The 42,094-nt window shown below is 66.3% G+C and carries 40 protein-coding genes and 1 riboswitch (1 of these 41 cut by a window edge); of the genes, 18 read left to right on the top strand and 22 right to left on the bottom strand.

Translation table 11 applies throughout. The annotated features are described in order from the left end of the window. Positions 1-91 precede the first annotated feature (91 nt). Both ASC93_RS02625 and ASC93_RS02620 read right to left on the bottom strand, forming a co-directional pair. A complete protein-coding gene (locus tag ASC93_RS02625; RefSeq protein ID WP_056436450.1) occupies positions 92-2,224 on the bottom strand; it encodes a TonB-dependent siderophore receptor in 2,133 nt (710 codons plus the stop codon). Between the two features lie 85 nt (positions 2,225-2,309). After that, positions 2,310-2,409: riboswitch (TPP riboswitch) on the bottom strand. A gap of 50 nt (positions 2,410-2,459) precedes the next feature. After that, the gene (locus tag ASC93_RS02620) at positions 2,460-3,416 is read right to left on the bottom strand and encodes a DUF535 family protein (RefSeq protein ID WP_082547711.1); all 957 of its coding nucleotides are present in this window, start codon (positions 3,414-3,416) and stop codon (positions 2,460-2,462) included. 478 nt (positions 3,417-3,894) lie between these two features. Between ASC93_RS02620 and ASC93_RS02615 the strand changes: the two genes are divergently transcribed. From ASC93_RS02615 to ASC93_RS02600, 4 genes are all read left to right on the top strand, one after another. Further along, a complete protein-coding gene (locus tag ASC93_RS02615) occupies positions 3,895-4,227 on the top strand; it encodes a type VI secretion system tube protein Hcp (RefSeq protein ID WP_056436446.1) in 333 nt (110 codons plus the stop codon). Positions 4,228-4,282: 55 nt separating this feature from the next. After that, positions 4,283-4,753 carry a BPSL0067 family protein gene (locus ASC93_RS02610; RefSeq protein ID WP_162251783.1) on the top strand — a complete coding sequence of 157 codons (471 nt, stop codon included), beginning with the start codon at positions 4,283-4,285 and terminating at the stop codon, positions 4,751-4,753. Then, entirely contained in the window at positions 4,750-5,205 is a 456-nt protein-coding gene (locus ASC93_RS02605; RefSeq protein ID WP_157201714.1) for a hypothetical protein, read from the top strand. The genes ASC93_RS02610 and ASC93_RS02605 overlap by 4 nt, the downstream gene beginning before the upstream one ends. Positions 5,206-5,318: 113 nt before the next feature. Then, entirely contained in the window at positions 5,319-6,032 is a 714-nt protein-coding gene (locus tag ASC93_RS02600; RefSeq protein ID WP_056436929.1) for a glutathione S-transferase, read from the top strand. Positions 6,033-6,053: 21 nt separating this feature from the next. Here ASC93_RS02600 and dkgB read toward each other — a convergent pair whose 3' ends face one another. Together dkgB and ASC93_RS02590 are read right to left on the bottom strand one after the other, a co-directional pair. Continuing rightward, positions 6,054-6,857 carry a 2,5-didehydrogluconate reductase DkgB gene (gene dkgB, locus ASC93_RS02595; protein ID WP_056436436.1) on the bottom strand — a complete coding sequence of 268 codons (804 nt, stop codon included), beginning with the start codon at positions 6,855-6,857 and terminating at the stop codon, positions 6,054-6,056. Positions 6,858-6,886: 29 nt separating this feature from the next. Further along, entirely contained in the window at positions 6,887-8,101 is a 1,215-nt protein-coding gene (locus ASC93_RS02590; RefSeq protein WP_056436433.1) for an MFS transporter, read from the bottom strand. A gap of 108 nt (positions 8,102-8,209) precedes the next feature. Here ASC93_RS02590 and ASC93_RS02585 point away from each other — a divergent pair, with 108 nt between their 5' ends. The 4 genes from ASC93_RS02585 to ASC93_RS02570 all read left to right on the top strand — a co-directional run bounded on the left by ASC93_RS02585 (position 8,210) and on the right by ASC93_RS02570 (position 13,958). Beyond that, positions 8,210-9,106, top strand: coding sequence for a LysR family transcriptional regulator (locus ASC93_RS02585; protein WP_056436430.1), 897 nt, complete (start codon positions 8,210-8,212; stop codon positions 9,104-9,106). Positions 9,107-9,137: 31 nt separating this feature from the next. Continuing rightward, a complete protein-coding gene (locus tag ASC93_RS02580; protein ID WP_056436427.1) occupies positions 9,138-10,001 on the top strand; it encodes a PhzF family phenazine biosynthesis protein in 864 nt (287 codons plus the stop codon). Between the two features lie 125 nt (positions 10,002-10,126). Beyond that, positions 10,127-10,897: a hypothetical protein gene (locus ASC93_RS02575; protein WP_200958256.1), complete on the top strand. Its 771-nt coding sequence runs from the start codon at positions 10,127-10,129 to the stop codon at positions 10,895-10,897. Positions 10,898-10,997: 100 nt separating this feature from the next. Continuing rightward, a complete protein-coding gene (locus tag ASC93_RS02570) occupies positions 10,998-13,958 on the top strand; it encodes a bifunctional diguanylate cyclase/phosphodiesterase (protein ID WP_082547710.1) in 2,961 nt (986 codons plus the stop codon). 137 nt (positions 13,959-14,095) lie between these two features. Here the strand turns inward: ASC93_RS02570 and ASC93_RS02565 are convergent, their stop codons facing one another. Next, on the bottom strand, positions 14,096-14,437 hold the full coding sequence (locus ASC93_RS02565; RefSeq protein ID WP_056436424.1) for a DUF4124 domain-containing protein: 342 nt from the start codon (positions 14,435-14,437) through the stop codon (positions 14,096-14,098). A gap of 176 nt (positions 14,438-14,613) precedes the next feature. Between ASC93_RS02565 and ASC93_RS02560 the strand changes: the two genes are divergently transcribed. From ASC93_RS02560 to ASC93_RS02550, 3 genes are read left to right on the top strand one after another with little or no spacing between them, the layout of a single operon-like run. Continuing rightward, positions 14,614-15,417, top strand: coding sequence for a gluconate 2-dehydrogenase subunit 3 family protein (locus ASC93_RS02560; RefSeq protein WP_056436421.1), 804 nt, complete (start codon positions 14,614-14,616; stop codon positions 15,415-15,417). Continuing rightward, entirely contained in the window at positions 15,417-17,189 is a 1,773-nt protein-coding gene (locus tag ASC93_RS02555; protein WP_056436418.1) for a GMC family oxidoreductase, read from the top strand. The genes ASC93_RS02560 and ASC93_RS02555 overlap by 1 nt, the downstream gene beginning before the upstream one ends. After that, positions 17,186-18,286, top strand: a complete 1,101-nt coding sequence (locus tag ASC93_RS02550; RefSeq protein ID WP_056436415.1) for a cytochrome c — start codon at positions 17,186-17,188, stop codon at positions 18,284-18,286. Before ASC93_RS02555 ends, ASC93_RS02550 begins: the two co-directional genes overlap by 4 nt. A gap of 151 nt (positions 18,287-18,437) precedes the next feature. Here ASC93_RS02550 and ASC93_RS02545 read toward each other — a convergent pair whose 3' ends face one another. Continuing rightward, positions 18,438-19,553, bottom strand: a complete 1,116-nt coding sequence (locus ASC93_RS02545) for a TraB/GumN family protein (protein WP_082547708.1) — start codon at positions 19,551-19,553, stop codon at positions 18,438-18,440. 251 nt (positions 19,554-19,804) lie between these two features. Then, positions 19,805-20,794, bottom strand: a complete 990-nt coding sequence (locus tag ASC93_RS02540) for a DMT family transporter (RefSeq protein ID WP_056436410.1) — start codon at positions 20,792-20,794, stop codon at positions 19,805-19,807. A 67-nt stretch (positions 20,795-20,861) separates the two neighbouring features. Between ASC93_RS02540 and ASC93_RS02535 the strand changes: the two genes are divergently transcribed. Both ASC93_RS02535 and ASC93_RS02530 read left to right on the top strand, forming a co-directional pair. After that, positions 20,862-21,278, top strand: a complete 417-nt coding sequence (locus ASC93_RS02535; protein ID WP_157201713.1) for a hypothetical protein — start codon at positions 20,862-20,864, stop codon at positions 21,276-21,278. A 96-nt stretch (positions 21,279-21,374) separates the two neighbouring features. Next, positions 21,375-21,572, top strand: coding sequence for a hypothetical protein (locus tag ASC93_RS02530; RefSeq protein ID WP_056436405.1), 198 nt, complete (start codon positions 21,375-21,377; stop codon positions 21,570-21,572). A 53-nt stretch (positions 21,573-21,625) separates the two neighbouring features. On the opposite strand, the gene ASC93_RS02525 is transcribed toward ASC93_RS02530, so the two are convergent. The 7 genes from ASC93_RS02525 to ompR all read right to left on the bottom strand — a co-directional run bounded on the left by ASC93_RS02525 (position 21,626) and on the right by ompR (position 27,275). Then, the gene (locus ASC93_RS02525; RefSeq protein WP_056436402.1) at positions 21,626-22,006 is read right to left on the bottom strand and encodes a hypothetical protein; all 381 of its coding nucleotides are present in this window, start codon (positions 22,004-22,006) and stop codon (positions 21,626-21,628) included. 147 nt (positions 22,007-22,153) lie between these two features. Continuing rightward, positions 22,154-22,327, bottom strand: coding sequence for a hypothetical protein (locus ASC93_RS31580; RefSeq protein ID WP_200958255.1), 174 nt, complete (start codon positions 22,325-22,327; stop codon positions 22,154-22,156). A gap of 192 nt (positions 22,328-22,519) precedes the next feature. After that, complete coding sequence (locus ASC93_RS02520) at positions 22,520-23,125, bottom strand: PEP-CTERM sorting domain-containing protein (RefSeq protein WP_056436399.1); 606 nt, start codon at positions 23,123-23,125, stop codon at positions 22,520-22,522. Between the two features lie 381 nt (positions 23,126-23,506). After that, positions 23,507-24,253 (bottom strand): AraC family transcriptional regulator, encoded by a 747-nt coding sequence (locus ASC93_RS02515; protein WP_056436396.1) that lies wholly within the window; start codon positions 24,251-24,253, stop codon positions 23,507-23,509. A gap of 413 nt (positions 24,254-24,666) precedes the next feature. After that, the gene (locus ASC93_RS02510; RefSeq protein ID WP_056436393.1) at positions 24,667-25,026 is read right to left on the bottom strand and encodes a YXWGXW repeat-containing protein; all 360 of its coding nucleotides are present in this window, start codon (positions 25,024-25,026) and stop codon (positions 24,667-24,669) included. A 108-nt stretch (positions 25,027-25,134) separates the two neighbouring features. Next, complete coding sequence (locus ASC93_RS02505; protein WP_056436390.1) at positions 25,135-26,460, bottom strand: sensor histidine kinase; 1,326 nt, start codon at positions 26,458-26,460, stop codon at positions 25,135-25,137. Positions 26,461-26,510: 50 nt separating this feature from the next. Then, a complete protein-coding gene (gene ompR, locus ASC93_RS02500; protein WP_056436387.1) occupies positions 26,511-27,275 on the bottom strand; it encodes a two-component system response regulator OmpR in 765 nt (254 codons plus the stop codon). Between the two features lie 215 nt (positions 27,276-27,490). On the opposite strand from ompR, the gene ASC93_RS02495 reads away from it, so the two are divergent. From ASC93_RS02495 to ASC93_RS02485, 3 genes are all read left to right on the top strand, one after another. Next, the gene (locus ASC93_RS02495) at positions 27,491-27,862 is read left to right on the top strand and encodes a hypothetical protein (protein ID WP_056436384.1); all 372 of its coding nucleotides are present in this window, start codon (positions 27,491-27,493) and stop codon (positions 27,860-27,862) included. A 131-nt stretch (positions 27,863-27,993) separates the two neighbouring features. Then, the gene (locus ASC93_RS02490) at positions 27,994-29,904 is read left to right on the top strand and encodes a flagellar assembly protein A (protein WP_056436381.1); all 1,911 of its coding nucleotides are present in this window, start codon (positions 27,994-27,996) and stop codon (positions 29,902-29,904) included. Between the two features lie 100 nt (positions 29,905-30,004). Continuing rightward, positions 30,005-31,873, top strand: a complete 1,869-nt coding sequence (locus tag ASC93_RS02485) for a M2 family metallopeptidase (RefSeq protein ID WP_056436378.1) — start codon at positions 30,005-30,007, stop codon at positions 31,871-31,873. A 123-nt stretch (positions 31,874-31,996) separates the two neighbouring features. Here ASC93_RS02485 and ASC93_RS02480 read toward each other — a convergent pair whose 3' ends face one another. Then, the gene (locus ASC93_RS02480) at positions 31,997-33,058 is read right to left on the bottom strand and encodes an HDOD domain-containing protein (RefSeq protein WP_056436922.1); all 1,062 of its coding nucleotides are present in this window, start codon (positions 33,056-33,058) and stop codon (positions 31,997-31,999) included. A 151-nt stretch (positions 33,059-33,209) separates the two neighbouring features. On the opposite strand from ASC93_RS02480, the gene ASC93_RS02475 reads away from it, so the two are divergent. After that, positions 33,210-33,668, top strand: coding sequence for a chemotaxis protein CheW (locus tag ASC93_RS02475; RefSeq protein ID WP_229412576.1), 459 nt, complete (start codon positions 33,210-33,212; stop codon positions 33,666-33,668). Here the strand turns inward: ASC93_RS02475 and ASC93_RS02470 are convergent, their stop codons facing one another. The 7 genes from ASC93_RS02470 to dapC all read right to left on the bottom strand — a co-directional run bounded on the left by ASC93_RS02470 (position 33,669) and on the right by dapC (position 41,772). Continuing rightward, positions 33,669-35,636, bottom strand: a complete 1,968-nt coding sequence (locus ASC93_RS02470; RefSeq protein WP_056436371.1) for an ATP-binding cassette domain-containing protein — start codon at positions 35,634-35,636, stop codon at positions 33,669-33,671. Between the two features lie 127 nt (positions 35,637-35,763). Further along, on the bottom strand, positions 35,764-36,651 hold the full coding sequence (gene prmB, locus ASC93_RS02465) for a 50S ribosomal protein L3 N(5)-glutamine methyltransferase (RefSeq protein ID WP_056436368.1): 888 nt from the start codon (positions 36,649-36,651) through the stop codon (positions 35,764-35,766). A gap of 12 nt (positions 36,652-36,663) precedes the next feature. Next, a complete protein-coding gene (dapE, locus tag ASC93_RS02460; RefSeq protein WP_056436366.1) occupies positions 36,664-37,815 on the bottom strand; it encodes a succinyl-diaminopimelate desuccinylase in 1,152 nt (383 codons plus the stop codon). Next, entirely contained in the window at positions 37,812-38,174 is a 363-nt protein-coding gene (locus ASC93_RS02455) for an ArsC family reductase (protein WP_056436363.1), read from the bottom strand. The genes dapE and ASC93_RS02455 overlap by 4 nt, the downstream gene beginning before the upstream one ends. Before the next feature lie 108 nt (positions 38,175-38,282). Continuing rightward, on the bottom strand, positions 38,283-39,425 hold the full coding sequence (locus ASC93_RS02450; protein ID WP_056436360.1) for a PilT/PilU family type 4a pilus ATPase: 1,143 nt from the start codon (positions 39,423-39,425) through the stop codon (positions 38,283-38,285). A 269-nt stretch (positions 39,426-39,694) separates the two neighbouring features. Then, a complete protein-coding gene (gene dapD / locus ASC93_RS02445; protein ID WP_056436357.1) occupies positions 39,695-40,519 on the bottom strand; it encodes a 2,3,4,5-tetrahydropyridine-2,6-dicarboxylate N-succinyltransferase in 825 nt (274 codons plus the stop codon). 29 nt (positions 40,520-40,548) lie between these two features. Continuing rightward, entirely contained in the window at positions 40,549-41,772 is a 1,224-nt protein-coding gene (dapC, locus tag ASC93_RS02440; RefSeq protein ID WP_056436354.1) for a succinyldiaminopimelate transaminase, read from the bottom strand. Positions 41,773-41,904: 132 nt separating this feature from the next. Here dapC and ASC93_RS02435 point away from each other — a divergent pair, with 132 nt between their 5' ends. Then, a protein-coding gene (locus tag ASC93_RS02435) for a YoaK family protein (protein WP_056436351.1) crosses the window boundary here: on the top strand, positions 41,905-42,094 show its beginning. The gene runs 566 nt beyond the window's last position; the window shows 190 of its 756 coding nt (coding positions 1-190); it begins with the start codon at positions 41,905-41,907; its stop codon lies off the right edge, out of view.

Raw genomic sequence — 42,094 nt, 5'->3', positions numbered from 1 at the left:
CGGGGGCGACGGTGGTTGAGAATCGAACTGCGCCGGCTTCCGCGACTTCGTACCGACACTTGGCCCCCCGCCTGCGCGGGGGCGACGGTGATTAGAAATCGAACTGCGCCGACACGCGGAACGTGCGCGGTGCGCCCGGCAGCAGGTAGCCGCCCAGTTCCGGCGTCACGTCGCGCCAGTAGAACTTGTCGAACAGGTTCTCGGCCCGCGCGCGCAGCGTGACGTTCGTCGCGCCCCATTTCACGCCATACGACGCGCCCACGCCGAACACGTGGTAGTCCGGCACGAACACCGTGTTCTCGGGGTCGAACGCCTTCTTGCCCGAGTACTGCCACGTGCCGTCCAGCTTCAGGCCCGGGACTGCCGCCACCGCGTACTGCACCCATGCCATCGACTTGAACGCGGGGACGTCCGTCACGCGCTTGCCGTCGATGCCCGCCTGGCCCGTGCCTTCCTGGCGCGTGTTCAGCGCCATGAGCGACAGGCTCCAGTCCAGCGCCGGCGTGGCCCGGCCCTGCGCCGTCAGTTCGATGCCGCGATGGGTTTCGCGGCCGTTGCGCACGAAGGTGTTGCCCGCATCGGTGTACTCCAGGCCCTGGCGGATCTGGAACAGCGCGGCCGACAGATCGAGGCCGTTCGCCAGTGCGGCCTTGGCGCCGATCTCGACCTGGTGCGAACGTTGCGGCGCCAGCACCTGGTTCTCGTTCGTCGTCTGCATGGGCGCGACGCCGCCGTGCTGCAGGCCGTGGCTGATCGTGCCGTACACGTTCCAGTCGCGCGCGGGGCTGAACACGAGGGCAACGCTCGGCAGCAGGAACGAATCGTCGCTGTGCACGTAGCCGGTCGCCTCGTCGATGAATTCGCTGCGCTTGATCTGCACATGGCGCAGGCCCGCGTGCAAGGTCAGCTGGTTCGTCAGGCTCACGATGTCCTGCGCGAACAGGGCGCGTTCCTCGTCGCTGCGGCGCTCGAACACGGGGCCCGTCACGCGGTCGGCCGCGACGTGCGGGGTCACGAGCGGGTTCCACAGATTGCTGTAGCCGACGTAGTCGTACACGTAATCGCCGAAGCTGTCGTGGCGCTCGGAATACGACGTGCCGACGGTCAGCGCATGGCGGATCGTGCCGGTCGCGAACTTACCCTGCACCTGCGCCTGCACGCCCCACGGCGACTTGCGCTCGCCCGTGCTCTGGTAATCGTAGACGTCGTAGTCGCCATTCGAGCAGTAGCCCGGATAGAAGCCCGCGCCCTCGTTGCTGCAGCCGTAAGGGAACGCGGTGAAGTCGTCGCGCTTGAACCAGTGCTTGTTGCCGGCCACGGTCGCGAGCCAGCCGGGGGCGAGCTTGTATTCGAAACGCAGCCCCAGGTTGCTGTCCCTGGTCGTGACGGGACGCGTCCACGGCTGGTCGTTCAGCAGCATCTTGGGCGACACACCGGTCGGGAGCACTTCGTTGCGGATCAGCTGGAAGCCGGGCGCCGTGATCTGGGCCTTGCGCTGGTAATCCATGTCCAGCTGGAGCAGCGCATCCGGCGTGATCTGCCAGTCGAAGGCGGCCGATACGAACTGGCGGTCGCCATTGGCGCCGTGCACGTAGGGGTGGATGTCGGCGGCGGCCGCGTTGATGCGGTAGCCGAAGCGGCGATCCTCGAAGCGGCCGCCGAGATCGACCGTGCCGTACAGCGTGCCGCGTTCGGAGACTTCCACGGTGGCCGAGCGCAGCGGCGCGGCCGTCGGACGCTTGGTCACGTAGTTGACGATGCCGCCCGGCGTCGCGACGCCGGACGTCAGGCCCGCGAGGCCTTTCAGCACTTCGAAGCGTTCCTTGTTCTCGAGCGGGATCTGGGTGTCGCCCGGGATCGCGAAGCCGTCCTTGCGGTAGCTGTAGTTGTTGTCCAGCGCGAAGCCGCGGATCGAGAATTGCTCGGCATAGCCGACGGCGTTGTAGGCGTCGGCCACGGACGCGTCGAAGCGCATCGCCTCGGTCGTGGAGCGGATCGACAGGTCCTGCATCTGCGTGCGGCCGATGGCGGTGATGGAGGCCGGGGTGTCGAACAGCGACGCCTCGCCGAAGCCGCCGACGCTGGCGCGGTCGACCACGATGAAGCGGTTGCCCGTGACGACGACTTCGGCGACCGGGTGGGTGGTGTCCTGCGCCTGCGCGTTCGCGATGAAGGCTTGCGCGATGGCGCCGGCCAGGATGGTGTACTTCAAATGACGGTTCATGGTTTGCTCGTTTTCGCGCGCCGACGCTCGGCGCGCTGCTTTTTCTTAAAAGCCGGAGCCAACGGGGGGAAGGGCAAACAAGGATGGGAACTGCGTTGCGCTTTCCTTCGCTGGCATTATCCAGATCAGGTACGAAGGGTATCTCTCACCCGGGAAGCGAACTCCCAGGACCCCTAGCGAAGGCGCGAGTGTAGCACACCGCGCCCTAATGTGGTGCGTCTGTCAATGGCCTCGTTCAGGCCGGCTCGGGAATCGCCGCCGGATGCGCCACATGGGCCCGCGCGTGCAGCAGGTGGCGCTGCACGATGGCGCGGGACGATTCGCCGATCAGGCGCCAGTGCTCGCGCCGCAGGGCCGCGCGCTTGCGGTGCTTGGACGGCATCTCGGACAGCGGCTTGACGTAGAAGGGCAGCGCGATCAGGTAGCCGTCGCGGCCCGGCATCTCTTCGCCGCCGAGGATCTTCCAGAAGCCGTCGTAGGCGTTGGCGAAGTGTTTGTCCGGGTCGGGATCGTAGGCGACATGCGCTTCGCTGCGGATGGCGACGACCTTGTCCATGCCGAGCGCCAGTGCGATGCCCTGCATGGCCGCGAAGCAGAAGAAGCTGGGCGAATTGTTCGGGAAGATGCGCTCGAACGCCTCGAACGCAGTGCCGGAATCGACCCAGCGGCCCTGGTTGCGCGCGATGAAGGGGACGACGGGCATGTCGACGCCCACCATCTCGCCTTCGAGCCAGCTGAAGGACAGGCGGTGCAGGCATTTGCCGTCCGCGACCAGCGCGACGGTGAGGTCGCCCTCCGCATTGCTGCGCGACGCCATTTCCAGCTGGATCATGAAGCTGCTGCCTTCGGCCTCGTGCTGCCACAGGGGCAGGCAGCGCTGGCCGTAGACGGCTTCCAGATAGCCTTCGTTGAATGTCGTTTCCTCGAAGCGGTAGTGGCTCAGCACGGCCTGCACGCGCTGGCGCGGCGTCAAGCCCTTGATCAGGTAGTCACGGTGGCTGAGGTGGTGGAACAGGTCGTCGTTGGCCGGTCCCGCGACGTGCTTGCGGTAGACGCCGAGCCGGCACAGCGCGCGGTGGTCGCGGTAATAGGCCAGCACGCGCAGGCTGCGCGCGATGCACAGGACCCACGACGACAGGCTGTACTGGCGCCGGCGGGCCATCCAGTGTTTGGTCAGGTGAGCGAAAATCATGGTGCGCTCCGGGTACGGTATCGGTGGATTTATCTCGTTAGTTTTTTGCTAAACGGTAATTGATCGTTCAGCAGGTCAAGATCGATGCCATCGATAACTCATTCCCCCCGTATTTCTTATTGTCTTCATGTCTCTCTTTGTTGATCTTTTGTCAGGCAAGTTCCAGACGCAAGACTAGCACGATTGCCGCGCCGAACATCGAAAAGCTGCTCAATAATTGAGTCAGACCGAACAAGTTGAGGAGCGTGGCATGGTGTATGAACTTTTTTCCGCCGGTCAGAATCATTCACCTTGAAGCTGGGCAATCGAGACAAGGCACATCACACCCGGGTCACTATTGTTAGTCGATGATATTGGCCGGCTGCTCCGTCTTCCGGTCTCGTTGATCTGTTTCTTTTGCCTGCCTGACTCTCGCCAACGTTGGCCGTAAGCTGCCGGGCAACAATCGTTCATTTGCTCAACTGGAACGGAGGCGAAAATGGCGGTCGACGCATATCTGCAAATCGAGGGCATTAAAGGCGAGTCGGCCGACTCTGCCCATAAGGATTGGATCGAGATTTCCGACGTCGCTTTCGGTGTAAATCAGCCCCGAGCCATGTCTGTGTCCACAGCAGGGGGGCATACCAGCGGCGCCGCCGATCTGTCCGAAGTCAGCTTCACCAAGCTTGCTGACATCTCGTCCCCGGTGCTGTTCCAGCACTGCGCGATGGGCAAGACACTGCCCAGGGCGAAGCTGGAGTTCATGCGCGCTGACGGGGACGGCAAGCCGATCACGTACTATCGGATAGAGCTGGATAACGTCATGTTGTAAGAAGCCGGCCTGACGGGAGGCCGGGATGCCACATGCAGTCGTCTACAGCGGCAACATGAACGCGCTGATCAAGGAATGGGACGAGAAATACAAACAGGCTTGGAAAGAGAACAGACAGGCAGGCCTGGACGCTTTGATGATCGCCAACGGAGAGTGCGCCCGGCTCCCGCAGGAACTCACTAATGTGGGCTGGACCGGACGATGGCAGCGTGGCGATCGTGTTATCGACGTGGCAAAAACGCTCAAGCCGGGCACAGTTATCGCGAACTTCAAACTCATTGATGGGAATTGGCAGTATCCGCACGGGCCGGAAGTCAACGTGCACGGATACCATGCCGCTCTATTCATAAGTGGGGATACATTCAGCACGTCAACAGGCAAGGCCGGGGGCATTTCGATGTTCGATCAGTGGCATACCGGCAGACCGAAGCCGCCCGGGCCTCGTCATGTCAATGTCTGGCCTGCGTCATCGCTGAAGAAACCGTGCGATCGTGCGGAAGAGTTCTACGTGGCGCTCGTTCCATGAAGCGAACTCTCATCGCGGCGCTTGTCCTGTCGTGCTCCGTTGCCCGTGCGGGAGACTATCGCTGTCCTCCGACCTACCCCGGCAAGGATGCACCGGCAGACCCGTTGACCAACGCCTACATGATGTGGGGAAAGCGGCCCAGCAGCGGCCCGCCGTTCCCCTCCGGCTGGGACCATCCCGACGAGCGGGCGGCGGCAGAAGGCACAGACCTGCGTTACGAGCTTCCAGCGAACGAGGAGGGCTGGTTCATCTGCGAATATGGCTCCCGCAAGCGGATCAAAGGCCGGTTCCATGGCGGGCACGAATGGGGGCAACACATGGCACCGCTCGGAGAACAGCCGTGGTTTATCAAAGTCTCCCCCAACGATACACGCTGTGTGGTGCGTATCCGGGAAATCAAGGGCTGCGATCCCGGCAAGAGCACGTGGACCGTGACGGCCACTTGCCTGTGACACACCGGTGTCAAGTTTGGAAATACAAGAGAGCAGGATAAAAACGTCGTTTCGTGCCTCCCAAAATGGCTGTACGGTCTACTATGTCGTCCGACAGACACGGGAAAATCATCATGGTGCAACCTTACGAACTTTTTTACTGGCCGAGCATCCAGGGCCGCGGCGAATTCGTCCGCCTGGCGCTGGAAGAAGCGGGCGTGCAATACGTGGACGTGGCGCGCGAGCCCGGCGGCATGGCGCGCATGATGGCGGCGATGGACGGCGCCGACCATCCGTCGTTCGCGCCGCCGTTCCTGAAGGCGGGCGACGTGACAATCGGGCAGACCGCCAACATCCTGATGTTCCTGGGCGAGCGCCACGGGCTGGCGCCGCAGGACGCGCAGGGTAGATACTGGGTGAGCCAGATCCAGCTGACGATCGCCGACATCGTGGCGGAAGCGCACGACACCCATCATCCGATCGCCACGTCGCTGTATTTCGAGGACCAGCGCCCGGAAGCGAAGCGGCGCGCGGCCGACTTCATCGACACGCGCATCCCCAAGTTCTTCGACTGGTTCGAGAACATCCTGGCCCGGCCGGAGCCGAAAGACTATCTGCTGGGCGCCGCGGTCACGTATGCCGACCTGTCGCTGTTCCAGCTCGTCGCCGGCCTGCGCTACGCGTTTCCGAAGGCGCTGGCGCGCATCGACGCGGGCTATCCGCTGTTGATGGCCCTGCACGACCGGGTGGCCGCGCGGCCGCGCATCGCGGCCTACCTGAAGTCGAAGCGGCGGCTGCCCTTCAACGAGGAAGGGATCTTCCGCCACTACGCGGAGCTGGACAAGTAAGCGGAGCCGGCGGGAACGGTTCTAATCCCAGCGCGGCGCGAAGTCCGGGTCGACGAGGCGCTCGCCCCGGTCCAGCGCATCGATGGCGGCGATGTCCCGGCTCGACAGGACCAGGTCGCGCGCGCGCAGGTTGCTCTCCAGGTTCGCGCGCTGCGTCGACGACGGGATCACGGCATGGCCCTTCGCCATCGACCACGCCAGCGCCACCCGGGCCGGCGTCGCGCCGTGTTCCCGTGCGATGCGGACGATCGTCGCGTCGTCCGTCACCTTGCCGTGGCCGAGCGGCATGTAGGCCGTCAGGCGGATGCCGGCGTCGGCCATGAACGCGGCCAGCGGCCGGTTCTGCAGGAACGGATGCAGCTCGACCTGGTTCGTCGCGATATTGTCCGCGCCGACGGCGGTGATGGCCTCGCGCAGCCGCGCAATGGGGAAGTTCGACACGCCGACGGCGCGCGTCAGGCCCGCCTCGCGCGCCGCCAGCAGCGCGTCCATCGATTCGGCCACGGCGACCGCGCCGCCCGGCGACGGCCAGTGGATCAGCGCGAGGTCGACGTGGTCGGTGCGCAGCTTGATCAGGCTTTGTTCGAGGCTGGCGCGCAGGCGGCACGCGGACAGGTTCTCCGTCCAGATCTTGGTGGTGACGAAGACGTCGCCGCGGGTAACGCCGGATGCCGCGAGCGCCTGGCCGACCTCGGCCTCGTTGCCGTAGATCTGCGCGGTGTCGATGTGGCGGTAGCCCAGTTCGAGGCCGTTTGCGACCGAATCGATGGCGGCGCGGTCCTGCAGGCGGAACGTGCCGAGGCCCAGGCGCGGGAGGGTGTTCATGGTGACTCCTTGTTAAAAGCTTGACGAATTCAGTGCATGGCGACGGCGCGTTCGCCGCATGCCGCCTGCTCCGGATGCGGCGCCGGGTCGCGCCGGTCCAGCCAGCCCGCCAGCGTGGTGAGGGCCAGCGCGCCGACGACGATCAGGCCGCCGATCCACGTCGTGTGCATCAGGCCGAGGTGCGCGACGATCAGGCCGCCGCCCCAGGCGCCGAGGGCGATGCCGACGTTGAACGCGGCGATGTTCAGGCCGGACGCCACGTCCACGGCGCGCGGCGCATCGATCTCGGCGCGGCGCACGACGTAGACCTGCAGGCCCGGCACGTTGCCGAAGGCGACGGCGCCCCAGGCCAGCACGGTGACGAGGACGGCGACCTTGTTCGCGGCCGTGACGTCGAGGACGAACAGCACGGCGGCCAGCAGCGCGAACACGATCTGCAGGGCGCGCACGGGGCCCTTGCGGTCCGCCAGCCTGCCGCCCCAGATATTGCCGAAGGCGACCGACACGCCGTACACGAGCATCACGAGGCCGACGCTGCCCGGCGCGAAGCCGGCGACCTGTTCGAGGATCGGCGCCAGATAGGTGAAGGCGATGAACGAGCCGCCGTAGCCCAGGGTCGTCATGGCGTACACGAGCAGCAGGCGCGGTTTCTTCAGCACCGACAATTGCGTGAGCAGGCCCGCGGGCGCGCTGCCGGCGATGCCGCGCGGGACGAGCAGGGCGATGCCGGCGAAGGCGATCACACCGAGCAGCGCGACGGCCAGGAACGTCATCTGCCAGCCGAGACGCTGGCCGATGAACGTCCCGAGCGGCACGCCCGTCACGAGCGCCACGGTCAGGCCGCTGAACATCAGGGCGATGGCGCTGGCCGCCTTTTCCTTGGGCACGAGGCTCGTGGCGATCGTCGAGCCGATCGAGAAGAAGACGCCGTGCGCGAGGCCGGTGAGCACGCGCGCGGCCATCAGCGCGGCGTAGCCGGGAGCCATCCACGCGGTCAGGTTACCGGCCGTGAACAGCAGCATGAGGCCGAGCAGCAGCGTCTTGCGCGGCACGCGGCCGGTGAGCGCCGTCAGCACGGGCGCGCCGACGGCGACGCCCAGCGCGTACAGGCTGACGAGCAGGCCGGCCGACGGCACCGACACGTGCAGGCTGCCGGCGATGGTGGGAATCAGGCCGACGATCACGAATTCCGTCGTGCCGATGGCGAATGCGCTCAATGTGAGTGCCCATAAGGCGAGTGGCATGTTCTGCTCCTTGAAGACCGTCTTGGTTGATCGATGGCGCATTCTGGACGCCTGGCCCGCAAAGAAAAACCCGCCGCCGTACAATAGACTTTTGACCTGGGAGCAAAAATGCTGGACGTGGGAGCGTTGATCGCGTTCGTGGCCGTGATCGACACCGGCTCGTTTTCGGGCGCCGCGCAGCAGCTCGGGCAGACGCCGTCCGGCGTGTCGCGTACCATCGCGCGCCTGGAGCAGCAGCTCGGCATGACCCTCATCCACCGCACGACGCGCCGCCTCGATCTCACCGAAGAAGGCGCCTGGCTGCTGGGCCGCGCGCGCCGCATCCTCGCCGAACTGGAAGAGACCGAGCGCCAGGCCGCCCTCGCGCGCGCACTGCCCGCGGGCCTGGTGCGCGTCAATGCCGCCACGCCCGCGCTGGACCACCTGATCGCGCCGCTGCTGCCGGACTTCCTCGACGCCTATCCGCAAGTGCAGCTGGAGCTCACCAGCGGCGAAACCGTCGTCGACCTGATCGAGGAAAAGGCCGACGTCGCGATCCGCATCGGCCAGCTGCCCGACTCCACGCTGAACGCGCGCCGTCTCGGGTCGAGCCGCATCCGCGTGCTGGCCGCGCCGGGCTACCTCGAACGCCACGGCACGCCGGCGCAGGTCGGGGACCTGGCGCGGCACCGGCTGGTCGGCTTCGTCGCGCCGGCGTCGTTGAACACGTGGCCGCTGCGCGCGGGCGGCGAGGACGGCTGGCGCGGCGCGCCGCACGTGACGGCGACGAGCGGCGAGACGATCCGGCATCTCGCGCTCGCGGGCGCCGGCATCGTCAGCCTGTCGGACTTCCTCACGCGCGCCGACGTGGCCGCGGGCCGCCTCGTGCCGCTGCTGGAAGACGCCGCGCTGCCCTGGACCCAGCCCGTGTGGGCCGTGTTCTACAAGCAGGGCGCGCTGGCGCCGCGCGTGCAGGCGCTGGTCGACTTTCTCGCCGCCCGCCTGGCCGGCGTATTGCAACCCTGACGTTTCTCCACCTACTTCGCACGGGACACCAATGACGACTGCAACGACAAACGATATTTTGCGCATCGCCGCGTTCTCGGACGGCGACGCCGGCGGCAATCCGGCCGGCGTCTGGATCGGTGCCGCGCTGCCGCCGGCGGACGCCATGCAGCGCCTGGCCCACGCCGTCGGCTATTCGGAAACGGCGTTCGCGGCAAGGCAGGGGGAGGGCTGGCGCGTGCGCTATTTTTCGCCGGCGTCCGAAGTGCCGTTCTGCGGCCACGCGACGATCGCGCTGGGCGCGGCGCTGGCGCAGCGGGAGGGCGACGGCGTGTTCGCGCTGTCCCTGAACGGGGCCGCCATCACGGTCGAAGGCCGGCGCGACGGTGCGCGCGTGGCCGCCGCGCTGCAGTCGCCGCCCACCTGGAGCCGGCCGGCCGCGACCGACCTCGTGGCGGACGCGCTGGCGTTGTTCGGTTACCACGATGCCGACCTCGATCCGCGCATCCCGCCCGCCCTCGCGCATGCAGGCGCGAACCACCTCGTGCTGGCGCTGGCCAGCCGCGACCTGCTGGGCGCGATGCGCTACGACCTGGAAGCGGGCCGCGCGCTGATGCAACGGCACGGCCTGACGACGATCGTGCTGGCCTGGGCCGAATATGCGCGCAAGTTCCACACCCGCAATCCGTTCGCCAGCGGCGGCGTCTACGAAGACCCGGCCACGGGGGTGGGCACGGCGGCACTGGCCGGCTACCTGCGCGACCTCGGCTGGCCGCACGGCGGCGCCATCGACGTCGTGCAGGGCGAGGACATGGGCATGCGCTCGCTGTTGCACGCCGACATCGGCGCGGAAGCGGGCGGTTCGATCCGCGTCAGCGGCACCGCGCGAACGTTGTCAGAAGATAAAGGTTTATGATGATGTTTTAATGAAAATTGAATTAGGGGCAAAAGGCACGCCTTTTCGACAATTAGTACACCCCTGCAACGTTGATAAAGTTCAATACGGAATTTACATTTCTGAACATCAACTCAGGAGTCAACATGGAAATGCGCTACCCCGGCGTCCTGCGCCCCACCCACGTCCCCTATGGGGTTCCGGGCAAGCCGACCGAACGCCTGCCCTTCACGATCCGGCGCGTGAGCAACGAGGCCGATCTGTGGAAGGCCGTCCGCGTGCGCCATGCGGCCTATGCGCGCCACGTCCCGGACTTCGCGCGCCAGCTCGTCCGGCCCGAGGCCTGCGATTACGGCGACGACGCAATCGTTTTCCTGGCCGAATCCAAGCTGGACGGCGCCCCCCTGGGGACCGCCCGGATGCAGACGAATCTGCACGAACCGCTGCACGTCGAGGAATCCGTCGCGCTGCCGGACTGGCTGCGCGGCCAGCCGCTGGCGGAGATGAGCCGCCTGGGCGTGGACAATGGCCGGATCGGCCGCATGGTCAAGACGGCGCTGCTCAAGGCCGGCGTGATGTATTGCCAGGAAAACGACATCGACTGGGCCCTGGCGACCGGCCGCGCGCCGGTCGACCGCCAGTACGAACAACTGACCTTCGTCGACGTGTTCCCGGATCTGGGTTTCGTGCCGCTGCGCCACGTGGGCAATATCCCGCACCGCGTGATGGCCTTCGACATCACGACGATCGAAGCGCGCTGGACGGCTGCGCAACACCCGCTGCTGAACTTCTTTTGTCACATCCACCACCCGGACATCGACGTCGGCGGCCGGACGGGCGTGCGGCCGCCACAGCCGAGTGCGAAGGGGGCAAATGTTGCGCAGCATGCATCGGAAATGTACGAACTGGTTGCTTGATTCAATAATTGCATGACGGCATTACTGTAAAGCTGTATCCTTGCGAGACGATAACGGCCGCCCGCGCCGCCGGGCCGCGATACCAGCTTCGCAGATACTCATGCAATTCACATCATCCGGCCGCTGGAAACTCCCGGGCCTCGCGCAGTTCGCGCTGGACCTCACGTTCCGGACGTTCGCTTATTACCTGATCCCGATCGCGATCGGCGTCGTCTCCATCCTGGCGCTGCTGTGCTGGGACAGCCAGTACATGTCCGGCAACGGCGATGCGCGCGACATCCGCGTCGTGCGCGAAACGGCGCCGCTGACCCTGGCCGCGGCCAACGCGCGCCTGCGCGACGCCATCCCGGTCTCGTACTTCGACACGCATTTGTCCGAGGCGCCCGTGTGGTTCCGTTTCAGCACGCGCCCGCGCACGCCCGGCAGCATCTCCGGGGACATCATCGAGTTCCCGTCGCGCCACGCGGTCGACGTCAGTTGCTGGGATGCCACCACGCTGCAGCCGCTGGGCGCGGCCACGCGCGACGTGGGCACGCCGTCGCTGCACACGGCCAAGGCCGGCTTCGCCCTGCAACTGGCCGAGCTGCCGCGCGAGATCCTGTGCCGCGGCCGCTTCGCCGGTCCCGCGCGCGTGAACGTCGTGCAATGGCTGGAAACCCAGTTCGACCAGTCCGTCGAGGCGTTCCACCGCAAGTCGGGCCTGCTCGACGGCGGCATGATCGTGCTGGCGCTGTTCGTCCTGATCACGGCCCTCATCAACCGCCAGCCGCTGTATGTGTTGTTTTCCGGTTGGCTGATCCTGAACCTGCGCATCGCCGGACTGTCGGCCGGCTGGGACATCCAGTGGCTGGGCATGACCGTGCCGCCGCAATGGATGCTGCTGGGCCGCTCGCTGACCATCGCGCTGTACGGCGTGTCCACGCTCACGCTGTACCAGGCGCTGTTCCGCGAAGAACTCGTCAAGACGCGCTGGGCGATCCCGCTGCGCATCACGCAATGGGCCTGCATCCCGCTGCTCATCGGCGCCGTAACCCTGCCGTACGGCACGTTCCTGCCGATGCTGTGGGTGATCATGGCCTTCGGGTTCTCGCTGATGACGCTGGGCCTCCTCACGATCATCCTGCGTTCGCGCAACCGCGTGGCGGGCTGGTTCGCGGCCTCGTTCGCGCTGACCTATGTGGCGTCGCTGGCGGAGGTCGTGTCGGCGGCGCTCGGCATGCACCAGGTGCTGAACGTGATCAACAGCGTCACGGCGGCCCTCGCGTCGAGCCTGCTCGCCGCGCTGGCCGTCGCCGAGCAGATGCGCATGGAAACGCAGAAGCGCAGGGAAGCCCAGGACAAGCTGGAGCATGCCTACGAGGCGATGCCCGTCGGCCTGTTCACGCTCGACATGTACGGCACGATCGTGAGCGCCAACCCGGCCATGCGCAAGATGCTGGGCATTACCGAGATCGCCCCGGGCCGCACGGCATGGAAGCAGTTCTTCGCCGACAGCATGTGGACGGAACTGCTGGAACAGGTGCACGTGCGCAGCGAGGCCGAGATGCAGATCGTCAGCCGCGACGGCGCCCAGCGCTTCATGGTCAACGCCACGCTCGCGCGCGGCCGCGTGGAGGCCGTGCTGCAGGACGTGACCGAGCAATACCGCGCCACGGAACAGCTGCGCTTCATGGCCAACAACGACCCGCTGACGAAGGTCTTCAACCGGCGCGGCATCGAAAAGGTGTTCGAGGGCGCGTCCCAACTGCTGAACGCGGGCAAGCCGCTGGCGCTGGCCTACATCGACCTCGACCGCTTCAAGCTGATCAACGACCTGTTCGGCCACGCGGCCGGCGACGAAGTCCTGAAGCAGGTGTGCGAACGCATGGAGCTGACGCTGGCCGGCGGCCAGAAGATCGGCCGCGTGGGCGGCGACGAATTCGTGATCGTGATGCCCGACACCGCCGTCCCGCTGGCGTCGCTGATCTGCCGCGGCATCGTCGACCGCATCGGCGGCACGCCGTACCGCGTGGGCGACAAGGCGTTCCACGTGCGCGGTTCGGTCGGCCTGATCGAGGTGTCGCCGGGCATGCCGATGAAGGACGCCGTATCGACCGCGGACCGTGCCTGCCGCGAAGCGAAGGGCGGCCACAGCGACGGCCTCGTCGTCTACGAGCGCGGATCGAACGCGTTCCAGGAGCGCGCCAACGAACTGAACCTGGTTGCGCGCCTGTCCGGTCCGGACGCCACCGAGGGCATGTTCCTCGAGATGCAGCCGATCATGTCGCTCACCGCGCCGTACGAATCGCTGAACTTCGAGGTGCTGCTGCGCATGCGCGAGGCGGATGGCCGCGTGTCCCCGGCCGGTCCGCTGATCGCCGCCGCCGAGAAGAGCGGCCGCGCGGGCGTGATTGACCGCTGGGTGCTGTCGACAACCCTGTCGTGGATCGAGAACCACCTGGAATCGCTGGTCAACACGCGCTTCGTGTGCATGAACCTGTCCGGCGCGTCGCTGAACGACGAGCGCTTCGTGCAGGACACGCTGGAAATCCTGTCGCGCTACACACACGTGGCGAGCCGGCTGTGCATGGAGATCACGGAAAGCGTGGCGCTGCACGACCTCGACAACACGCGCCGCTTCATCGACCAGGTGCGCGCGTTCGGCGTGAAGGTGGCGCTGGACGACTTCGGCGCCGGCTACACGTCGTTCTCGTATCTCAAGGAATTGCCGGCCGACGTGCTCAAGATCGACGGCAACTTCATCGTCAACATCAACGCCCACCCGGCCAACGTGGCGATCGTGGAAGCGATCGTCAACCTGGCCGCCAACCTGGGCATGCGCACGATCGCCGAATGGGCCGAGGACGCGGCCACGATCCGCACCCTGGCCGAGATCGGCGTCGACTACGTGCAGGGCTATGCCGTGGCGCGTTCGCAGCCGCCCGAAAAACTGCTGGCCGCGAGCTCGTCGGCCAGCTTCATCCAGGGCGACGACGTGCTGCAGTTGGTGCGCACGCTGGGTTCGTCCGCCAACGAGCCGGAGCTGCTGGGCTTCGCGTCGCTCGACGACCATCTGCTGTAGGGTGGGCACCGTGTGCCGACGCGGACGTTTGCAAACCGCATACGTTACGCGTGGGCTCGGGGAGCCCACCCTACCTGATTCGGTCCGTAGGTGGGCGCTTCGTGCCTGCCAGCCGTTTGCGTGATGCGAACGTACGCTTAATTCAGCCCCGCCAGGCGCGGCCGCGCATCCTGCAGCATCAGCATCCGCCGCGCTTCCTTCAGCGTGGCGACGTCGCGCGCGAGCCGCACGGGCGCCGCGAGGTTCGGGCGTTTCCAGGCCGCGTGGGGCAGGTCCGCCGCGGGCAGCACGTGGCGCTGGGGCGGCGCCGCCCCGGTGTCGCGCGACACCGGCACGGTGGCCGAGCCGGAGGCGCAGGGCTGGTCGGTCAGGGTGATGTGGCCATTGCTGTCCACGCATTTGACGATCTCGCCGGCCAGTGCCGGTGCCGCCAGTACCGCGGCGGCAACGATGCTCAGCAGTCTAACTGGGCGCTTCATGATGTTCTCCTGTGCTAGGCTCGAATGGTGCCCGTCGCGACTGGTTCCATCTGTTCGTTGCCTCACCCTGTCCGCAGCAAACATCGACGGGCCCGGCCGAACCTTTGGCCAGTGTGCGGTTCCAAGCGTTGGGCCATTCTGTCTCGCACGTTCGAATAATCCGGAAAGGACCGACGATGGAGAAACTTACCCGACGCACCTTCTTCAAGGCCGCGGGCGCCACGGCCGCCGCGCTCACGGCGAAGGCCCATGCCCTCGCGCCCGACGCGGCGCAACACGGCCACGGCGCCGCCCCCGCTACCACCACGACCACCACCGGCGCGGCCGCGCACACGGCCTATCTGTTCTTCCGCCCCGACGAGGCGCGCTTCGTCGAAGCGGCCGTGGCGCGCCTGATCCCGCTCGACGCCAACGGTCCCGGCGCGCTCGAGGCCGGCGTGCCGAACTACATCGACCGCCAGCTGGGCGGCGCGTGGGGCGCCGGCGAGCGCCTGTACCGCAGCGGCCCGTGGCAGGCGGGCGTGCCGGGCCAGGGCTACCAGCTGCCGTTCACGCCGGCCGAGCTGTTCCGCAATGCCCTGCGCGCCATCGACGGCGACGTGAAAAAACGCCGCAACACGACGTTCGACAAGCTGCCCGGCGCCGACCAGGACGCCTACCTGGAAAGCTTGCAGACCGGCAGCCAGGACCTGAACGGCGTACCAGCGCACACCTTCTTCGAATCGCTGCTGGCGCTGACGATCGAAGGCTTCTTTTCCGACCCGATCTACGGCGGCAACAAGGACATGGCGGCGTGGAAGATGATCGGCTTCCCCGGCGCGTACGCGAGCTTCTACCACCTCGTCGACCAGCACGGCATCCTGTTCACGCGGGCGCCGATGAGCATGGGCGAGGACAACCGGCGCATGATCCACATCCAGCCCGTGGCGGACCAGCCGAAGGCCGTCGGTCCGAATCCCGTCAAGAAAGGAGGCAAGTGATGGCGACCCGCCTCAAGGAAGTGGATGCGGTGCTGGTCGGCGTGGGCCTCGTCGGCACCATGCTCGGCCGCGAGCTGACCAGGGCGGGCCTCAAGGTCGTCGGCCTGGAGCGCGGCAACGCGCAAGCCACGGTGCCCGATTTCCAGGGCCCGCACATGCACGACGAACTGCGCTATTCGGTGCGCAAGGCCCTCATGCAGGACAACACGAAGGAAGCGATGACCTTCCGTAACAACGTGAACCAGGTCGCGCTGCCGATCCGGCGCTGGGAAGGCTTCCTGCCCGGCACCGGCCTGGGCGGTGCGGCCGTGCACTGGAACGGCCAGACGTACCGCTTCCAGGACGACGAGTTCAAGATGCGCAGCCACAACGAGCAGCGCTACGGCAAGGGCTTCATCGACGCCGAACTGAACGTGCAGGACTGGGGCGTGACGGCGGCCGACATGGAGCCGTACTACGACCGCTTCGAATACCTGCTGGGCACGAGCGGCCTGGCCGGCAACGTCAAGGGCCAGAAGATCGCGGGCGGCAACCCGTTCGAGAATCCCCGCTCGCGCCCGTATCCGACGCCGCCCATGAAGGAACCGTACGGCTCCGCCATCTTCCGCAAGGCGGCCGCGAGCCTCGGCTACCATCCGTTCCCGCAGCCGTCCTCGAATCTCAGCCAGCCGTACACGAACCCCGAGGGCATGACGCTGCAGAGCTGCATGTTCTGCGGCTACTGCGAGCGCTACGGCTGCGAGCACTATGCCAAATCGTCGCCGCAGACGATCCTGCTGCCGGTCCTCCTCAAGGACAAGAACTTCACGCTGCGCACGCAGTCGCAGGTATTGCGCATCAACCTCGCCAAGGACAAGAAGACGGCGACGGGCGTCACCTATGTCGACGCGGCCGGGCGCGAATTCGAGCAGCCGGCCAAACTCGTCATCCTCTGTTCGTTCGCGCTCAACAACGTGCGCATGCTGCTGTTGTCGGGCATCGGCCAGCCTTACGATCCGAAGACGGGGCAGGGCGTCGTGGGGCGCAATTATGCGTACCAGACGATGGGCGCGGCGCAGGTGTTCTTCGACGAATCCGTCAACATCAACCCGTTCATGCGCTCGGGCGCGAGCGGCACCGTGATCGCGGACTTCGTCGGCGACAACTTCGACCACGGCCCCCACAAATTCATCGGCGGCGCCTACATGGGCGAGGTCATGTCGCACGGGCGCCCGATCGAATTCCACCCGACCCCGCCCGGCACGCCGGCCTGGGGCGCGAAGTGGAAGGAAGCCGTCGTCCGCCACTACAACCACACCGCCGTGCTGACCGTGCACGGCACCTCGATGTCGAGCCGCAGCAACTACCTCGACCTCGACCCCACGTACAAGGATGCGTGGGGCCAGCCGCTGCTGCGCATCACGTTCGACTTTCCGGCCAACGACCTGCGCATGTCGGCCTTTATCACGGACAAGGCCGCCGCGATCGGCCGCGCGATGGGCGGACGGCAGGTCGTGGCCTCGCCGCGCAAGGGCCCGTACACCGTCACCCAGTACCAGACGACGCACAACACGGGCGGCACCGTGATGGGGCTCGACCCCAGGACCAGCGTCGTCAACCGCTACCTGCAAAGCTGGGACGTGCCGAACCTGTTCGTCATCGGCGCCTCGAACTTCCCGCAGAACGCCACCTACAACCCCACCGATACCGTGGGCGCGTTGGCGTACATGGCGGCCGAGGCGATCGTCAGCCGCTATCTCAAGGCGCCCGGGCAGGCGTTGGTGCAAGCATGAAGACGACCCTGTACCGGTACGGCCCCGCCGTGGCGGCGCTCGCGCTCCTTGCGGGCTGCCACCGCGGCGGCAACGATGCGCCCGCGCCGAAGGTCGAGCCCACGCAGGCGGCCGCGAATCCGTCCTCGAACCCGCCCGCGAGTCCGGCCGCAAATCCGGCCGCAAATCCGGCCGCGGCGCAACCGGGCGCCCAGGGCGGCGCCGGTACCCTGGCCCAGCAGAACGCCGGCGGCGGCGTGGCCAATGCGCTCGCCTTGCCCGGTGCGTCGGCGGCGCCCGCCCAGGGCCAGGCCAGCCTGCAGGCGGGCCAGCAACTGGCCACGAGCGGCGCGCCGAACGGCATCACGGCCTGCGCCGGCTGCCACGGCGCGCAGGGCGAGGGCAATGCGGCCGGCGGCTTCCCGCGCATCGCCGGCCAGTCCGCCGCCTACCTCGGCAAGCAGCTGGGGGCGTATGCCAACGGCGCGCGCGTGAATCCGATCATGCAGCCGATCGCGAAGGCGATGAACGCGGAGCAGATTCGCGACGTCAGCGCCTATTACGCGTCGCTCGGCGATGCGCCCGCGGGCGCTGCGGCGGCGGTCGCCAAACCGTCTGCCGCAGGGATGGACCGCGGCGCCACGCTGTCGGCCATCGGCGACGACGCGCGGGGCGTGCAGGCGTGCGCCAATTGCCATGGTCCGGGCGGCGTGGGCAACCCGCCCGTGTATCCGTACCTCGCCGGCCAGCACGCGAATTACCTGACGGCGGCGATGGCGGCATGGAAGAACGGCGCGCGCAAGACGGACAGCAGCGGCCAGATGACCCACATCGCCCAGTCGCTGCCCGACGCTGACGTGGCGGCCCTGTCGGCATATTTCAGCGCCCAGCCGGCGCCGCCATCGGCGGCCAGGTGGATCAACATCCCGGCCGGTTCCAGCCAGCGCCCGGCCGTCGCGGCGGCCGCCGGTGCGCCGGGACCGCGCGGCGCGGGCGGATCGCCAGTGCGCGCCACCGGCACGGAGCAGGGCGCACCGACCACCGGCGGCAGCCAGGGTGGGGGAGCGGGCGGGGGGACGCAGCCGCAGCAGGGGACGCAGCCGCCGGTACGCCGCTGATACGGCGAGGGTCACGCAGGAGCCGCGTGTGTGGTGCACACGGCTCCTGCCGCTGCGTGAGCCTTTTCGTTGAACAGGGTAGCCGAAGTGATCGCCACCATGGCAAGGCAGGCCAAGCCGCACTCGCTCGCTTCGGTCTGTAATATGGTCTTCATAAGCTACCCAGCGCGGAGCGCACGCGGTCGAACCAGGAAGGCGACAGGAACGTCGCGCTGATGTCACCTGCCCCGTCGATGCGGGTGACCGAAAAGCCCTCCTGGCGCAGCAGGCTGATCAAACCAGGCTCGACCCGTTTGCCAACTCGCAGGTCGGGAAGATGCAACGCACCGACGATGACGAAGCTCCTGCGGTGTTCTGAAATGGTTTTGGCGATGAGCGGAACCCAGGCACGGGTGCGTTGTTTGATCATGATCTCAAAAGTGCCCGAGCTATAGTGCATCGCCCATCCCTTGTCCTGCAAGATCTGCTCCTCAGGAGAAACTTGATCAATGGCACAGGGCATTGCCTGGTCGACACAGCGGATCGTTTCATTGATAGCCTCCCCGGCGACGCCTGCCAGATTGCCGAGGGAGGTAAACGACGGGTCCGATTGCTTCAGGCGCAGCAGGCGCGAAACCTGCAGGGCTTTATCGGCAACGAAATCCGCTCTGTCAGCGGCACTCGCGTTGCAGAAGTGCGTTCGCCGGTCGACGAGCTTATCGAGACCAATCGTCTTTTTCGATACCGTGCCCTTGCCGCGCAGGCGGAAGGAAACGCCTGTTGCGAAGGCGACGCCGTATGCCGGCCCGAGGGACTCTGTCGTAAAAGTGTCCAACAAGGTCGCAGCCAGGTATTGCGGAAAAATTTCCCAACCTTCGAGCCAGTTCGGTACGTCAAGATGGCTATCCCGCGTCGTCCTGATCAGGGCGTCAAGGGCAAGATGCAAGCGCTGCGTGTGCAAACCCTTCGGATCGTCAAAGCAGGGCGCGCCGAGCGCGAACGCGCCGTTCTGGAGCTGGTCCGGGCCGAAGTAGGTCTCCATGACGGCCACCTCAGCCACCGCGTAACCCGGTTTGACGACGGTCTCAAAGTAACGGTCGTTCTCGACCGGCGTGCTGGTGTGAGACTCACCGACCAGCACGGCCTGTGCATTGCCTTTGCTGACTAGCCATGCACGCGGCGTAGTGGCGGCAGCCGCGGCGGCAGTTGAGAGTGACGTGGCGAACACGGCGGCACACACCGTATAGCGTCGAATGCAAGAGATCATCATGGTTGCGGGCTCGGTCATAGGTGCTACGCATAATCGCTTCAGGAATCAGGTCAAGGGACCACGCGATCCAGTGTAGGGGACGCCGATCGTGGTCGTGTTGACTGATGGGAATTTCGATTATCGTTCAGATGGAAATACGGTCGCCGCCTGGCTGGTCAAGTCCTGTCCGAGTGGCATGCTGAGCTGATCGTGAGGATTTGGCCGCAATCAATTTGCGTCCTTGATCGTCAATCCGGCCGTAGATGTTATTCGGGCGCCGTACGTCCGGTTCACGTGCGCGCCTCCGCCGCCGCTTCTACTGGCGTGCGCGCGGCCCCTGTCTCCTCGCGATGCGCCCGCGCGCACATCACGACGCCCGCGACCAACAACGTCAGCGCGAGCCCTTCGAGCGGCGTCGGCCAGCGGCCTTCCCACAGGTAGCCGTACAGCGATGCGAAAATGGTTTCGAACACGATCATCTGCCCCGTGAGCGCGAGCGGCAGCGCGCGACTGGCGATATTCCACAAACCATTGCCCAGCACGGAGCAGAACACGGCCATGGCGCCGATGAGCCCGGCGAAGCGGAGCCAGTCCGCGCCGCTGTGGACGAGCGTATCGCCGCAAAAGGCGGGCACGACCAGCACGATGGCTTCCAGGCCCGTGACCGCGCCCGTCAGCAGGCTCCAGTCCTGCGCCGACACGTGCTCGAGCCGTGCCAGCCAGCGGCTGTTGCTGACCGCATAGGCCGTCCACGAGACGAGGGCGCCGGCCGCGCACAGTAACCCTGTCAACGAACCCGGACCGGACGCGGCCAGCGATTGCCAGCTGATGCACACGAGCCCCGCCGCGCTGCAGGCCAGCGAGGGCAGCAGCGCGCGCAGCGACGGCGCATGGCGCGTGCGGCTGCCGACGATGGTGACGGCGAGTGGCAGCAGGCCGATCACGAAGGCCGTCATCGCGACGCCGCCCGTCTGCACGGCTTTCGCGAGCAGCACGTAATACAGGATGTTGCCGATGAAGCTGAGGCAGGCGAGGGCACGCCATGCGCGCCAGCCGAGCGCGCCCTTGAGCCGGCGCCAGGACGGCGCGACGAGCACGGTGGCGACGAGTCCGTAGGCGAGGTAGCGTCCGGCGGACAATTGCAGCGGCGGGAATCCGGCGGCCAGCCTGGGCGCGAGGAAGACGAGTCCCCAGAAGGCGCCGGCGACGATGCCGGACGCGATGCCGAGGTGGGTTTTGTTGACGGACACGGTTGCTGCTCCAGTGCGGAAAGCCGCCATTGTCCGGGATGGGGCGGCGGCTCGTCTTGGCGCGGACTCCTGGAATGTTGACCGGGACTCGCGTCGCATGCGCGCCGAAGGTGTAGAATATTTCCACGTGGAAATGTTAAGATTCCGCATCGCCCCCACATTGCCATCAGCTTTTACAATGAACATGCAAGTCAAACCAGCCGGTTCCGATACAAAGGCACGCTTCAACTATCTCGTCTGCCTCGACATCGTGGTCGTGGCCTGCATCCTCGTGATTGCGGGTCGTCCGGACGGGCTTGCCATTACATTAACCGCCATCATCGTGGCAATCTGCGCGGTGCTCTACCGCTGTTCGGTGAGCCTCGGGTCATTCGTGACGAGCAGGCCTCCCACGCCGGCACCGCCGCCGCAAGACGTCGATCGCAAGTTCAAGCCGGCCACGTATGAGGCGCCGGAACAGGCGCCGTCGGGCGGCGGGGCGAAGAAGTCGTCCTGGTTGCGCGAATCCGACTAGAAAAACCCGGCATGCGGGCCCGCGGGCTGCTGCGGTAAAATCGGCGCAGGATGGATCGCGCGATTCGTCCAATTACGTAATAGCAGAGGAAACGACATGGCCAAGAAAGAAGAACTCGACGAAGAAACGCTGGCATTCATCCACTGGTGTATTGAGGTGGAAAAGTTTCTCGTCGCCGGCGGCGCCACCGTCCAACAGGCGCAGGACCATATCGAAGAGCAGGTCGAATGGTTTACCGATCAGTATTACGACGATCTGACGCCGGAGGAGGCCGCCAAGGCAGCGCTGGCCTGACAAGCGTCGGTACTGTCCGACGCCGCTGCGACCTGGGCGTCCGCATTATCGGATCAGAATGACCGGGGCGCCGGGCAACTGGGCGTTGAACGGCCCGTGCGGTGGGCTGAATGACCTCGTTCGTTTGCCCGAAAGGTCCCTTCCACCAAAACGTATCCCCCGCTGAGCTTCCTTGACGATTTTTCCTGCTGGTCTGTGAGCGATATCCAGATCGCGTTCGAGGAGAGCGACTTTTCATAATCTTCGCGGTGGAGGTACAGCGCATTTCCTTCAAACTCCAGGTTCAAGAAGGCAATCAGCCGTATGGGCGAACCGTCATACCGGTCAGGGTTGGCGATGAGCTGAATCATGGAGACATCGCGAATTTCGGTCGATCTTGCGGGCGCCGATAAAAGAGCAAGGGCGCTGAAAAGCATGAGCAAGATCTTATGCATGTGTGAACCATAAGTGAAATGCGTTGGGCCGGTCACAACAGGGCGTTTTGACCAAAAGCGGACGCTGCCGAACGTCCGCAACCAACCCAAAACGGCCCGTCGGGTCCTTGCTGAATAACAGAGTTCTTTTGACGGTCAAATGTAAAGTTAGCGCCGGAACTTCGACATCAGGGCGCCCATAACCACGCCAATTGCCACCCCCGGACCAATGCCAAGAGCAAGGTTGCCGATTGCGATGCCAATTCCGCATCCAATCGCTACGCCAAAACACATGCCAACGCCGATGAATTTGCTGTCTTTTCTGTCGGGTGAATCGCTCATAAAACCCTTTATTTCCGTATGTATCGCAGAATGGAACTTTTCTACTCGTTCAGCGCCTGAGGCGAGAAGCTAACAGGCTGAGTATCCCGATGCGTTCAGAAGTGGACCCAGTCCAGCGTACGCACTGGGACACCTCCATATTGGTCAAGCCCGCCAGTGGACGAACATCGCCCGCATTGCGGGCGTTTCATTTCAGACGGCGCGGGGCTTCGTACGCTTGCGCAGGCGGCCCATCAGGCCCAGGCCGGCCGCCACCAGCGCCAGGCTGGCCGGTTCCGGCACGCTCCCTGGCACGGGGGCTGGCACGACTTCCTGAAAGCCCGAGTTGCCCGATTCGAGCAGCGCCAGCAGGCCCGGATCGATCTGGCCCAGTTCGACGCTGCCCGACTGGATGGCGTGGGTTCGCGGCAGCTCGCCCGGCTGCGCAAACAGATACGTGCTGAACTCGCGGCCCGACACGGTATAGCTGGCCGAGCCCGGGTCGAAACGGAAATCCAGGTAGATATCCCCATGGTAGTCGCCGATGTTCTCGGACCAGGCGTCAAAGCTGGTCGGGCCGCCATTGGTCGTGATCAAAGCCGTCGTCACGTTCGAGTCGAAGGCGGGGATATAGTTTTGGTAGCCGGTTTGAAAGTCGTAGAACGCGATGGCCTGGTTGGTCGTGTTCTGGACGAACCAGCCGGTCAGCGGCATGCCGTCATCGAACGTCGCGTTCTTGAAATCGTACTGGATAAAGGCGGCCGACGCCGACATCGAGACGCAGCCTGCGAACGCGAGCACGAGTAATTTTTTGAGCATGGTTGACTCCGTGGTTGGGGAGCCGGGAACGATGCAAGAACCATGCCGGAATATAATTCCACCAATAATCAACCACCTAATCGGCAAAAACGGTTGCGGATGCAGATAACTGTAAAAACCGCCGACATTCCTATTGCATGACAGCTGCGCCGGCGCCCTATTGCCACATCTTTTTATTCGTCCACCGGCAGTGGACAATCGCGCCCACTTCACTTCTGATCATTTCATTTTTACGGATGAAAGAAAGACGATTCGATTTGCCTTGAATGCATAGCAGACGGTCAATATAGCTCAGCGTACGAGCTTGTTGCTAACAGGATAAGTCGCCGGGCGCAGTCGCTCTCGGTTGTCGTGGCGGACTTCATTGGTTTGTGGCGAACATTATTCGCGCGCCACAGCTGACGGCAATGTTTCCCGGCCTTTTCGCCGGTACGCCCCCGGCGTCATCCCCGTCACATCCCGCAACGCCCGCGTCAACGCGCTCTGGTCGGAAAATCCGGCCGCCAGCGCGATGTCGGCGATCGGGCGCGTCGTGTCGGCCAGCCAGGCGCGGGCGCGGGACAGGCGGACGCCGCGCAGCCACGCGTGCGGGCTCGTGTCCAGCTCGGCGCGAAACAGGGCGTGCAGGCGGCTGATGCTCAGGCCGGCGCTGCGGGCCATCGAATCCGTTGACCATGGAAGGCCGGGCTCGGCCTCGATGCGGGCCAGCAGGGCGGCGAGGCGCGAGGCGGGCCGGGGCGCGTCCAGCGCGAGGGTGTCGAGCAGCAGCGGCATCCAGCCGCGCACCAGGACCGGCTGCGCGCGCATCGCGCCCATGAACTCGACGAGCTTGCGCGCGCCCGGGCCGAGCGGCATGAACGGCCGTTCCAGCAGGCGTTCCCAGGCCGGATGCGACATGGCCGTGGTGGCGACGTCGAGGATCAGCGATTCGTTGGGGCCGACGCCGGTCTGCGCATGCCAGGCGCCCGGCGCGACGCAGGCGCCGCGCAGCGGGTCCAGCCGGTCCTGCCGGCCGTCGATGTCGAGCAGCACGGCGCCGCCGAGGGGCAGCACGAGCTGGGCGAAATCGTGGCGGTCGGCGCCGAGGTCGGCGCCGTAGCTGCGCACGTGGAGGGAACAAGCGTCCATGGGCGCCAGTCTAGCATCGATGCTGCCGGGTGATCGTCCGACCAGGCCTACACGTCGACGGGAAAAAATAAAGTCGCCGTCCCCCTTGCAGACGCGGCCGCCGTCCCAATTTGCCATCCTGTTACAGCGCTCCGGCGCTGGTCTCCTCTGTCTCCTCCAAGTGCGAACTTGGATTTACCGCCTGATGCAGCGATGCGCAGGCGGTTTCTTTTTGTGCCGTGCGGTTGGCGGGGCAACGTGGGCACGGGGTGCCCACTCTACGGCGTATCGTTGGGGAGGAACGGTGGACACGGGGGCGCCATGCGGCGCGCTGTCGCGTACATAAGCAAAGCGCCGTCCGCGCCGGGAAAACCGGCACGGACGGCGCTTCGGATGCGGTGCCCGGTCAGCCTGTGCCGGGCGCGCCGCGGCGATCAGCCGCGGTTCGGATTGTTCGGATGGGCGTCCTCGCGGTTCGGGATGCCGTCGCCGTCGCGGTCGCCGCGGCGCCAGCGGCCCGGCTCCATCACCCAGTGGCCGTCGCGCTCGACCCAGGTCGGCGCATGGTAGACATAGCCGCGGCGCTCGCGCAGCCATTTGCCGCTCACCCAGACGTGATGGTGGTGGCGCCACTCCCAGTGACCCGGTGCCCACACATAACCGTGGCGTGCCTCCGGCACGCGTTCTTCGCGCGGCGGCGGCGGCGCGGTGCGGACGATGACGTCGGCGCTGGCCGGCAGCGCGACGCCGCCGAACGAGCCGGCGATCAGGGCAGCAATGAGCAGTTTTTTCATCTTGGCCTCCTCGAAAGTGGTTGTAGGCCGACTGTACCGCCACGTCACGGGCGCGACCGTGCGGCGGCGCGCTTAGCGGCGCAATTTGACGTGCCGTGGAGAAAAGACTTAGTTGGCCAGCGGCAGGGCGAATTGCAGCACCAGGCCGCCGCCGTCGCGGTTGCGCACGTTCAGCTCGGCGTTGTGGCGGCTGATCACGCGCTCGACGATCGCCAGGCCCAGGCCGGCGCCGTTGGCCTGGCCGCGGGCGCTGTCCAGGCGCGTGAACGGCCGCAGCAGTTGCTGGATCTGGTCGTCCGGGACGCCGCTGCCGTGGTCGTTGATCTCGACGACGGCGCGGCGGCCGTGGCCCGTCATCTTCACGTGCAGGGCGATGTCGATTTCGGTCACGTCCGCGCCCGGGGTCTTGCCGTAGCGCCGCGCATTCTCGATGATGTTGTTGATCACGCGGCGCAGGTCCGTCGTGTTGCCCATCACGTGGATGTCCGGATCGATGTCCGTCGTCGTGCGCACGTCCGCCAGGCGGCCGGCCTCGCGGGCGCAGTCTTCCAGCAGGTCGGACAGGTCGACCGGCACGAACGTCGCGCTTTCGGTGGGACGGGCGAAGTCGAGGAACTGGCCGATGATGGCGTCCATCTGGGCGATGTCGGACTGCATGCCGGTGCGCGCTTCGTCCGACAGCGGCGCCATTTCCACTTCCAGCTGCATGCGCGCGAGCGGCGTGCGCAGGTCGTGCGAGATGCCGGCCAGGATCACGGCGCGGTCCTTTTCCAGCTGCTGCAGGTCTTCGATCATCTGGTTGAAGCTGCGGTTCGCTTCGATGATCTCGCGCGAGCCCTTTTCCGGCAGCGGGGCGGGGCGCTTGCCCTGGGCGATCGCGCGCGCGGCCGCCGTCAGGCGCGCCAGCGGCAGGTTGACGAGGCCCGAGATCAGCGCGGCGCCCAGCAGCGACAGCGCGCCGACGACGGTCGCCCAGCCGAGCCACTGCACGCGCGTGAGGCCGGGCAGCTTGTCGCGTTCGAGCATCAGCCAGTACTTGTCGCCGTCGATGTCGAAGCTGACCCAGAAGCCGGGGATGTCGTTCACCTGGCGCGAGAAGCGCGTGTCCGGCCCGAGCTTGTCGCGCACGATGGCGGCCACTTCCGGCATCAGCGAATTCGGCGGCGGCGGCTCCACGGTGTCCGTCGGCTTCACGTCGTAGATGCGGATGCCTTCGTTCGACACGAGTTCGAACAGGAGTTCGCGCCGCAGGTCGGGCGCGGAGTGCGTCAGCGCGGCCTTCGTGATGGTGACGACGGAGACGAGCAGCTCGGCGGTCTGCTCGACCTGCGGGCCGCGCTGGAACACGTTGAGCATGCCGATCCACGAGGCCATCGACAGCCCCGTGAGCACGGACAGCAGGAAGAAGGTGCGCCAGAACAGGCCGCTCTTCATCCTGCCGAGGAGACGCGGCGCGGCCTGTTCCTTCGGGGTCGGTGCGAACACTAGCGCGGCTGGCCTTCAGGAATGAATACGTAGCCCAGGCCCCATACGGTCTGGATGTACAGCGGGCTCGAAGGATCGGGCTCGATCAGCTTGCGCAGGCGCGAGATCTGCACGTCCAGCGAGCGGTCGAACACCTCGTATTCGCGGCCGCGCGCCAGTTCCATCAGCTTTTCGCGCGACAGCGGCTGGCGCGCATGGCGCGCGAACACCTTGAGTACCGAGAATTCGCCCGTCGTCAGCGGCACGGTCTCGCCGTTCTTCTTGAGGGTGCGGGTGCCGAGGTCCAGCACGAAGTCGCCGAACTCGAAGGTCTGCGGCGTCTCGCTGGGCGCGCCGGGGATTTCGTCCGGGCCCTTGCGGCGCAGGACCGCGTTGATGCGGGCCACCAGTTCGCGCGGGTTGAACGGCTTCGGCAGGTAGTCGTCCGCGCCCATCTCGAGGCCGACGATGCGGTCGACGTCCTCGCCTTTCGCGGTGAGCATGATGATCGGGGTCTGGTCGCCGGCGCCGCGCAGGCGGCGGCAGATCGACAGCCCGTCCTCGCCGGGCAGCATCAGGTCCAGCACGAGCAGGTCGTAGCGCTCGCGCAGCCACAGCTTGTTCATCGCGGGTGCGCTTTCCGCCGTCACGACCTGGAAGCCCTGTTCGGTCAGGTAGCGGCGCAGCAGGTCGCGCAGGCGCACGTCGTCGTCGACGACCATGATCCGGGCGGCGTGGCCACCATTCGCGCCGGGCGTGCCGGTATTCGAGCTCGTTGCATTCATCGTTCTGTAATTTGTCAGATTAATGTCGCTATGGTAACGTCTTATCGCTCGACGCCAAGGGGGTATCGTTGAGCCATTACATTGTGTTACAAACTTTACCCATTTCGCCTTATGCCTGGAGCTGATTCCTCATACACTGGCCTCATCGAATCGCAGTTGAATCTCAGCTCACGCTACAGCTTACTCCTAACAAGGCAAAGCGAAAGAGGAACACCATGAACAGTGCGCTCACACACCACCACGCAGCGAAAAAGGCAGGCCGCCTGGCCCGCTTTGCTGTGCTGGCGTGCGCCCTGGTGCTGGGGGCCGGCAGCGCGTTTGCCCAGCAACACGGTGACCGCCGGGACGACCGCGGCGACATGCCGCAATCGTCGCGCTTCCGCTTGCCCCCGCAGCAGGACCGCGACCAGCGCGACGACATGCGTGCCGCCTACGACGATCAGCGCCGTGCCCCGCAGCAGGAGCAGCGTGAACAGCGCGAGCCCCAGCACGAGCGCCGCAGCGGGCGCATGACGCCTGACGAACGGCGCGACCTGCGCCGCCAGATCAACGAAGCGGGCATGGATCTATATCCGCAGCGCCGCTGACCGGGATGTCGGGAGTTTCCCGACATCAACTTTGTTGCTTGTTGTTTATTTTCCGCTGACAACATGATACGCTAGCCGGATTCGCCCCGGCCCAGCCCTTGCCGTGGCATCAACCGCACGGAGCGCGTATCGTGACTACAGACTCTCCCGCAGCACCGCAGGCGCCGGCGCAGGCTTCGGCGACCCGGATCGCCGCGACCGGTCCCGAGCATTGCATCGCGCAGCGCGACGACGGGGTGTATGCCGATCCTACCGTGCTCGGCACCACGCTGCTCGCCGCCGTCGACAACGTCTACCGCGCGGGCAACTACCTCGTCGGCGTCGACTACCCCGTACTGATGAAAGCCTTGTTCGGCCACGGGCCGGACCTGCCGCGCGGACCGGACGGCATCGCGGTCGTGCGCATCGCCGCCGACATCCGGCCGTTCGACGCGGACCGGCGCGCGCTGTACCGCGCCGCCAAGGTCGGCCGCGGTTATGCCGAATACTATTTCGAGCCCGTCCGGCTGCCCGACCCGGCCGATCCGGAAGGCGAAGGCCTGCCGACCCGCCTCGACGTCGACGAATTCATCGCCGACATGTGGGGGAAGGGAATCCGCTTCGGCCTCGACCTGGACGCCATCCGCGCCGCGATGGCTTCGAACAAGGCCGACCGCATCACGTTCGCGCGCCAGGCCGATCCGGTGCCGGGCGAGGATGCCCACATCGTCGAGATCTCCGACGACATCCACCGCAACGACGCGCCGCTCGAGCTGGCCAACGGCCGCCTCGACCTGAACAGCTTCCAGAACCGCTTCCCGCAGATCCAGCCCGGCGTCCGCCTGCTCAAGAAGCAGCCCGCCACGCCAGGCACGATGGGCTTCGAGATGTCCGGCACGCCGCTGCACCCCAAGCCGGGGAGCGACGCCGACCTCGCGGCGTACGCGGGCACGGGCACGAAGGTCGAGCGCATGCCCGACGGCGAATTCCTCGTCTCCAGCCAGGCCGGCTTCCTGATGGTCGATGCGAAGACGAGCCGGATTTCCATCGACGAGAAAGTCGTCAGCCGCGACGGCGTCAGCGCCAAGACGACGGGCAACCTGAGCCTGGCGGGCGATTACGAGGAGTTCGGCGAAGTCCAGGAAAAACGCGTGATCGAGGCCGACAGCATCACCGTGCACGGGGACGTGTTCGGCAGCCTCGTGTCGCGCGGCGGCACGATCGTCGTGCGTGCGAACCTCGTGAGCGGCAGCGCCCACAACGCGCGCGGCGACATCCACGTGCGCGGCGTCGCGTCCGCGGCGGTGCTGAGCGCGGAGGACGGCAGCATCGTCCTGGAGCGCGCCGAGAACTGCGTCATCGCGGGCGTGCGGGTCGAGGTCGCGCATGCCGTGAACTGCGAGATCGTTGGGGACGAAGTCGTCGTCAAGATGGCCGAGGGCTGCGCGCTGGCGGGCCGGCGCGTGACGGTGGAGTGCACCGTGCCGCGCAAGCAGAGCGAGATGCTGGTGGCCGTGCTGCGCGCGGAAGACCGGCAGATCCACGAGGTCATCGCGGCCGTCGGCGAGCGCGTCGCCAGGTTCGAAGCGCTGGCCGCGCAACTCCGGGCCGCGATGGACGCCATGACGGGCAAGCCGGACGTGCGCCGCTACCTGATGCTGGCCACGCGCGTGCGCAAGGGCGACATCACGCTGTCGCCCGAGCAGGCGCGCCAGTTCCAGAAGATGGCGCAGGACATCGGGCCCGCGCTCAAGACGATCGCCGACATCTCCGCGAAGATCAAGGTGGCCGAGGCCGAGCAGCAGGCCGGCACGGGCATGCTCGCGAACCTGGAGGCGCAGCGCAGCGACGCCGCCACCATCTCCGGCGTGGCGATCCAGTCGGTGCAGGGCGAGACGCAGGTGCGCATCCTCGGCTACAGCCCGGCGGACGGGCCGCCGCACCGCTGGACGCCGCGCGACATCCGCACGCGCCTGCGCGGTCCGCAGGCGGGCGAGCTGCTGTTCATGGGCGCGGCCGGCGACTTCGCATGGAGCAGCGACGCGGTGCCCGCGGCCGCGTAAAGCCCCCCGGCGCCGGTGCGAGCGCATATACTTGTGGGCGGCCGCGAGGCCGCATTCGACAGCATCCAACCACAAGACCAGAGGGGAAACCTTGAACAACATGCGTCCCATCCACCAGCGCCGCCCGATCGGCGCGCTGGTTGCCGCCATGTGCGCCGGTGCGCTGCTCGCCAACCCGGCAAGCGCAGCAACCAAGGCCGCGAACACCAAAGGCAAGCCGACCGTGGCGGAGGCAGAGCGCTTCGTCGCCGACGCCGAACAGAAACTCGACCAGCTGGGCCTCGACGCCGGCCGCGCCGAGTGGGTAGCCGAGAACTTCATCACGCTCGACACCGAGACCCTGACCGCCCGGGCCAACGAACAATACCTGACCGTGAGCGGCGACATCGCCCTCAAGGCGCGCCGCTACAACGGCCTGAAGGTGTCGGACGCAAGCGCGCGCAAGCTGATGCTGATGCAGCAGTCGCTGATGCTGGAAAACGCCGACGACCGTGCCGCCTACGCGCGCCTGGCCGCGAGCATGACGGGCGCGTACGGCAAGGCGAAGTACTGCCCCGCGGCCGCCGCCGGCGCCGCGAAGCCGGATTGCATGCCGCTGGGCGAACTGGAAAAAGTGCTGGCCACGAGCCACGATCCGGCGCGCCTGAAGGAAGTCTGGCTCGGCTGGCACGCCCAGTCGCCGGCCTACAAGCAGGATTACGCGCGCTACGTCGACCTGTCGAACAAGGGCGCCCGCGCGATGGGCTATGCCGATACCGGCGCCTTGTGGCGCTCGCGCTACGACATGGCGCCCGATGCCTTCGCGGCCGAGATGGAACGCCTGTGGCAGCAGGTGAAGCCGCTGTACGAATCGCTGCACACCTACACGCGCTACAAGCTGCGCCAGGCCTACGGTCCGGACCTCGTTCCGGCCGACGGTCCGATTCCCGCCCAGCTGCTGGGCAATATGTGGGCGCAGAGCTGGGACAACCTGTACCCGATCCTCAAGCCCGCCGGCCTGGAAAAGGGCGAAGACCTGACGGCGCTGCTGGAAGCGCGCAAGGCCAGCGCCGCCGAGATGACGCGCTATGCCGAAGGCTTCTACACGTCGCTGGGCATGCGGAAACTGCCGGCCACGTTCTGGGAGCGCTCGCTGCTGACCAAGCCGCGCGACCGCGAAGTCGTGTGCCACGCGTCCGCCTGGGACCTGGACGGCAAGGACGACGTGCGCGTCAAGATGTGCATCACGCCGACGGCCGAGGATTTCCGCACCATCCACCACGAACTGGGCCACCTGTACTACGACCTCGCGTACAGCGTGCAGTCGCCGATGTTCAAGAACGGCGCCAACGACGGCTTCCACGAAGCCATCGGCGACACCGTCGCGCTGTCGATCACGCCGGCCTACCTCAAGAAGATCGGCCTGATGAACACCGACCCGGACCCGAAACAGGAAATCGGTCCGCTGCTGTACACGGCGCTGCAGAAGGTCGCGTTCCTGCCGTTCGCGTACAAGGTCGACAAATGGCGCTGGCAGGTGTACGGCGGCCAGGTCAAGCCGGCCGACTACGACAAGGCCTGGTGGGCGCTGACGGAGCAGTACCAGGGCGTGGCGCGTCCGGCCCCGATCGTCGACGGCGGCTTCGATGCCGGCGCCAAGTTCCACGTCGCCAGCGACACCCCGTACGCACGCTACTTCCTGGCCCACGTGCTGCAGTTCCAGTTCCACCGCGCGCTGTGCAAGGAGGCGGGCGACACGGGACCGCTGTACCGCTGCTCGATCTACGGCAACAAGAAGGCCGGCGCCAAGTTCCAGCAGATGCTGGCGATGGGCACCAGCAAGCCGTGGCCGGAAGCGCTGAAGGCCATCACGGGGTCGGAGAAGATGGATGCGACCGCGATGCTGGAATACTTCGCGCCGCTCAAGACCTGGCTGGATGAGCAGAACAAGCAGCTGGCGATCGAAGACGCGAAGCTGACGAAGCGTTGAACCGTCCGGCGGGCTCCCCGAGCCCGCCGGATGCATGCGGCGCGGTCACGCATCATGGGCACGGGGCGCCCATCCTACGCGGCTTCCGCAGCCGTAGGGTGGGCTCCCCGAGCCCGCCAGACGTCAACCATCCCCGGTCGCCGCAAGCGCCGCATAACACGGCGCGGCTTCGGGCGGCAGTCCCGCGAACAAGGCCTCATCCGCCTCGTCGAGCAGCCCCTGCTCGACGAGCATGCGCACCTTGCCCAGATAATCCGTCAGCTTGAGCAGGCGCCCCAGCGGCGATACCGCCGCACCGCGCCGCAACGCGCCCTGTTCCAGCAGTGCCTGGGCCACCGAGTCCGGAAAATTCCATTCGCGCGCGATGCTCGCGCACAGGCGGCGCGTGTCGCGCGCCAGCTGGGCCAGGAACACGTCGGAGCCGAGCCGTTCGCCTTCCTGCGCCATCTGGTCCATGATGCGCAGGCTGACGATCAGGCCCACGTTCTGCAGCAGCCCCGCCAGGAAGGCGTCGAACGGCGCGATGCCGTCGCCGGCCGTCCGGCGCGCGGCCAGCGCGCAGCGCTCCGAATGCGCCCACAGGTGCGGCGCCAGCCGGCGCGTGTAGAACCCCGAATGCATGTCGATGATGGGACGGAACGCGACCGTCGTGATCAGCTGGCGCAGGCCTTCCTGCCCGATCAGGATCACCGCGTGCTCGACGCTCGTGATGGCGTTCCCGGTCCCCTGGTAGCAGCTGTTGGCGAGGCGGACGACGGCCGCCACCAGCACGGGATCGGACGCGATCGTGCGCGACAGCGCGCTGCCCGAGAAGGTTTCGCTGCGCAGGCTTTGCAGCAGTTGCGGGACGAGCCCCGGCATGCGCCGCACCAGCGCCGCGCCGGACTGCTGCGACGCGACGATCGCGGCCAGCGCGTCCAGCACGCGGGTTTCGGTGCCGGTGAGTTCCAGGCCGCCGCCGGCGTGATCGAACAGCCAGCCGTTCCACGCGCCGTTGATCCGTTCCAGCTGTTCGAACGACACGGCCGACGTGGCCGGCGGCGGCACGGGCGCGACGGGCGCGACGGGGGCGCGAGCAGGCGCCGCTGCGTCGGGCACGGGCGCCAGATCGGCGACAGGCATGGCGGCCGGCTGCGGTTGCGCGGCGGCCGGGCCGGAAAAAAGGCGTTGCAGCCACCGGAACATCGTCATCCCCTCTAGGTCAATTCCGAACATTGTACGGGCGCAGGTGCCGAACGCAAGGTAGGAAATGTCTCATAATTTGTTGACTGTACTCAACAATTTCCAGGCGTCATCGCCGTAGCATGGCGATCTTGAGAAAGGATCCGCCATGCACATGACTACGACCACCCAGTTCCTGAGCTTTACCCTCGGCGGCCTCGAATACGGGCTCGATGTCGCCAAGGTGCAGGAACTGCGCGTCCTCAAGGCCCTCGAGCGGTTCGCCGCGGACGGCGAGATGGTCAAGGGCGTGGCCGTCTCGCGCGGCGTGATCATGCCGCTCGTGGACATGCGCGCCGCCTGCGGCCGGGCACCGGGCGCGCCCGACCCGATGACGGACGTGATCATCCTCAGGCTGTCGAGCTGCGTGATGGGGATGGTGGTGGACGGCGTCACGGGCGTCGTGTCGCTGGCGCCCGAGCAGGTGTCGCCCGTGCCGGGCGCGGACCGGGCCCAGGTCGATTACCTGATCGGCCTGGGGCAGGCGGGGACGCGCCGCCTGATCCTCGTCGACATCGACCGGCTGATGTCGGTGCGCCGGCCGAAGAAGGATGGAGCGCGGCAGGTGGCCTGATCAGGCGACGAGGCTTTCCAGCTGCTCCTGCAGCTCCAGCCACTCGTTCTCCAGGTTGCCCAGGTCGCGCGTGAGAAACGCCTGGTCGGCCACGAGGTTCTTGAGCTCTTCCTTCTTGTCGGCCTCGTAGATGCCCGGCTCCAGCAGCCGGGCGTCGACGTCGGCCTTCTTCGCGTTCAGCTTGGCCATCTGCTCTTCGAGCCGCTTGATGCGGTTTTCGATCGGCTTCTTCAGCGCCGCCACGCGCTGGCGTTCTTCCGCTTCGAGGCGCTTCTGTTCCTTGCGGTCGACGGCTGCGACGGGCGCCGCGGCGGCGGACGCGGGCAGCGGGGCGCTCGCGCCGGCGTCGCCTTTCAGCTTGGTCTGGAACAGCCAGTCCTTGTAGTCGTCCAGGTCGCCGTCGAACGGCTGCAGGCGGCCGTCGGCCACGATGATGAACTGGTCGGTCGTCGCGCGCAGCAGGTGGCGGTCGTGCGAGACGACGACGAGCGTGCCCTCGAACTGCGCCAGCGCCAGCGTGAGCGCCTCGCGCGTTTCCAGGTCCAGGTGGTTCGTCGGTTCGTCCAGCAGCAGCAGGTTGGGGCGCTGCCACACGATCAGCGCGAGCGCCAGGCGGGCCTTCTCGCCGCCGGAGAACGGGGCGATGGAACTCGTCACCATATCGCCCGGGAAGTTGAAGCCGCCGAGGAAGTTGCGCAGCTCCTGCTCGCGCGTCGTCGGCGCGATCTTTTGCAGGTGCCACAGCGGCGATTCGTCGTGGCGCAGCATCTCGACCTGGTGCTGGGCGAAGTAGCCGATGACGAGGCCCTTGCCCAGGGTCGCAGTGCCGGCCAGCGGCGCGAGGTCGCCCGCGATCGTCTTGATCAGCGTGGATTTGCCGGCGCCGTTCACGCCCAGCAGGCCGATGCGCTGGCCCGTCTGCAGCGAGAAGGTCACCTTGTGGACGATGGTCTTGCCGCCGACCTTGTCGCCATGCGCGTCGAGCAGCGGATAGCCGGCGTCGACGTCTTCCATCACGAGCAGCGGGTTCGGTGCCGACAGCGGATCGCGGAATTCGAACGAGAACTCGGCCGCGGCGCGCAGCGGGGCCAGTTCTTCCATCTTCGCCAGCGCCTTCATGCGGCTCTGGGCCTGGCGCGCCTTGGTGGCCTTGGCCTTGAAGCGGTCGACGAACGATTGCAGGTGGGCGCGGGTGCGCTGCTGTTTTTCGTACGCGGCCGCGGCGAGGACCAGGTGCGCGGCGCGCTGGCGCTCGAACGCGGAGTAGTTGCCCGAGTACCGTGTCAAGCTGCGCTCGTGGATGTGCACGACGACGTTCACGATTTCGTCGAGGAAGTCGCGGTCGTGCGAGATGATGATCAGGGTGCCGGGATAGCGCTTGAGCCAGTCCTCGAGCCAGATGATGGCGTCCAGGTCCAGGTGGTTGGTCGGCTCGTCCAGCAGCAGCAGGTCGGAAGGACACATCAGCGCCTGCGCGAGGTTCAGGCGCATGCGCCAGCCGCCCGAGAAGCTGGCGACGGGCTGGCGCATCTGCTCCAGCGAGAAGCCCAGGCCGAGCAGCAACTGCTCGGCGCGCGACTGCACCGTGTAGGCGTCGGCATCGGCCAGCGCCGCGTGCACGTGGCCGATGGCGAGGCCGTTCTCCGTCGTGTGCGGCAGGTGTTCGAGGCGTTCCAGCTCGGCCTGCAAGGTGCGCAGGTGGGCGTCGCCGTCGATGGCGTACTCGATCGCGGGGCGGTCCAGCGCCGGGGTCTCCTGCGCCACATAGGCCATGCGCCAGCGCGCGGGAAAGTCGATCTCGCCCTGGTCCGGGTGGAGCTCGTTGCGCAGCATCGCGAACAGGCTGGATTTGCCGGCGCCGTTCGCGCCGATCAGGCCGATCTTGTCGCCGGGATTGAGGGTGAGGTCGGCGTCTTCCAGCAGCGGCTTCGTGCCGCGCATCAGGCTGACGTTGGAGAATCGGATCATGGAAATATCGCTTGTCTTAAACAACGTCGTCCCCGCGCAGGCGGGGACCCAATTTCAGCCAGCGGTTCGCTAACATACTTGGGTCCCCGCCGTCGCGGGGACGACGGTTTTTGGGCTGTCGTAGAAATTACTTCGCCAGCTGCTCGGCCGTCAGCAGAAATACCGCATCGTCACCCTGGCTGGTGGTCAGCCACGTCAGCCCCAGATGGCCGAACGCCGCTTCCGCATACTCGCGCTCGTTGCCGATCTCGACGATCAGCACGCCTTCCGGGCTCAGGCGCTCGGCGGCGCCGTCGACGATCTTGCGCACGAGGTCCATGCCGTCCTCGCCGCCGGCCAGGGCGATTCTAGGTTCGCGCAGGTATTCCGGCGGCAGCTTGCCCATCGAATCGCTGTTCACGTATGGCGGATTCGTGACGATCAGGTCGTACTTCTTGAACGGCACGTGCTGGTACAGGTCGGACTCGATCGGGTTCACGCGGCCTTCGAGCTTGTAGTCGCGGATGTTGCGCTCGGCCACGGCCAGCGCGTCCTGCGAGATGTCGACGGCGTCGACGACGGCGTTCGGGAATGCGTCCGCCAGCATGATCGCCAGGCAGCCGGAGCCGGTGCACAGTTCCAGCACGTTCTCGACGCCGTCCGGATCGGCCACCCACGGGCTGAACATGTTCGGGATCAGCTCGGCGATGAACGAGCGCGGCACGAGCACGCGTTCGTCGACGTAGAAGTTGTAGCTGCCCAGCCACGCTTCGTTCGTGATGTAGGCGGCCGGCACGCGTTCGGTGACGCGGCGCTCGATGACGGCCATTACCTGCAGCACTTCTTCCGGCAACAGGCGGGCGTCGAGGAAGGGCTCGAGCTTGTCCAGCGGCAGTTTCAGGGTGTGCAGGATCAGGTAGGCGGCCTCGTCGAAGGCTTCGGCGCTGCCGTGGCCGAAGAACAGCTTGGCACCGTTGAAGCGGGTGACGGCGTAGCGCAGCAGGTCGCGCGGCGTGCAGAAATTGGTCGTGGTCATGGCCAGGTCTCGTTATGCCGCGGACGGCGGGATGGTCAGCAATCGTTCCAGCGTGCGCCGGTAGATGTTCTTGAGCGGATCGATGTATCGCACTTCGATGTGCTCGTCGATCTTGTGGATGCTGTCGTTGGGTGGCCCGAATTCTATCACCTGGGGGCAGATGCGCGCGATGAAGCGCCCGTCGGAGGTGCCTCCCGTCGTCGACAATTCGGTCGTCACGCCCAGTTCCTGCTTGATCGAGCCGCAGATCGCGTCCGACAGCGTGCCCTTGGGCGTGAGGAACGGGTGGCCGGACAGCGTCCACTTGAGGTCGTAGTCGAGGCCGTGGCGGTCGAGGATCGCGTGCACGCGCGCCTGCAGGCTCTCGGCCGTGCTCGCGGTGGAAAAGCGGAAATTGAAATCGACCTTCAGTTCGCCCGGGATCACGTTCGTCGCGCCCGCGCCGGCCGCGATGTTCGACATCTGCCAGCTCGTCGGCGGAAAGTACTCGTTGCCTTCATCCCATTGCTCGGCCGCGAGCTCGGCCAGGGCCGGCGCGGCGAGGTGGATCGGGTTGCGCGCCAGGTGCGGGTAGGCGATATGGCCCTGCACGCCCTTGACGACGAGGCAGCCCGACAGCGAACCACGGCGGCCGTTCTTGATCATGTCGCCCAGCACGTGGCTGGAGGTGGGCTCGCCCACGAGGCAATAGTCGATCGTCTCGCCCCGGTCTTCCAGCAGCTCGCACACGATGACGGTGCCGTCCGTGGCGGGGCCTTCCTCGTCCGACGTGATCAAGAAGGCGATCGAGCCGATGTGTTCCGGGTGCATTGCGACGAATTCCTCGACGGCGACGACCATGGCGGCGATCGACGTCTTCATGTCCGACGCGCCGCGGCCGTACAGCCTGCCGTCGCGGATGGTCGGCGTGAACGGTTGCGACGCCCACTGGCCGGCGGGCCCGGTCGGCACGACGTCCGTGTGGCCGGCGAACACGAACACCGGAGACGCGTCGCCGCGGCGCGCCCACAGATTGGTCACGCCGTTCGATTCGATCGTTTCGCACCGAAAACCGAGGGGCGCCAGCAGATCCTTCAGTTTCTGCTGGCAGCCCTTGTCCTGCGGCGTGACGGAATCGAGCGCGATCAGCGCTTCCGTCAGCTTGTGGGTGCGCGAGGGCTTCATGCGGGCCAGTCGCCGAACAGGTCTTCGTACTGCTCGGCGGAAAAACCGACGGACAATTTACCGGCGCCTTCCAGCACGGGACGCTTGATGACGGACGGATTCTCCAGCATCAGGTCGAGGGCGCTGGCCTTGTCGACGACCTGCGCGCGGCGCTCGTCGGACAGCTTGCGCCACGTCGTGCCCTTGCGGTTCACGAGCGTTTCCCAATCGATCTGCTCGAGCCAGTGCGCGACGGTGGCGCGCTCCAGGCCTTGCTTCTTGAAGTCATGGAACTCGAACTCCTGGCCGTTGTCGGCAAGCCAGGTGCGGGCTTTCTTGACGGTGTCGCAGTTGGGAATACCGTAGAGGATATTTTTCATGGCGGGATGGGTCTTGCCGTTCGGGAAGGCGCGAAGGATAGCACAGGCCGGCTATCCGGCAGATAGTTTAGCAATGGCGGGGCAGGAGCAGCGCGCGGGCGCGGCCGCTCAGTTATCCAGCGTAAATTCCGTGAACGACGCCCCGTCCGGCTCGGCCGGTTTGGGCGCTTCTTGCTCCCGCGCCTTGCTGTCCGGCCCGTTGTTGATCAGCCAGAGCAGGTTGGTGGCCGAGTCGGCGTTGGCCAGCGCTTCTTCCTGCGTGATGAGGTCGGCCTGCACGAGTTCCAGCAGGGCGGTTTCGAACGATTGCGAGCCCGGCGACAGGCTCTTGTCCATCGCTTCCTTGATCTGGCCGATGTCGCCCTTTTCGATCAGGTCGGCGACGTAGCGCGTGTTGACCATGATCTCGACCGCGGCCTGGCGCCGCCCGCCCGCCTTCGCGCGCACGAGGCGCTGCGAGACGATGGCCTTCACGGCGGACGACAGGTCCTGCAGCAGGGCGGGGCGGTTCTCGATCGGATAGAAGCTGATGATGCGGTTCAGCGCGTTGTAGCTGTTGTTCGCATGCAGGGTCGCGAGCACCAGGTGGCCGGACTGCGCGTAGGCGAGGGCGGCGGCCATCGTGTCCTTGTCGCGGATCTCGCCGATCAGGATGCAGTCGGGCGCCTGGCGCATCGAATTGCGCAGCGCGACGTCGAAGCTCTTCGCGTCGCTGCCGATCTCGCGCTGGTTGATGATCGATTTCTTGTTCTTGAACAGGTATTCGATGGGGTCTTCCAGCGTGAGGATGTGGCCGTGGCGCTGCTCGTTGCGGTGGTCGAGCATCGAGGCGATCGTCGTCGACTTGCCCGATCCGGTCGCACCGACAATCAGGAGCAGGCCGCGCTTTTCCATGATGAGCTCGGACAGCACCGGGGGCAGGCCCAGCTCGGCCAGCGGCGGGATCGTCGCGGGGACGAAACGGAACACGGCGGAAATGCTGCCGCGCTGGCGGAAGGCGGACAGGCGGAAGCGGCCCAGGTTCGCGACCGAGATGCCCATATTGAGCTCGTTGTCGCGTTCCAGCTCTTCCATCTGCTCGGGGCTCGCGATTTCCGACAGCAGGACGCGGATGTTCTCGGGCTCGAGCTTGTTCTGGTTGATCGGGATGAGGTTCCCGTTGATCTTGATGTGGACGGGGGAATTGACCGCGAAGAACATGTCGGACGCGTTCTTTTCCTTCATCAACTGGAACAGGCGTTCCATCATCATGGTGCTCTCCCTTGCTTCGCGGTAATTTTTCGCGTTTAAGGGATTCTAACCTGAGGGGGGGAGGTTGGGCAGCGCGGTGCGGAAAATGCTGTGGAGATGGTCAGCCATGGCACGTCGTCCCCGCGGAGGCGGGGACCCAATTGAGTGCGCGGTATGCAAACGTACTTGGGTTCCCGCCTGCGCGGGAACGACGGTTTTCAGGCCGCAGGGTGGGCGCGTGCCCACCAAATGCCGGATCAGATCCAGCACAGCAGCTCGTTGATGCCGGATCAGATCCCGCGCAGCAGCTCGTTGATGCCCGTCTTCGCGCGCGTCTTGGCATCGACCTGCTTGACGATCACGGCGCAGTACAGGCTGTACTTGCCGTCGGCCGAGGGCAGGTTGCCCGACACGACGACGGAACCGGCCGGGATGCGGCCATACGACACTTCGCCGGTCTCGCGGTTGTAGATCTTGGTCGACTGGCCGATGTACACGCCCATCGAGATCACCGAGTTTTCTTCGACGATCACGCCTTCCACGACTTCCGAGCGGGCGCCGATGAAGCAGTTGTCTTCGATGATGGTCGGGTTGGCCTGCATCGGTTCCAGCACGCCGCCGATGCCGACGCCGCCCGACAGGTGGACGTTCTTGCCGATCTGGGCGCAGGAGCCGACGGTGGCCCACGTGTCGACCATCGCGCCTTCGTCGACGTAGGCGCCGATGTTCACGTACGACGGCATCAGGACGACGTTCTTGCCGATGAACGAGCCGCGGCGCGCGACGGCCGGCGGCACGACGCGGAATCCGCCCTTGGCGAAATCGTCGGCGGTGTAGTTGGCGAACTTGGTCGGGACCTTGTCGTAGAACTGCATGCCGCCGCCTTCGACGGGTACGTTGTTTTCCAGGCGGAACGACAGCAGGACGGCCTTCTTGATCCACTGGTTCACGACCCAGCTGCCGCTGTCTTTCTGGGCGACGCGCAGGCTGCCGTCGTCAAGGCCGGCCAGGACGTGGGCGACGGCGTCGCGTACTTCCACGCTGGCGCCCGCCGGGCTGATGTCCGCGCGCTGTTCCCACGCGGTGTCGATGATGGTCTGGAGTTGTTGGGTCATGATGGTCTATCGTTGGGTTGGTGTCTGATTCAGGACGAAGCCTTGAGGTCTTTGCAGAACTGGACGATGCGGTTCGCCGCTTCCAGTCCTTCGTCCACTTCGGCGACGAGCGCCATGCGGATGCGGTTGCGGCCCGGATTGCTGCCGTGCGCGTCGCGCGCCAGGTAACTGCCGGGCAAAACCGTCACATTATATTCGGCGTACAGGCCGCGTGCGAACTCCGTGTCCGACAGGCCCGTGCGGCGCACGTCGGCCCACAGGTAGAAGCCGGCGTCGGGCAGTTCCACGTCCATCGCCTGCTTGAGCAGCGGGGTGATGAGGTGGAACTTTTCCTTGTACAGGTTGCGGTTCTCCTGCACGTGGTGTTCGTCGTTCCACGCCGCGCAGGACGCGGCCTGCACCGGCGGCGACATCGCGCCGCCGCAGTAGGTGCGGTACAGCAGGAATTTCTTCATCAGTTCCGGATCGCCGGCGACGAAGCCCGAGCGCATGCCCGGCACGTTCGAGCGCTTGGAGAGGCTCGAGAACACGATCAGGTTGGCGTACGGACGCGCGCCGCCGCTCCGGCCCAGCTGGTGCGCCGCTTCCAGCGCGCCCAGCGGGGGCGTGGCGCCGAAATAGATCTCGGAATAGCACTCGTCGGCCGCGATGACGAAGCCGTGGCGGTCGGACAGCGCGAACAGTTCGCGCCAGTCGTCCAGCGACAGCACGGCGCCGGTCGGATTGCCGGGGGAGCACAGGTACAGCAGCTGCACGCGCTGCCACACGGCGTCCGGCACGCTGGAGTAATCGCAGGCGAAGTTGCGGGCCGGCTGGGAATTCACGAAATACGGCTCGGCGCCCGCGAGGTAGGCCGCGCCTTCGTAGATCTGGTAGAACGGATTCGGGCTGACGACGAGGGCGCCCGGCTTCGACGCATCGACCACGCTGTGCGCGATCGCGAACAGGGCCTCGCGCGAGCCGTTCACGGGCAGCACCATCGTGGCCGGGTCGAGCGGCGGGATCGCATAGCGGCGCTCCAGCCAGCCGGCGATCGCGGCGCGCAGCGGCTCGCTGCCGTGCGTGGTCGGATACGTGGCCAGGCCGGCCATCGCGTGCGTCAGGGCCTTCTGGATGAAGGCGGGCGTCGGGTGCTTGGGTTCGCCGATACCCAGGCTGATCGGTTTGTAGTCGGGATTCGGCGTGACGCCGGCGAACAACTGGCGCAGCTTTTCGAACGGATAAGGGTGCAGGCGGTCGAGATGTGGATTCACGGCGATGTGTTTTCTTGGCGATGTGCGGTGTGAGAAGGACAATTATAGCCAGATCCGGTGCCGGGGCGACCTTTCCGGACGCCCCGGGTCGGCGTAGTATTGATGACAGGAATCCTTACAGGCCCACCGATCATGCAGCGCTCCGTCGACTACGTCCGTACCCTGACCGCCCAGGCGCGCAGCGCGCGCGCCAACCGCCACCTCGGCTTCGCGCTGGCCGGCGTGGCCGGGGCGACGAATGCCGGCGGTTTCCTGGCCGTGCACCAGTACACGTCGCACATGACGGGCATCGTGTCCTCGGCCGCCGACAATCTCGCGCTGG

This window comes from Massilia sp. Root335 (assembly GCF_001425685.1).
Taxonomy (GTDB): Bacteria; Pseudomonadota; Gammaproteobacteria; order Burkholderiales; family Burkholderiaceae_D; genus Telluria; species Telluria luteola.
This window is presented reverse-complemented; position numbering and strand designations above follow the sequence as displayed.

Bases quoted from the DNA above. Each gene is read 5' to 3' on its own strand.
- ASC93_RS02575 (WP_200958256.1), top strand. From the start codon at position 10,127: ATGGAAATGCGCTACCCCGGCGTCCTGCGCCCCACCCACGTCCCCTAT.
- ASC93_RS02530 (WP_056436405.1), top strand. From the start codon at position 21,375: ATGGCCAAGAAAGAAGAACTCGACGAAGAAACGCTGGCATTCATCCAC.
- ASC93_RS02600 (WP_056436929.1), top strand. From the start codon at position 5,319: ATGGTGCAACCTTACGAACTTTTTTACTGGCCGAGCATCCAGGGCCGC.
- ASC93_RS02515 (WP_056436396.1), bottom strand. From the start codon at position 24,253: ATGGACGCTTGTTCCCTCCACGTGCGCAGCTACGGCGCCGACCTCGGC.
- ASC93_RS02625 (WP_056436450.1), bottom strand. From the start codon at position 2,224: ATGAACCGTCATTTGAAGTACACCATCCTGGCCGGCGCCATCGCGCAA.
- ASC93_RS02455 (WP_056436363.1), bottom strand. From the start codon at position 38,174: ATGAAAAATATCCTCTACGGTATTCCCAACTGCGACACCGTCAAGAAA.
- ASC93_RS02535 (WP_157201713.1), top strand. From the start codon at position 20,862: ATGCGCGCCGAAGGTGTAGAATATTTCCACGTGGAAATGTTAAGATTC.
- ASC93_RS02520 (WP_056436399.1), bottom strand. From the start codon at position 23,125: ATGCTCAAAAAATTACTCGTGCTCGCGTTCGCAGGCTGCGTCTCGATG.
- dkgB (WP_056436436.1), bottom strand. From the start codon at position 6,857: ATGAACACCCTCCCGCGCCTGGGCCTCGGCACGTTCCGCCTGCAGGAC.
- ASC93_RS02480 (WP_056436922.1), bottom strand. From the start codon at position 33,058: ATGTTCCGGTGGCTGCAACGCCTTTTTTCCGGCCCGGCCGCCGCGCAA.
- ASC93_RS02570 (WP_082547710.1), top strand. From the start codon at position 10,998: ATGCAATTCACATCATCCGGCCGCTGGAAACTCCCGGGCCTCGCGCAG.
- dapE (WP_056436366.1), bottom strand. From the start codon at position 37,815: ATGAAGCCCTCGCGCACCCACAAGCTGACGGAAGCGCTGATCGCGCTC.
- ASC93_RS02505 (WP_056436390.1), bottom strand. From the start codon at position 26,460: ATGAAGAGCGGCCTGTTCTGGCGCACCTTCTTCCTGCTGTCCGTGCTC.
- ASC93_RS02485 (WP_056436378.1), top strand. From the start codon at position 30,005: ATGCGTCCCATCCACCAGCGCCGCCCGATCGGCGCGCTGGTTGCCGCC.
- ASC93_RS02560 (WP_056436421.1), top strand. From the start codon at position 14,614: ATGGAGAAACTTACCCGACGCACCTTCTTCAAGGCCGCGGGCGCCACG.
- ASC93_RS02605 (WP_157201714.1), top strand. From the start codon at position 4,750: ATGAAGCGAACTCTCATCGCGGCGCTTGTCCTGTCGTGCTCCGTTGCC.
- ASC93_RS02620 (WP_082547711.1), bottom strand. From the start codon at position 3,416: ATGATTTTCGCTCACCTGACCAAACACTGGATGGCCCGCCGGCGCCAG.
- ASC93_RS02555 (WP_056436418.1), top strand. From the start codon at position 15,417: ATGGCGACCCGCCTCAAGGAAGTGGATGCGGTGCTGGTCGGCGTGGGC.
- ASC93_RS02470 (WP_056436371.1), bottom strand. From the start codon at position 35,636: ATGATCCGATTCTCCAACGTCAGCCTGATGCGCGGCACGAAGCCGCTG.
- prmB (WP_056436368.1), bottom strand. From the start codon at position 36,651: ATGACCACGACCAATTTCTGCACGCCGCGCGACCTGCTGCGCTACGCC.
- ASC93_RS02580 (WP_056436427.1), top strand. From the start codon at position 9,138: ATGACGACTGCAACGACAAACGATATTTTGCGCATCGCCGCGTTCTCG.
- ASC93_RS02590 (WP_056436433.1), bottom strand. From the start codon at position 8,101: ATGCCACTCGCCTTATGGGCACTCACATTGAGCGCATTCGCCATCGGC.
- ASC93_RS02495 (WP_056436384.1), top strand. From the start codon at position 27,491: ATGAACAGTGCGCTCACACACCACCACGCAGCGAAAAAGGCAGGCCGC.
- ASC93_RS02615 (WP_056436446.1), top strand. From the start codon at position 3,895: ATGGCGGTCGACGCATATCTGCAAATCGAGGGCATTAAAGGCGAGTCG.
- ASC93_RS02450 (WP_056436360.1), bottom strand. From the start codon at position 39,425: ATGATGATGGAACGCCTGTTCCAGTTGATGAAGGAAAAGAACGCGTCC.
- ASC93_RS02510 (WP_056436393.1), bottom strand. From the start codon at position 25,026: ATGAAAAAACTGCTCATTGCTGCCCTGATCGCCGGCTCGTTCGGCGGC.
- ASC93_RS02585 (WP_056436430.1), top strand. From the start codon at position 8,210: ATGCTGGACGTGGGAGCGTTGATCGCGTTCGTGGCCGTGATCGACACC.
- ASC93_RS02525 (WP_056436402.1), bottom strand. From the start codon at position 22,006: ATGCATAAGATCTTGCTCATGCTTTTCAGCGCCCTTGCTCTTTTATCG.
- ASC93_RS02540 (WP_056436410.1), bottom strand. From the start codon at position 20,794: ATGGCGGCTTTCCGCACTGGAGCAGCAACCGTGTCCGTCAACAAAACC.
- ASC93_RS31580 (WP_200958255.1), bottom strand. From the start codon at position 22,327: ATGAGCGATTCACCCGACAGAAAAGACAGCAAATTCATCGGCGTTGGC.
- ASC93_RS02610 (WP_162251783.1), top strand. From the start codon at position 4,283: ATGAACGCGCTGATCAAGGAATGGGACGAGAAATACAAACAGGCTTGG.
- dapD (WP_056436357.1), bottom strand. From the start codon at position 40,519: ATGACCCAACAACTCCAGACCATCATCGACACCGCGTGGGAACAGCGC.
- ASC93_RS02475 (WP_229412576.1), top strand. From the start codon at position 33,210: ATGACTACGACCACCCAGTTCCTGAGCTTTACCCTCGGCGGCCTCGAA.
- ompR (WP_056436387.1), bottom strand. From the start codon at position 27,275: ATGAATGCAACGAGCTCGAATACCGGCACGCCCGGCGCGAATGGTGGC.
- ASC93_RS02545 (WP_082547708.1), bottom strand. From the start codon at position 19,553: ATGACCGAGCCCGCAACCATGATGATCTCTTGCATTCGACGCTATACG.
- ASC93_RS02550 (WP_056436415.1), top strand. From the start codon at position 17,186: ATGAAGACGACCCTGTACCGGTACGGCCCCGCCGTGGCGGCGCTCGCG.
- ASC93_RS02565 (WP_056436424.1), bottom strand. From the start codon at position 14,437: ATGAAGCGCCCAGTTAGACTGCTGAGCATCGTTGCCGCCGCGGTACTG.